General features: G+C 60.5%; 63 protein-coding genes (1 of these 63 cut by a window edge). 44 read left to right on the top strand and 19 right to left on the bottom strand.

Features of this window, described 5'->3' with window-relative positions; translation table 11 throughout:
- Positions 1-836, top strand: the 3' portion of a protein-coding gene (locus tag AWB82_RS08980; RefSeq protein ID WP_061120707.1) for an integrase domain-containing protein. It extends 310 nt beyond the left edge of the window; only the last 836 of its 1146 coding nucleotides appear in the window; its start codon lies beyond the left edge, outside the window; its stop codon occupies positions 834-836.
- A gap of 117 nt (positions 837-953) precedes the next feature.
- On the opposite strand, the gene AWB82_RS37600 is transcribed toward AWB82_RS08980, so the two are convergent.
- The 9 genes from AWB82_RS37600 to AWB82_RS08940 all read right to left on the bottom strand — a co-directional run bounded on the left by AWB82_RS37600 (position 954) and on the right by AWB82_RS08940 (position 5513).
- Positions 954-1094, bottom strand: a complete 141-nt coding sequence (locus AWB82_RS37600; RefSeq protein ID WP_159462576.1) for a hypothetical protein — start codon at positions 1092-1094, stop codon at positions 954-956.
- Between the two features lie 69 nt (positions 1095-1163).
- The gene (locus tag AWB82_RS08975; RefSeq protein WP_035968627.1) at positions 1164-1829 is read right to left on the bottom strand and encodes a Lar family restriction alleviation protein; all 666 of its coding nucleotides are present in this window, start codon (positions 1827-1829) and stop codon (positions 1164-1166) included.
- A gap of 55 nt (positions 1830-1884) precedes the next feature.
- Positions 1885-2118, bottom strand: coding sequence for a hypothetical protein (locus AWB82_RS08970; protein ID WP_086966774.1), 234 nt, complete (start codon positions 2116-2118; stop codon positions 1885-1887).
- 51 nt (positions 2119-2169) lie between these two features.
- A complete protein-coding gene (locus AWB82_RS08965) occupies positions 2170-2565 on the bottom strand; it encodes a DUF7682 family zinc-binding protein (RefSeq protein ID WP_061120706.1) in 396 nt (131 codons plus the stop codon).
- A 52-nt stretch (positions 2566-2617) separates the two neighbouring features.
- Complete coding sequence (locus AWB82_RS08960) at positions 2618-2935, bottom strand: hypothetical protein (RefSeq protein ID WP_077161686.1); 318 nt, start codon at positions 2933-2935, stop codon at positions 2618-2620.
- An 8-nt stretch (positions 2936-2943) separates the two neighbouring features.
- Positions 2944-3453 (bottom strand): hypothetical protein, encoded by a 510-nt coding sequence (locus tag AWB82_RS08955; protein ID WP_235023237.1) that lies wholly within the window; start codon positions 3451-3453, stop codon positions 2944-2946.
- A 53-nt stretch (positions 3454-3506) separates the two neighbouring features.
- Positions 3507-4718 carry a DUF1173 family protein gene (locus AWB82_RS08950; RefSeq protein ID WP_235023236.1) on the bottom strand — a complete coding sequence of 404 codons (1212 nt, stop codon included), beginning with the start codon at positions 4716-4718 and terminating at the stop codon, positions 3507-3509.
- The gene (locus AWB82_RS08945) at positions 4702-5031 is read right to left on the bottom strand and encodes a hypothetical protein (protein ID WP_086966772.1); all 330 of its coding nucleotides are present in this window, start codon (positions 5029-5031) and stop codon (positions 4702-4704) included. The genes AWB82_RS08950 and AWB82_RS08945 overlap by 17 nt, the downstream gene beginning before the upstream one ends.
- 35 nt (positions 5032-5066) lie before the next feature.
- Positions 5067-5513 carry a hypothetical protein gene (locus AWB82_RS08940; protein WP_077161689.1) on the bottom strand — a complete coding sequence of 149 codons (447 nt, stop codon included), beginning with the start codon at positions 5511-5513 and terminating at the stop codon, positions 5067-5069.
- 427 nt (positions 5514-5940) lie between these two features.
- On the opposite strand from AWB82_RS08940, the gene AWB82_RS08935 reads away from it, so the two are divergent.
- The 3 genes from AWB82_RS08935 (at position 5941) to AWB82_RS08925 (ending at position 10167) form a co-directional block, all read left to right on the top strand.
- Complete coding sequence (locus tag AWB82_RS08935) at positions 5941-6735, top strand: hypothetical protein (RefSeq protein ID WP_086966771.1); 795 nt, start codon at positions 5941-5943, stop codon at positions 6733-6735.
- 63 nt (positions 6736-6798) lie between these two features.
- Entirely contained in the window at positions 6799-9918 is a 3120-nt protein-coding gene (locus tag AWB82_RS08930; RefSeq protein WP_200818071.1) for an SNF2-related protein, read from the top strand.
- Positions 9919-10167, top strand: coding sequence for a hypothetical protein (locus AWB82_RS08925; protein WP_077161692.1), 249 nt, complete (start codon positions 9919-9921; stop codon positions 10165-10167).
- Between the two features lie 224 nt (positions 10168-10391).
- Here AWB82_RS08925 and AWB82_RS08920 read toward each other — a convergent pair whose 3' ends face one another.
- Entirely contained in the window at positions 10392-11354 is a 963-nt protein-coding gene (locus AWB82_RS08920; protein ID WP_086966770.1) for a DUF4238 domain-containing protein, read from the bottom strand.
- 3 nt (positions 11355-11357) lie between these two features.
- Positions 11358-11705, bottom strand: a complete 348-nt coding sequence (locus AWB82_RS08915) for a nucleotidyltransferase family protein (RefSeq protein ID WP_086966769.1) — start codon at positions 11703-11705, stop codon at positions 11358-11360.
- A 456-nt stretch (positions 11706-12161) separates the two neighbouring features.
- Between AWB82_RS08915 and AWB82_RS08910 the strand changes: the two genes are divergently transcribed.
- The 12 genes from AWB82_RS08910 (at position 12162) to AWB82_RS08860 (ending at position 21527) form a co-directional block, all read left to right on the top strand.
- Positions 12162-12488 carry a hypothetical protein gene (locus AWB82_RS08910; protein ID WP_086966768.1) on the top strand — a complete coding sequence of 109 codons (327 nt, stop codon included), beginning with the start codon at positions 12162-12164 and terminating at the stop codon, positions 12486-12488.
- A gap of 455 nt (positions 12489-12943) precedes the next feature.
- On the top strand, positions 12944-13642 hold the full coding sequence (locus AWB82_RS08905; protein WP_200818070.1) for a DUF7673 family protein: 699 nt from the start codon (positions 12944-12946) through the stop codon (positions 13640-13642).
- 178 nt (positions 13643-13820) lie between these two features.
- On the top strand, positions 13821-15497 hold the full coding sequence (locus AWB82_RS08900; RefSeq protein WP_086966767.1) for a PRTRC system ParB family protein: 1677 nt from the start codon (positions 13821-13823) through the stop codon (positions 15495-15497).
- 88 nt (positions 15498-15585) lie between these two features.
- Positions 15586-16065: a PRTRC system protein E gene (locus tag AWB82_RS08895; RefSeq protein WP_086966766.1), complete on the top strand. Its 480-nt coding sequence runs from the start codon at positions 15586-15588 to the stop codon at positions 16063-16065.
- 9 nt (positions 16066-16074) lie between these two features.
- Positions 16075-16311, top strand: a complete 237-nt coding sequence (locus tag AWB82_RS08890) for a PRTRC system protein C (protein WP_086966765.1) — start codon at positions 16075-16077, stop codon at positions 16309-16311.
- Positions 16304-16519: a hypothetical protein gene (locus tag AWB82_RS38240; protein WP_235023235.1), complete on the top strand. Its 216-nt coding sequence runs from the start codon at positions 16304-16306 to the stop codon at positions 16517-16519. Before AWB82_RS08890 ends, AWB82_RS38240 begins: the two co-directional genes overlap by 8 nt.
- A gap of 41 nt (positions 16520-16560) precedes the next feature.
- Positions 16561-17550, top strand: a complete 990-nt coding sequence (locus AWB82_RS08885; RefSeq protein ID WP_235023234.1) for a PRTRC system protein F — start codon at positions 16561-16563, stop codon at positions 17548-17550.
- A gap of 13 nt (positions 17551-17563) precedes the next feature.
- The gene (locus AWB82_RS08880) at positions 17564-18292 is read left to right on the top strand and encodes a PRTRC system protein B (protein WP_086966763.1); all 729 of its coding nucleotides are present in this window, start codon (positions 17564-17566) and stop codon (positions 18290-18292) included.
- A complete protein-coding gene (locus AWB82_RS08875; RefSeq protein WP_086966762.1) occupies positions 18292-18948 on the top strand; it encodes a PRTRC system protein A in 657 nt (218 codons plus the stop codon). The genes AWB82_RS08880 and AWB82_RS08875 overlap by 1 nt, the downstream gene beginning before the upstream one ends.
- A complete protein-coding gene (locus AWB82_RS08870) occupies positions 18945-19778 on the top strand; it encodes a PRTRC system ThiF family protein (RefSeq protein WP_086966761.1) in 834 nt (277 codons plus the stop codon). Before AWB82_RS08875 ends, AWB82_RS08870 begins: the two co-directional genes overlap by 4 nt.
- A gap of 94 nt (positions 19779-19872) precedes the next feature.
- The gene (locus AWB82_RS08865) at positions 19873-20352 is read left to right on the top strand and encodes a hypothetical protein (protein WP_086966760.1); all 480 of its coding nucleotides are present in this window, start codon (positions 19873-19875) and stop codon (positions 20350-20352) included.
- 92 nt (positions 20353-20444) lie between these two features.
- On the top strand, positions 20445-21527 hold the full coding sequence (locus AWB82_RS08860) for a hypothetical protein (protein ID WP_086966759.1): 1083 nt from the start codon (positions 20445-20447) through the stop codon (positions 21525-21527).
- Positions 21528-21583: 56 nt separating this feature from the next.
- Here AWB82_RS08860 and AWB82_RS08855 read toward each other — a convergent pair whose 3' ends face one another.
- Complete coding sequence (locus AWB82_RS08855; protein ID WP_086966758.1) at positions 21584-22789, bottom strand: adenine nucleotide alpha hydrolase family protein; 1206 nt, start codon at positions 22787-22789, stop codon at positions 21584-21586.
- A 950-nt stretch (positions 22790-23739) separates the two neighbouring features.
- On the opposite strand from AWB82_RS08855, the gene AWB82_RS08850 reads away from it, so the two are divergent.
- From AWB82_RS08850 to AWB82_RS08805, 11 genes are all read left to right on the top strand, one after another.
- Positions 23740-23985 (top strand): hypothetical protein, encoded by a 246-nt coding sequence (locus AWB82_RS08850; protein ID WP_086966757.1) that lies wholly within the window; start codon positions 23740-23742, stop codon positions 23983-23985.
- A 116-nt stretch (positions 23986-24101) separates the two neighbouring features.
- Positions 24102-24236 carry a hypothetical protein gene (locus AWB82_RS38815; RefSeq protein ID WP_268811020.1) on the top strand — a complete coding sequence of 45 codons (135 nt, stop codon included), beginning with the start codon at positions 24102-24104 and terminating at the stop codon, positions 24234-24236.
- A 98-nt stretch (positions 24237-24334) separates the two neighbouring features.
- Complete coding sequence (locus tag AWB82_RS08845; protein ID WP_061120680.1) at positions 24335-24796, top strand: outer membrane lipoprotein; 462 nt, start codon at positions 24335-24337, stop codon at positions 24794-24796.
- A gap of 37 nt (positions 24797-24833) precedes the next feature.
- Positions 24834-25118, top strand: coding sequence for a hypothetical protein (locus AWB82_RS08840; protein ID WP_086966756.1), 285 nt, complete (start codon positions 24834-24836; stop codon positions 25116-25118).
- Positions 25119-25223: 105 nt separating this feature from the next.
- Positions 25224-25622 carry a hypothetical protein gene (locus tag AWB82_RS08835; protein WP_061120716.1) on the top strand — a complete coding sequence of 133 codons (399 nt, stop codon included), beginning with the start codon at positions 25224-25226 and terminating at the stop codon, positions 25620-25622.
- On the top strand, positions 25619-26083 hold the full coding sequence (locus AWB82_RS08830; protein ID WP_061120678.1) for a hypothetical protein: 465 nt from the start codon (positions 25619-25621) through the stop codon (positions 26081-26083). Before AWB82_RS08835 ends, AWB82_RS08830 begins: the two co-directional genes overlap by 4 nt.
- Before the next feature lie 228 nt (positions 26084-26311).
- Complete coding sequence (locus AWB82_RS08825) at positions 26312-26770, top strand: hypothetical protein (RefSeq protein WP_086966755.1); 459 nt, start codon at positions 26312-26314, stop codon at positions 26768-26770.
- A gap of 100 nt (positions 26771-26870) precedes the next feature.
- The gene (locus AWB82_RS08820; protein ID WP_086966754.1) at positions 26871-28388 is read left to right on the top strand and encodes a hypothetical protein; all 1518 of its coding nucleotides are present in this window, start codon (positions 26871-26873) and stop codon (positions 28386-28388) included.
- A gap of 250 nt (positions 28389-28638) precedes the next feature.
- A complete protein-coding gene (locus tag AWB82_RS08815) occupies positions 28639-29664 on the top strand; it encodes an ATP-binding protein (RefSeq protein ID WP_086966753.1) in 1026 nt (341 codons plus the stop codon).
- A 109-nt stretch (positions 29665-29773) separates the two neighbouring features.
- On the top strand, positions 29774-30688 hold the full coding sequence (locus tag AWB82_RS08810) for a hypothetical protein (protein WP_086966752.1): 915 nt from the start codon (positions 29774-29776) through the stop codon (positions 30686-30688).
- Positions 30689-30697: 9 nt separating this feature from the next.
- Entirely contained in the window at positions 30698-31990 is a 1293-nt protein-coding gene (locus AWB82_RS08805; RefSeq protein ID WP_086966751.1) for a vWA domain-containing protein, read from the top strand.
- A gap of 76 nt (positions 31991-32066) precedes the next feature.
- Here AWB82_RS08805 and AWB82_RS08800 read toward each other — a convergent pair whose 3' ends face one another.
- Positions 32067-32534: a hypothetical protein gene (locus AWB82_RS08800; protein ID WP_086966750.1), complete on the bottom strand. Its 468-nt coding sequence runs from the start codon at positions 32532-32534 to the stop codon at positions 32067-32069.
- A gap of 26 nt (positions 32535-32560) precedes the next feature.
- The gene (locus AWB82_RS08795; protein WP_086966749.1) at positions 32561-33028 is read right to left on the bottom strand and encodes a zinc-finger-containing protein; all 468 of its coding nucleotides are present in this window, start codon (positions 33026-33028) and stop codon (positions 32561-32563) included.
- Positions 33029-33395: 367 nt separating this feature from the next.
- Between AWB82_RS08795 and AWB82_RS08790 the strand changes: the two genes are divergently transcribed.
- From AWB82_RS08790 to AWB82_RS08780, 3 genes are read left to right on the top strand one after another with little or no spacing between them, the layout of a single operon-like run.
- The gene (locus tag AWB82_RS08790) at positions 33396-34445 is read left to right on the top strand and encodes a CpaF family protein (RefSeq protein WP_062644597.1); all 1050 of its coding nucleotides are present in this window, start codon (positions 33396-33398) and stop codon (positions 34443-34445) included.
- A 12-nt stretch (positions 34446-34457) separates the two neighbouring features.
- Positions 34458-34811, top strand: coding sequence for a conjugal transfer protein TrbC (locus AWB82_RS08785; RefSeq protein WP_086966748.1), 354 nt, complete (start codon positions 34458-34460; stop codon positions 34809-34811).
- Between the two features lies 1 nt (position 34812).
- Positions 34813-35121 carry a VirB3 family type IV secretion system protein gene (locus AWB82_RS08780; RefSeq protein ID WP_174447239.1) on the top strand — a complete coding sequence of 103 codons (309 nt, stop codon included), beginning with the start codon at positions 34813-34815 and terminating at the stop codon, positions 35119-35121.
- Here AWB82_RS08780 and AWB82_RS38235 read toward each other — a convergent pair.
- Positions 35091-35525 (bottom strand): hypothetical protein, encoded by a 435-nt coding sequence (locus AWB82_RS38235; RefSeq protein ID WP_235023233.1) that lies wholly within the window; start codon positions 35523-35525, stop codon positions 35091-35093. The two genes, AWB82_RS08780 and AWB82_RS38235, sit on opposite strands and share 31 nt — an antisense overlap.
- Between AWB82_RS38235 and AWB82_RS08775 the strand changes: the two genes are divergently transcribed.
- From AWB82_RS08775 to AWB82_RS08730, 10 genes are all read left to right on the top strand, one after another.
- Complete coding sequence (locus tag AWB82_RS08775; protein ID WP_235023232.1) at positions 35526-37577, top strand: VirB4 family type IV secretion system protein; 2052 nt, start codon at positions 35526-35528, stop codon at positions 37575-37577.
- Positions 37535-38368 carry a type VI secretion protein gene (locus AWB82_RS08770; RefSeq protein ID WP_235023231.1) on the top strand — a complete coding sequence of 278 codons (834 nt, stop codon included), beginning with the start codon at positions 37535-37537 and terminating at the stop codon, positions 38366-38368. Before AWB82_RS08775 ends, AWB82_RS08770 begins: the two co-directional genes overlap by 43 nt.
- Positions 38369-38382: 14 nt before the next feature.
- Positions 38383-39387, top strand: coding sequence for a type IV secretion system protein (locus AWB82_RS08765; protein ID WP_235023230.1), 1005 nt, complete (start codon positions 38383-38385; stop codon positions 39385-39387).
- Entirely contained in the window at positions 39384-40742 is a 1359-nt protein-coding gene (locus AWB82_RS08760; RefSeq protein ID WP_086966744.1) for a TraI domain-containing protein, read from the top strand. Before AWB82_RS08765 ends, AWB82_RS08760 begins: the two co-directional genes overlap by 4 nt.
- On the top strand, positions 40739-42610 hold the full coding sequence (gene traD / locus AWB82_RS08755) for a conjugative transfer system coupling protein TraD (protein ID WP_086966743.1): 1872 nt from the start codon (positions 40739-40741) through the stop codon (positions 42608-42610). Before AWB82_RS08760 ends, traD begins: the two co-directional genes overlap by 4 nt.
- An 11-nt stretch (positions 42611-42621) precedes the next feature.
- Entirely contained in the window at positions 42622-43140 is a 519-nt protein-coding gene (locus AWB82_RS08750; protein WP_086966742.1) for a hypothetical protein, read from the top strand.
- Complete coding sequence (locus AWB82_RS08745) at positions 43097-43351, top strand: hypothetical protein (protein ID WP_235023229.1); 255 nt, start codon at positions 43097-43099, stop codon at positions 43349-43351. The genes AWB82_RS08750 and AWB82_RS08745 overlap by 44 nt, the downstream gene beginning before the upstream one ends.
- A complete protein-coding gene (locus AWB82_RS08740) occupies positions 43344-43958 on the top strand; it encodes a DUF4400 domain-containing protein (protein WP_086966741.1) in 615 nt (204 codons plus the stop codon). Before AWB82_RS08745 ends, AWB82_RS08740 begins: the two co-directional genes overlap by 8 nt.
- Positions 43959-44237: 279 nt before the next feature.
- A complete protein-coding gene (locus tag AWB82_RS08735; RefSeq protein WP_086966740.1) occupies positions 44238-45074 on the top strand; it encodes an ATPase in 837 nt (278 codons plus the stop codon).
- Between the two features lie 9 nt (positions 45075-45083).
- Positions 45084-46808, top strand: a complete 1725-nt coding sequence (locus tag AWB82_RS08730) for an ATP-dependent helicase (RefSeq protein WP_086966739.1) — start codon at positions 45084-45086, stop codon at positions 46806-46808.
- A gap of 690 nt (positions 46809-47498) precedes the next feature.
- On the opposite strand, the gene AWB82_RS08720 is transcribed toward AWB82_RS08730, so the two are convergent.
- The 4 genes from AWB82_RS08720 to AWB82_RS08705 form a co-directional block, all read right to left on the bottom strand.
- Positions 47499-47786: a hypothetical protein gene (locus AWB82_RS08720; protein WP_143756694.1), complete on the bottom strand. Its 288-nt coding sequence runs from the start codon at positions 47784-47786 to the stop codon at positions 47499-47501.
- Between the two features lie 218 nt (positions 47787-48004).
- Positions 48005-48457 carry a bactofilin family protein gene (locus tag AWB82_RS08715; RefSeq protein ID WP_086966736.1) on the bottom strand — a complete coding sequence of 151 codons (453 nt, stop codon included), beginning with the start codon at positions 48455-48457 and terminating at the stop codon, positions 48005-48007.
- A 12-nt stretch (positions 48458-48469) separates the two neighbouring features.
- Positions 48470-49291: a hypothetical protein gene (locus AWB82_RS08710; protein WP_086966735.1), complete on the bottom strand. Its 822-nt coding sequence runs from the start codon at positions 49289-49291 to the stop codon at positions 48470-48472.
- Positions 49292-49374: 83 nt separating this feature from the next.
- A complete protein-coding gene (locus AWB82_RS08705) occupies positions 49375-49974 on the bottom strand; it encodes a DUF1845 domain-containing protein (RefSeq protein WP_086966734.1) in 600 nt (199 codons plus the stop codon).
- A gap of 674 nt (positions 49975-50648) precedes the next feature.
- On the opposite strand from AWB82_RS08705, the gene AWB82_RS08700 reads away from it, so the two are divergent.
- The 4 genes from AWB82_RS08700 (at position 50649) to AWB82_RS08685 (ending at position 54370) form a co-directional block, all read left to right on the top strand.
- A complete protein-coding gene (locus AWB82_RS08700; protein WP_086966733.1) occupies positions 50649-50918 on the top strand; it encodes a DUF7696 family protein in 270 nt (89 codons plus the stop codon).
- A complete protein-coding gene (locus tag AWB82_RS08695; protein WP_077161721.1) occupies positions 50915-52240 on the top strand; it encodes a recombination directionality factor in 1326 nt (441 codons plus the stop codon). Before AWB82_RS08700 ends, AWB82_RS08695 begins: the two co-directional genes overlap by 4 nt.
- Entirely contained in the window at positions 52218-52901 is a 684-nt protein-coding gene (locus AWB82_RS08690) for an NADAR family protein (protein WP_235023228.1), read from the top strand. The genes AWB82_RS08695 and AWB82_RS08690 overlap by 23 nt, the downstream gene beginning before the upstream one ends.
- Before the next feature lie 68 nt (positions 52902-52969).
- Positions 52970-54370 carry a metallophosphoesterase family protein gene (locus AWB82_RS08685; RefSeq protein ID WP_086966731.1) on the top strand — a complete coding sequence of 467 codons (1401 nt, stop codon included), beginning with the start codon at positions 52970-52972 and terminating at the stop codon, positions 54368-54370.
- Positions 54371-54434: the final 64 nt, after the last annotated feature.

Raw genomic sequence — 54434 nt, 5'->3', positions numbered from 1 at the left:
AGTTGACGTACTTCCGCGCGTTCTCGAACTGGATCAATAAGCGGAACCTGGTCAAAAAGATGTCGGAGTACATTGATCCAGCCGCGCACGACTTTCAGCGCACCTCTGTGGCGACGGAGGACAAGTCATGGGAAGGCAAGGGGATCGACGCGGTAGCTATCATCGAAGAGATCGCGAAGACGGAACCCGTGGTCGCAGTGCAAATGAAGCTGCAGGCGGCCTTCGGTCTACGGGTCGAAGAGAGTCTCCTGTTGCGGCCGAAAGACGCAGTCCGTAAAGACGGAAAGCTCAGCGTGGTCCACGGCACAAAAGGTGGTCGTGCTCGTGTGGTGCCGATAGAGTTCAAGTTGGATGTCCTACTTGAAGCTGCTCAACATACCAACCGGTCTACTGGCTCGACTATCCCGGACGGCTATACCAAGACTCAGTGGAAGGACCACTTCTATACGGTTCTCAAACGCCATGGTGTAACGAAGTCTGGCTTGGGCGTTACGTGCCACGGCCTAAGGCATCAGTTCTTGCAGCAAATGTTTGAAAAGTACACCGGCGTTCCTGCGCCGATCAAAGGCAGCGAACAGAGGGCCGACCCGGCGCTACATCGCGAAGCGATGCAAGCCGTGGTTGAGGCGGCCGGCCATAGCAAAGAGCAAAAGGCCGGTGCTTATCTGTCCAGCTATTCTGTCCAGAGACGACTGAAGACGCCTAAGCCGACAATTGAACAGGTCCAGGAGGCACTGGCTGCAAGCGATGGCAATAAAAAGGCAGCCGCGAACGCGCTCGGCATCTCAAGAACGGGCCTATACCGCATTTTACAATGCGAAAAGCGTGCCGAATAAGGGGGATGTGCATATTCGGCACGTTTTGTAACAGTAGTTTTGTTCTTTAATTTCAACGACTTGGTTTTTCGCGCTACAAAAACGGGACGCTCTCCGGGGAGCGTCTTTATGCGCTTTTCAGCCCAAGAGCCAGCCCAACTGCGGACTTGTCATCGCGTGATACGTCAGAATGACGCCGAGGGCGAGCACGGTTAAAAGCTGCGGCGCGAGTTTGTTGCGGAGCCGGTAGGCGACGACGATGTACTGAATGGGCGACATATACGGTCCTTGTTTGTCGTGTCTAGTTGCTAGGTCCACTCAGTATGACCGTCGCTAAACGAAGTCAAGTCACCAGCGGTTGCGGTCGGGGAGGTCATCGACCGCCTCGTTGACGCTGTTCTCAAAGTTGCCTTCGTCACCGCCTGTCGCGGGAATCCGGGGAAACTGGACCGAAGCGATTCCGTCAATATATATGCGCTTCGCTAGCTGCTGGAGCTTTCGATATCGCGCCGCATCGCGGAGGACTGTGTCGACTGGCCAGAACTCGCTCATTGTGACTTTGCTGTCGACGATTTTCTTGGCGAGCATTTGAAAGATGGGCCCGCGATTCTGCCAGTCGTCTTCGTTCCTCGAGAGAAGGTCAATTAGGTAAGCAGCGTCGACCGCGCTAATTTCTTTCCTGACAAGCTGAAGCAGATCTCCCTCGGTGGCTTTTGGCCGCCGCATCCGTGCATTCCAAATCTCGCCGGCCTTATCCAGTGCCGCGTAGCGGTCGTTGCCGATCGGTATCCAAGGCGTCTGCATCCCGCATTCTTCGCAGAAAATGCAGCAGACCTTCTCGTAAGGGACGTCGTACGGTGAGCGCGGTTCCATGTCTTGCATGGGCGGCGCCAGGCTGTTGCCAAGGCCAGCGAAGTCACGCTTCGGAGCCGACGGACGGCCGACTAATCGCTGGGAGAATCCGAAAGACCACTTTCCGCCGCAATGGTCGCAGGGAAAAAGTTCGTCAGTCATGGCGCTGTCCTGTCGCCGGCTCGCCGGCGGTTCTAGTTTTGTAAGCCGCCGTGAATTATAGCGACCGGCGTGAGGGCGCCTGACCGCGCTCGCCGAAAGTCACCTTTCCAGCCGGCCAACTAGATCTTTCCAGTGCCATCAGTTGCTTCTCGAGTTCATCGGCAGACAGTCGATGCAACTCGCGTTCGTCGTCGCTTAGCGGGATGCCGTTTGGCATGCGCTTACTTTCGACGATGTCGCGTAGTGCGTTGATCGCGGTTCTCAACGCCAAAACTGGACGGACCTTCATCGCGAGTACCTCCTTGAGAGGATTACGGCGCAAGGCGTCAGTCGGAAAACGTCATGCCGCTACGCGGTTCGCCGCAATCCCATTGTAGTCTTCGTGACTGACCAAGCGTAACGGTGCGAGTGAGGGGGCGTCAAAGAGCAGGCGATAGGATCGGCCGACCGGCACGGAAACCAGCTTGCCAGCCGAGGACTTGATGTACTTTCCGTCGAGCGAGAATGGATGCACGCCGCTACTGACCTTCGCGAGCAGGTCTCTTGCCTCTCGTTGTACGGCCGACAGGTGCCGCACCATGGATAGGTCGATCGGATCGTCGGTCGTCGAGAGGCGCTTCGCAGTGCGCTTCTCCTCGAGCGCGAGACGGCGCTGTGCCTTCTGGTTCTCAGCAGCTGCGCACGCGTGGCAGTATTTTCCCTTGCCGCTGTGACCGCATTCGAAGTTTCGTTTCATGGTGCATTCCTAAGTCGTTGGTGACCCTATTGCACCATTGTTCGACGGTTGGTCAAGTGTCGGTAGACGACTTATTCAGGCTTCTTTCGCCCGGTGAGATCGCATCGAGCTCCTGCGATAGCTCCAGGATCCGTGCGTCGGCGAGCTGGATGCGAGATTTGAGCCGGTCGATGTGCCCCATCGCTAATGCGTACTGCTCGGACAGCATCGACAGCGCCCAAAAAGGACTGAGCGTGGCATCACAATCGGCGCACATGACGATACCGCCGCGTTCGACAAGTCGGAGGTTGCGATGTACGCACTTCGCCTCAGCACCGGCGAGCGCGTTAGTGGCGACGGCTCGCCTTTCGAACGGAATGACCTTGCGCATCGACGCAGTTATAAATTACGCCCGGGCGTATCGATGCGCGAGATATCGACGGCTGTGCTGGCGTTGGGCGGAAACAGCACGCTGGAGATGGCAGCGTCGCGACGATAGTGAAGTTCAACGGCATCGAGAAATTCTCGAAAGGACGCGGTATCACCGGGCGCGACCCCCAGGTCCCGGTTCGCGAAACGGAGGTCGGTTGGTGCGAACGCGTGCTGCTCCAACGATGCAACGTGAGCAACATTGGGCAACCACCACCGGTTCCAACGGATGGTAAAAGCGAGCCATCCCTTGCCTGACCGCTCCAGTTCGTCCCAAGTCGCGTGAAAGTCGAGTATTGCACCGAGGGAGCTGAAGAACACCGCGCGCAGGGACGTTTGGTCCGTCGCAGCAACAACGATCTGCTTGCGTCGTTCGTCGACCGCGTCAATGGTGCTTGCCATCGCCAGCGCGGGGTAGTTCACTTGCCAGTCGGCGTTACGCGCGACTGCACGATTCAGAAAGAACGAGTTCGAGGCCATATCATTTGCGCAGCACTAAGAATGCGCTCAAAGTACCCTATAAGGAGCGACGGTCAAGTCAACGGTTTAGGAAGCCGTACTGACGCGAGGTCGGCCGGCGGTATCCACTCAACGCACGGCGTTGCGGCGCGCGCGTACAGCACCTGTTTCTCTTTCTTGCGGGCAAGGTATTGCTCATTGCCTTGCATCCCATAAATTTCGATCGCCGTCGGCTGTCGGGTATCGGTCAGTTGAAAGTCGGGCAGCATGACGTCGCCGGCCTCGAGCCTCAAAGGCTTGATGAAACGTCGGCGCTCGGCAACGAGCCGGTTGGCCATCTCTACCTCATAGCTCGAATCGCAGGGAACGAAACTGCTGCTGCACAGTTGCAGCGCAAGGTCGATGATCCGAAGATTTCCGTCCCTTGTCCGCTCGATCAAGGCGAGAATCACGACGCGCGCGCTAGCGTTACCCGTCATCGCCCAGGCGGACCTGAACGACGCGGCGGCCGATTCGATAACGGGTGTGGAGGCGAAGAATGTGCGCTTCGTTTGACGCAGCGCGACGACGAAGCCGTACTTCGAGGCCACCACGCCGCGGAGCTCGCCGAGCACCAATCGGCGTTGAGAAGCTTGAGGTGTGGTCGTGATCTCGTCTAGAAACGCATTGAACTCGGCGACAATGGATTGAGCTTGGTTCTCGTCGTGTCGACGCATGACATGCAAGACCTCGTGGATGGGCTTGCCGTTAAGCTTGCCATCGCCAAGAGCGGCCACAAGCTGTGCGTTGCACTGACTCCAACCGCGCGTAGAACCTCCTTGCCAGACGTGCAAGTTGGCCTCGAGCCAAACGCGTTGCAGAAACCCGAGGAGCGGTGCGGCGCGGCGAGTTGTGGTGGTGAGCGAGGAGCCGCCTTCAGCGCGTATCGACCGTTCGAGCGTTCGAACAGATAGCGAGGCGTCGAGCTTGACGTTCAGCCCTGCGGGCGTTTGCTGGATCGCACTGAGGGCGTCGGGCGTTCTTCCATCTTTGATGGGCGCCGCGGCATAGAACGGACATGAGATCTCGTCGTGGTTGGGCCCGTCGTCAGGCCATCTTGCGAGATGAAAAAGCGCGCCGTAGCGTCGCACAACGAGGCGCAAGAGTCTGCCCGCGACGCGCTCCTGGCAGCGGCATACAGCGTAGCCCGGTGACTTCTTTGCGCGTTCGAGCTGGCGTGCGTACCGCGCCGGGTTGTCTTGTACGTCTTCCAGTGCGACGGTGAGTCCGTCAAATGACACTTGCACGATGTCTTGAGGCCTCGCTCAGTGTCAGGTCCACCTGATGCGCAGGAACCTTGTGTATATCTGCCCGGGTCCCGAGGAGATTGGCCACTTTGCGTACGCTCAGGCAAAACTGCTCGGCGTGCTCGCCGCTAGGAAAGCGAAGGCCGATCGTCTTTACAGCGCCGGGCGCTGCTTCATCACGCGAGAAAACGGAGCCCGTTCCGACCAACGCGTCGATCCAGCTGTCTGGGAAGCCGGGAGACGGTACCGAGTCAGCACGCGCGCCGGCGGGGTCCTTCGTGAAGTCCTCGAAGCTAACAACGATCAGATTCATCTTGTATCGGTAAAGCGAGGTTGGATGGCACGGCGCTAGGCGGCAACGGTGTCGGCTTCGCGCGTCACTCGGCCGCGAGCCACGTGCGCGTCGTAGAGCGCAACGGCTCCCATGATGGCGACAATCGCACTGAGGCCACATGCCGCCAGCAAAGCGGCCAAGCGCTTTTCGTTGGCAGCGAGTTCCGCAGCGCGCAGTTTCTCTGCTGAGTCCAGGTCACGTCGCTGAGCTGCTAGTGCTGCAGCAAGCGCCGTCTCGTCCCTGAAGCCGTATTTCGACAGCAGCGACGGACGGCCAGCGGCCGGGACGTGTTCCATCGCGTCGGACAAGCCCTGGAGTCGTGCGGCGATGCTGGTATCAACAACGACCTGAACGGCTGAACGTTCGATCGTGAATTGGCGCGCGACAACGCTGACCGCTCCGGTCATGCCGATGGCTGAGGCACTAAGGAGCGCGATGGTCGCAATGTGACTTACTTTCATGGACGTGCTCGAAGGGATTGCACGCACGCGCGTGCACCTCGGAATTCTGATCTCAGCAGGCCAGCGGCGGACCGGCGAAAGGGACCGAAATCGTTGCGCCTTTTGAGGAGGATGCGCGCGCTCACGCGTTTTCCGCCGACCGCGGATGTATCGCAAACATCGGGCGGCGGCTGAGGTTATCCCCAAGGTTAGCCACAGAAACTGTGGATAAGGTTTTCAGGCCTTAGCACGAAAGACACCATGAAAAGATCGCCTTTCGTGTCAGCGGCGGAACCTCGTGCATGTACTGTTGCAGTATCACCCGCGCTTCTAGCGCATCGACGATGCGGCGCTTAGCAAGCTCACCGCGCAATCAATTTCCTTTTTCAACCCGCAGGGGCATGTCCCCTTCGCGGGCGTGCGCCTGCTCATTCCATGGAGCAATCGCATGTACACACAACTGATCGAGCAGTTCAAGACGGCCCAAACGGCAGCAGCAGTGGCCTATCGCGCCGTCGTTCAGGCGGAGCGCGATGTCTTCGCAGACGGGCTGACCGAGTATTCGGCGATGGAAGTGCGCAGCGAATACAAGGTCGAACGCGAGCTCAACACGTTCTGTCGTAGGGTGCTGTCCCGGCTTGTGATGGAGGCAAGCCGCAAGTTCGCGCCCGCCGGCGGCAGAATCGAGATTGACCAGAGTCGCGAACTCGACCGATGCGGCCTCGATATCGAAGAGGATCTGAGGAAAAACAAGATCCCTGACTTGGACGGCTTCTGGCAACACCTCGAGCGGACCTTCGGCGGTGAAGCTGGCGAGCGCGTTGCGTTCGAGCAGGCAGCCAAGGCCATCATCGACGGCTTCTGGCTGAAGCCCGATAGCGAGATCAAGCGCACGAGCAGCGCGGTGATCCTTGAAAAGCGCGTCACCTCCCAGTCGTGCTTCCATTCGAAGGGGCAACGCGAGGTCTATTACTCCTCTCAGCAGGCGGTCGCCACAACCTTTGACGGCTTGGCGACCTTCGCGAAGAAGCATCAGTTCGGCGCGCTGGCGATGCAACTGCGCAACTTCAGCGTCCACCGACTGACTTTTTCCACTCGCGAGAAGCTGTCGTTCGCGGGGCTGGAGATCGTGCTGTTCAACGACAAGTGGCAGTTCAAGTTCGCTCACGACGTGGGTGACGCGTTGTCCCTCTTCATTAGTGAGTTTGGCGCCAAGTACCTCGCCTCGCGCGACCGCTACTAAAGCGTTCACCGTTCCATCCTTTCGACCCGCTTCGGCGGGTCTTTTTATTTCTAGAGGCATTTCATGCAGAGAGATCTCTTTTCGTTCGAGCGGGATTGGTATGAGCCGTTGCGTGCGATCAGAAGTTTGGGATCGCAGGCGCCGTCCGTCGCCCATCAGGGCGAGCTGGCCGCGGCACGGCGTCAGCACCTCGGGCAGTTTTTCACGCCCGACGCCATTGCGGCGTTTATGTGGAGCTTCGTGAGCGGCTGGAAGGTCAATCGGCTTATCCGCATCCTGGATAACTCGGTCGGCTCCGGCCGGCTGCTTCAGTACGCAGACCCGGAACGCCATGCCGTGTACGGCGTCGACGTCCACGCTGACGTCATCCAGCAGTGCCAGAAGGTGTTTGAGGACGCGGGGTTTCATTGCGAGTTCCGGCAAGCCGGTATGGAAGACATCCATCCGGCGCGCTTCGATATCGCACTGATCAATCCGCCGTTCTCAATCCATCTCGAGTCGCCGCATCTGCAGACGCTGGAATGCACGACGTGGGGCCGGTACGGCGCGCACACCAGCGCGTTGAGCCACGACTACGCCGTGCATCAGGCGCTGGAGGCGGCGAACATCGTCGTCGCGCTCCTGCCGATCACGACTGCCGAGTCGATGATCGCGGGCGAGCAGGGCGACCGCTTGAAGCGCCGCGCGGCTGGCCTGTTCGAACTTCCAGGCGACGCGTTTAAGCTCGAAGGCGCGAACGTGCGCACGGCCGTGGTGGTGTTTGACCGTTATCGCGATCGTCCCTCTGACTTCGTGCGGGCGGTCGTCGACAATCTGGCGAAGCCTGGCCCGGATATCGGGCTGCACTTCGAGGATCGTTCCTTCGGGGAAGCCCGGTTGCGACTGCAGAAGCTCGATGACAGCGTGCCGTTCATCACGCGTGCCGTCACGGGCGACAAGTCGGTCATGGTGTCGCACGATGGCCGGCGCATTCGCTTGTCCTTTGCGTGTGGCTTCAACGAAGCGATGGTGCTCAACACGGTTCTTGTGAAGCGCATCTACTCGCGCGACGGCCACCGGCTGCCGCGTGGCTTCCGTTACTCCGGGCAAGGCTTGCTAGATATGGAGACGTATCTGGTGCAAGACGATCCCGTCGAGGCCTTCGGTCAGTTGCTCGATCGAATCCGCAGCGTCGGTGGCAACCCGCAACTCGCGCCCGGCTTCATGGAGCACTTCCGCAGACGCATGCAACGTAGCGTGCGCCAAGCAATACCGCTGAGGCACGTCGCGTGGACGACCGGCGCCGGATCGCGAGATCAGGTGTCGGGCATCGCGAAGGAGACCCACAAGGTCGACGCGACGCGCTGGGCCAGTCCGCTCATCAAAGCGGGTGACGAGGTCCAGTTTGATCGCGAAGCCGACGGGCGCTACCGATACGCGCTGCATGGCGTCTGGTACCACCTGTCTGTTGACGAGCTCAATGCGCGGTTCGCGGTCGAGAACGTCAGCGAGGGGTGGGAAGTGGTGCACGAAGGTCTGTGCGCGCGCTTTCCCGAGCAAGCCGCAGCGCTCCGGTCGCGCGTAAAGGTGCTCGGCGTCGATCAGTGGCTCGACTGGGAGTTTCAGGTCGATGATCTAGTTGAAACGCTGTTGAAGCCGACCGGTTGCGTCGTTGCGTGGGAGCAGGGATGCGGCAAGTCCCGGCTCGCGTTGGCGCTGATCCTCGTCTCCGGTGTGAAGCACGGCCTCATCGTTGTTGAGTCCCGGCTCATCGAGGAGATGTTGAAGGAGATCGACCAGTTGCCGATCGCGGCCGATCAGGTGAAGGTAATCGAATCGGCGGCGGACCTTGGTGACCTCCGGCGAATCAACCTCATCTCGTATGAGCGCCTGCGTATGCCGGTGGACAAAGCCGCATCTGCGCGCGTGACATATGCGCATCGACTGCGGCGTCGCATCGGCCTGCTGGTGGCCGACGAAGGCGAGCGCCTCGCCAACCCTACGAGCGATCAGAGCCGCGCGCTTTGGCAGCTTTCGGCGCGGCGACGGTTTGTTTTGACGGGAAGTCCCATCCCGAACTACCCGAGAGATGCGTTTGGTCTAATCGCGTTTTCCGGTGGTGACGGAACGGCGGCTCAACCTTATGGCTATCGCGTGGGCTATCTCGAGCAGAACTGGATCAACTCGGTGGAATACGCGATGCGCGGCGTCGATCGATTCAGGGATGACTTCGTGGTGCTGGAGTGGGTGACGTGGCAGTTCGCGGAGAGCCTGCAGGACGGGGCGAAGCGCGAGGTGCCCAAGATCGGCAACCTGCACCTGTACCGGGCGATGCTCGCGCCACATATCAAGCGTCGGCTGGTCGCCGAGCCTGAGGTGTCGCGCTACATCCAGATCGAGCCGCCGCAGTTCGAGGTGGAAACGGTCGACTGGGATCGCGGGCATCTGGCCGCGTACCTGCGCGCTGCTGACGAGTTCGCCGATTGGTATCGCTCATCGCGCGATGACAAAAAAGCGTGCAACCTGGTGACGATCCTCGCTCGTATCCGCGCGGTTCACTTCGCCGCCAACTATCCGCAGTTCGGGATGGAGGGCGTGGAGTACATCGGTGGGCTGACGAGCAAGCAGCGCGCGATCGTGGCCCGGATGAGAGCGATTGCGGCCGAAGGCAAGCAAGCAATCGTGTTCGCCGAAAACCCGGGCGTGCTTGATCTTCTGGCGCGCGAGCTGGATGCGCATGGTATGCAGACTGTCCCGTTTCATGGCGAGATCCCGATCAAGCGTCGCGTGGCCGATAAGGACAAGCGCTTCTTGGGCGGACTGGCAACTGGTCTGATGGCAACCAAGGCATCGGGCCGCGCGGGCTATAACTTGCCGAACGCCGACTACATCCTCTTCTACGACCGCTCGTGGACGTGGCGCATCGAGTATCAGGCGATGCGGCGCGCGCTGCGATGGAACCGGAAGGGCGTGTTGAAGGTGGTCTATTTCCACCTGCCCGGGAGCATCGACGAGTACCAGGACCAAATGGTCGCGCACAAACGTGATGCGACGCAGGCGGGGCTGGACTGGGCGACGCCGGAACTGGACGACGAGACCTTCCTTCATATGGACTCCCTGCTAGATCGTTTTGTCGATGACCTCGCGTTGCTGTCGGCCGAAACGTCCGGTGACATGCGCAAACTTTTAAAGGAGGCAGCGTAAATGCCGAAAGACTCAAACGTGTATGTGGTGGTCGGGGAGGGCGTCGTCACGGTTAAACGTGAAGGCTCCAATCGCGCGGTGCTGGCGAAAGTCCTTGGCAAGGTACAAGTCGATGGCGTCGAGGTGCTGTGCCTTGACCGTCTCGTCCATGAAAGCCATGAGCAACAGTTTGGCGAGTGGACGTTGGCGGGCGCGGTCACGACTCTGCTGTCTCGATCGATGCCGCCCCCGACTGGCGCGGCGGCATAAGACACGGTGGCATCCTCGGATGCCACTCGTCACATCCTTTAATCAAACCCGGCTCTCGAGCCGGGTTTTTTTGTTCTTCGTGGGACTTCGGGAAAGGGCTGTATGCGACCCCGAGCCGACTTTCGCGCTTCATAAAAGCAGACCTTCGACACCTTCCCAGAAGTCCTATTGCATCGTTCGGTAGGCGATGCCAGGTAATAACTTCTTAGCCTGTGATCTCCTAATTACTGTTCGGTGAGCAGGGTCAGCAAGTCTCTTCCATGGCGCAAAACGCCGTCTTGATCGATGAATCGAAAACGCTCGTTCTCAGCATAGACTTGTCTGCCGGCGCAGAAGATCGTTCTTTGGTTGATCGCCGCAACGATTTCTGCCGGCATGTCCGCCGTCCCTTCCCGGTCGTCAAAGCATCCGCGAATGGCCAGATTTTTCGAGATGGGACAGAAAACGGATGTATCGCGATGCCCGAAGCCTGGCGGGAAAAAAACGCCTTCAATTTCCGGATCGTTCCAGAACAGCGTCACCGGGTGATCGGAGGTAACGAAACCGCCAGATTCGGGCGCGGCACGCAATACGACCCAACTCCGATCTTGGAGTAGGTTGTACACCACGGTGAGTGATCTGAGTTCCTGCTGGACATGAGTTGTGGTTGGTACTTCGATAGTGAAGTCACCACGCTCGACGAAGTCACGGGCTTGCTCGAAGGTGACGTTGTTCTCATCCACAAACCCGGCATCCATTGCTCGTTGCCGCCGCGTTTCCCATCGCCCCTGGTCTGCGACGAGAAGTTCCATCATCCTGCGATGGGTTTCTTCCTGGAATCGGCGCATCGCTTCCCTGCGGCCCGGGTTGCGCACAGCCAGGATCGCGACGAGTTCGAGGATCAGCGCCTTGTCGGCGTCGTCTGTGAAGCTGCCCCGTGCATCTGTACGGACAAGCGCCGGCGCGACCCTCGCCTCAAACTCTGCATAGCTCGATTCGATCAGGTTAGGGTCTTCACCGTCGAGCTCAATCCGATTGAAGTCCCGTTCCGCCGCGACATTTTGCGGGGTGGTGACGAACGACCGCTGGGTCTGCGCATCCAGAACGAATATCTGCGCTTTCTTGCTACCGGTAGACGTGAATCGTTTCAGATAGCACTGCGGGACATAATGATGTCTTCGGGCTCCGCCGCCATTGCCGTTTGTCACGAATCATCCTCCCGCCACATCATCGCGCTGATACACCAACGCAGCGCAGCAGCCGATATATGTAACGACGCGCGACGTTGGGTTTGTGAGATCGTAATCTTGGAGGTGCACCTCATATGGAACGAGCGCTGTCATCTCAGTCTCCCATTCAGTGCGATGACAGCCCCACGAATCTCGTGCGGTCTCATCGTTGCCGACCGGATCGATTTCCATAGCAATATCGATATCACTGTCGGTCCGCTGGACGCCCTTGAGTCGGCTGCCATAAACCCATAGCCGTCGCACATGCGGACGCGCTTGCGCCCATTCGCGCAGTCGTTTAATGGCGTCGAAAAGGCCATCATCGATCATCGTGGTTCACCATGGCACGGATTGACCGTCTATTACTGTAAATCATTGCGCGTTTGGCACTAGGAAATTGTCCGTACCGCCACAACGGCCAAAGCTTGCACGGATCGAGCGTCCAACGCGCAGTCGACCGGCTGCTTTCGAGCGCCACTGTCGACCGACCGTTCATGGCCGGTTGCCGAAGAACACATTCAAGCTGTGAGCCCGAGATGATCGTGGCGGAGCTGCCTGACTTGACCCATGTCCGACCCGTAGTCCTCGCCGTCCGAATGTCTCTTGCCTTAACTGACCGGTCGCCCGAGTGACTGGGCTTCCTCGACGGCCAGCAGCCGAGGCTGGACGGAACCACCTAGGCGCCGAGCTCGCTGTTCCTGGTTTATGCTTCTTCTCGTCCTCGGGCCACCAACCGCGATTCACTTCTTGGCTCAAAATAACTACTTTCGTCAAGGAACAACGAATATGACCACCAAAACACCGTTCGATGGCATCACTGCAACCTCGGGTCGTGCAGTGGCCGATGTCTTGCGACATATGTCGCTTCAACCGCATGTGCGCGACCTAATGAGCCCGCTCATCTCCCTGGCGTTGGCCGTGCATGAGCTCGAGAAACGAGCCGAACGATTGGAAGACAGCAGACTTTTAACGAGCAATTCCACCACCGCAGCTATAGGCGCGATACTCGATCTTATATCTGAGAAGGCACATCCTCAGACCAACGCCCTGGATGCCGATTCAGTTTCGGCTGTTGTGTCGCGTCTGAAAGAATTGATCATCGATCGCGCGTGACGGGTATTACTGCGCTGCGAGAGGGAAGTCTGGCGGACCATACTGCCGAGGTTGGAAGGAAAGCGGGTAGCGCTGTTGACTATCAGGCGGCTTTCGAAATACACCGGCCGCTCGAGTGACCGCCCCACGACACAGATGAGCGGCAGAAACTGGCCGGGGAAAGCCTATCGCGAACGGTCCCCCGGATTGCGATGAACCTTTTTTCCGGCCCTTTACCCGAGAATTGATGACCGTTCGGCCACGCCCCGGGGTGTTTGCGCCATTGCGTGTGCGAGTGTTCGTTTCGCCGCATCATTTGGCCCTTAATGCCAATAGGCTCCGTTCGCGGTTAGGCGTCCCCCCCCGGGTTATGCGCCGATCGTCTTGGGTGCCGGCGTTGTGCCGGCGCACTTTTTCACTCATGGCATCATGCGAACAGGCGCCGCCTCGAGCGCCCGTCACGCCACGACAATGCAATGAGTAATTCGCCGACACCCAGCAGCCGATCCATCGCCTTCACCATCCCAACGCATTTAGCCGAAGCACTCCAAGAGACCGTTCACGACTTTCTCGCAAAAGCGGCGGGCGGGACGACCCCCGCGCAGCGAGCGGCCGAGATACGCGCTCAGGACCGCGACGCGAGCCTGGACTCGCTCGCCTATCTCCTTGACGTGGCCGAGGGCAGCTCTGGACAGGCGCGGGTCGCTGCTCAGTTCCTCGCAGGCCTCTACAACGGCGACGACTTCCCATTTAGCCTCACGGACTTTCGACGGCTCGACGAGGATTTGTTGGAGCACTGCATGCAGGTGCTGCGGCTGGACGGTCGGCACGCGACGGAAGTGCATCGCTACTTTCCCAATGGGGAAGCCCGCTGGCTGGCGATGATCAGACGATGGGGGCTGGCTGACGAACCGGCGCACACGCCGCTGCCGGACGATGACGTCGTGCATTCCTGCCAGTACGAAAACAAGCTCGATGCGCCGGGTTATCGTGACGTGACTTTGGTCGTAAAGGTGCCAGTCGGCGTCGACGAGATTCGCTCGATCAGCCTCGCGCTGTCTGCGGCCGATTCGGAGCGGCTAGCGGCGGATCTCGTCTCGGTTCACCGACTTGCGTGGACGCGCGGAAAGCCGCTCGATGCAGACGAAAACGAGCCGCGACCCGCCTGGCTTTGAAAGACAGCATGAATTCGTGAGCTTTTGCACGGCGTGCTCGCAATCTAAACCGCTATCTTTACTCCATCACCCGCGTCATAGACGCATCGACCCCGCGCTGACTCCCGTCAGCCCACGTTGTTCAACCCTTTGGGAACCACTCCCAAAGGGGGCAGGTTCCCCTCTCAGGAGCCCTGCCATGCAACAGCAACCTACACTCGCTCTCAAGAACATCCAGGTCAGCATCAATCCCCGCAAGTATTTCGACGCGGCGGAGATGGAAGAGTTGACCGCGTCTGTCCGCGAAAAGGGCGTCATTCAGCCTGTCATCGTGCGCACGCTTGCTGACGGCGGCTTCAGCCTCGTCGCTGGTGGCCGCAGATACAAGGCGGCACTCGCGGCGCACGGCGAAGACTATGAAATTCCGGTCGTCGTTCGAGACATCGATGAGATCGAAGCGAAGCAACTCGCCATCATCGAGAACATCCAGCGAGCCGACATGTCGCCAGCCGAAGAAGCTATCGCCGCAGCCGAGCAAGTCGGGCTGTGCAAAGGCGATCGCGACGAAGTCGCGCGCATATTCGGCTGGTCGCGTGCGACGCTGGATAAGCGTCTCGCGCTGATGAACTGCAGCACTCCCGTGCTCGACGCATTGAGCACGCGACAGATCTTGCTTGGTCACGCCGAGCTGCTCGCTGCGCTCCCCAAAGAGACGCAGGACAAGCTGCTGCCGGTGATCATCAAGGAAGGCAAGGCGGTCGCTGAGGTCAAGAAAACCATCGAACAGGTCGCTTGTTCGTTGGCTGCCGCGATCTTCGACAAGGCCGACTGCGCCGGATGCCCGCACAACTCGTCCACACAGGGCGAGATGTTCGGCGAGTCCATCGGTACGGGGAACTGCACCAACCGCACCTGCTACAACGAGAAGACCGAAAAGATGCTCGAAGCGACTGCCACCAGCCTGCGCGACGAATATCCGGTCGTGCGCATCGTGCGTGCTGGCGACAACCACACGCGCGTGCAGCTCGCTGTCGACGGTCCGAAGGGCGTCGGTGAAGAGCAGGCGAAGGCGTGTCACGCGTGCCAGAACTACGGCGCGGCCGTGAGCGGCCTGCCTGACTCGATCGGCAAGGTATATCGCGGCCAGTGCTTTGACACCGTCTGCAACATGAAGAAGGTGGCAGCGCAATTGCAGGCGGTGAAAGCGGCGACGCAGCCGAAGCCCGAGGCAGCCAAGGGGGGCGCGAAAGCGTCGCCCGCAGCAGCGAAGGGCGCGGCCGGTTCGTCCGCGGCATCGACGACGAGCAACCCGCCGGCGACGGTGGTGGCTGAGTCGGACAGGATCAAATCGTATCGCGTGGCGTTGTGGCGAAAAGCCCTGCGCCGCGAGGTGGGAGCCGATCCGGCGTTGGCTCAGCGATACCTCGTTGCGATCGCACTGTCCGACCAGATGCGCTGCGTCGATCAGAAGACGCTGTCTGGCATCTGGGAAAAGCTCACGCAAGAGCAGATCGCGGCTGGCGACGTCTCGAAAGCGGCTGCGGCATCGACCGCTGCCGACGACGCGCAAATCGCTCACGCCGTAACCGGCGTGACGGTCGCTGCAATTCAAGGCCTCGACGTCCAGCACCTCACGCGTCTGTGTAAGCACCATCACCTCGATCTCGCGAAGCACTGGAAGCTCTGCAAGGAGTTTCTGGAGTTGATCACGAAGTCGGAAATGATGGTGGTCGCTGACGAGTTGGGCATTCGTGCCGCGCTCGGCGACAACTTCAAGAAAGTCTTCGGCAAGTCCAAGTCCGAGGTCATCGACGCGCTTTTGGCGGTCCAAGGCTTCGACTACGCGGGCAAGATCCCGAAGGTGCTCAAGTTCTAACGCGCGGCTCGCCCGTGCATCGATCGTGATTTACATCCCTTTATAGACCGCCTCCGCGCGGTCTTTTTATATTTCTCAGGAGTTTTCCATGTTTGCAGCTATTGAACCGCTTCTGCGTCACTGCACGAAGCTCACGTTGTCCTTGCAGATGAAGGGCGACGAGATGGTTGTCTGTGTCATGCCGCAAGGCACGGCAAAAGACGCCGCCATGCTTCAGCCGCTCGCGCTCACCGCGATGGCAGCTGAACTCGACGCGGGCTTTGTCGACGCGCTCGCAGCCTATACCGGCGCGCACGCGTCGCTCGCCGAGCAGGTTGCTGCGACCACCGCCATCCTCGAAGCCGCCAAGACGACGCAAGTCTCCAAAGCGACCAGGACGCTGGCTAAGGGCGGAAGCAAGCCGGCATTGCCGGCGCCCGGCAGATCGAGCACCGATGCGGACAACGATGATGACGACGCAGGTAACGACGCTGAAGGGCAGAGCACCGCCCCAAACGCATCGTCCGCAGTGGAAGCATCGGCGGAACCGGCTAGCACCGGGACCAACCTCGCATCGCTTTTCGACTAAGGAGCAGACATGGCTATCCAAGTTGCGAAGCTCACGCGCGAGTTCGTCTACAACGGCGTGACGTTCCCCGATCCGGGGCCGACCTTCTCGCCCGACGATGTCCGCGATCTCTACTCCGCGCAGTATCCGGAGCTGACGACCGCGGCGATCGACGGGCCGACGACGGAAGGCGATGTGATGCGCTTCACGTTCGTGCGCGCGGCCGGTGCGAAGGGTGCAGTCATCCCGTGCAGCGTCCATGCGTAAGCGCGACCTCCTCAAAGCCCTGTCCGACCCGGACTTGGCTCTTTCTCATCAGCAACCGCCCGGAAGGGCGGTTTTTTTTCATGACAAGGAGATCGAGCAATGTTCTTTGATCCTCGCCCGTCTGGTGCAGAAGTCGCTGTCTCGGGAGAGCCTTGGCAACCGCGACGCGCTCCCGCTGCCGGACGTCGAACTCCCAATGATTTTCTGAGCCTCCCGGCCATCGGCTCGGACGTCAAAACGCGCGCAGTGATGCGTTGGAACGCCGAAAAGGATGTCGCCAGCCTCATCGCCGCCCAGTTCAACTCGGGCGTGCTGAGGCCGCGCGATGTTCCGGGGTTCAAAGGCGCGGGTGACGCGCTTGCCCACGGCTTCTTTGCGTGGGCCAAGCGTCATACGCCGCGGTTGGACTGCCTGGGCTTTGACTTCGTACTGTGCGACGTCCAGGCGGTATTGGACGTCGTCCAATATCAGGAGGACAGCAGCGAGTTCAATCCCACCTCGCCCGTGTATCTCGGCATCGAGATAACAGAGGAGAGCATCTTCGAGATCGGCAGACGTGCCGCCGAGCTTCGCAACGTTCATCCGCGGTTGGTGTCGACAGCGATGGTGCTGATCAATCGTGCAGCCGGACGCACGATGTGGGTTCGGACGCCGGACGAGTTCCTTGGGGAATTCGCTTCCTGGTTCTGGGATGGCGACTCGAACGCAACCGATGAGGAAGCGCGCGAGATGCTGACGGACCGGTTCGGCGACGACGAAGCGGAGATCGAGCATTACCTCCCTTCCGTTGTGCGTCCGCAGCTTTGTCCGGACGACATGGACGTCTACCGCTGGAACGCAAAGAGCCGACGCTATCTGCCTCAACGGGCGCTTGGCGTCGCGGCCCTTAGGCGGCTTCAGCGCTTTACCTCCGGGCGCACGCGTCGCATCTGCGCGGAGCTTGAAAAGCTCTCGCTGATGCTGCAGCGGGTGGGTAATCGCGACCTCTTTGGTTGCGAGTATCGGCCCCGGTGCGCGTATGCAGCAGCCACGCTCACCGTGCAGAACGACGGCCGCGTGGGCGAGGTACTTGATTCGCACTACGAGTACCTCGCCAGCGCCGGCGACGGAACCACCTACCTCGGCTTTACGCCGCTTGCCTCTACGCCTGACGCCATCCGCAAGCAGTACGCGGACTGGTCGCAGGGCTTATCCATTCTTGGCCAACTGGACCGCGTCATCGCGTGTCTCGCGGCATAACGAGGAGTTTTGTATGAAAGGGCTTGATATTGGCTCCGACCGCGTCGACGAACTCACGGCGATCAGCGCAATCTTGCTGTACGGCCGTCAGGACCGCAGCGCCGTCTACGGCACCGTTCACCCGGTGACGCAGGGCAAGGGTGGCCGGGCGACGATCGGTGCCGGAAGGCCGATCGACCGTATGGCGCTTGTTGATTGCCTACGTGAGCTGGCTCAGAACGCGGCACCGAAGGCGGAATTTTTGCCTGAGACGGTGCTCGCGGTGTCGCAAGACGCGGTGATGTGGTGGTGCAGACCGGCGATGCGAAGAGTCTTCTTCGACTGTCATGAGATCGGGCGGCGCAGTGCTGTCGTCCCGCACCCGGGGTTGGTGTTCCGTGCAGCTTCGAGCGGGTTCTCCGTGTTCGCGCTGCATGAAGACAGCCGGCCAACGCCTGAATCGAAGCTGCACGAACCGCCTTACTTTAACACCTGGGACTGGGGGCGGATCTGCATCGGCTCGGCGCATGTGCCTAAGCGGATCGATATCGAGTCGATCGGCGGATGGGAGGGCGGATTCTTTGAGTCGGCCTTCACGCACCCGAACCACGGCAACAAACGTGTTTCGCATCCGAATGGCGAGTTCGCATTCTGGAAGGAAATGCTCGACGGCAAGTACGGCGAACAGTTCCCGAAAGACGCGCTCGTCCCTATGGACCTTACCCTCGCTGAGCTGATCGCCGGCAAGCAAGGAGTTCGATGATGAATGCTGGTGCTTTGAATCCTGCAGATGCCGCGCTGCAAAGCTCATTTCCGACTGTCATGGTGCCCCGGCGTGAGCCGGTCGCGCCAATGCAGGCGGCAGGCGAGCGACTGCTGATCGGCGAGAACGGTGTCTTTCTGGAAATCGATCTGCCGTGGCTGTCGGTTGTTCGCCGCATTGCGCACTACACGGTCCCGACCGCGATCCCCTACGGGAAAGTGGTCGAATCGACCGAGTTGCGTTGTGGTGCGGTGCCGCCCGAGTTGATCGGCGAGTTCGTCGCGATGGCGCGCGCCGCGCATCCGCTGGAAACCGGTGCCTGGATCGTCTGGAACGTCGAAACGAAGCAGTTTCGCCTCGCTCCCGTAAAGGTGCTGTCGCAGGGGACCGGGTCGCTGAAGTACGAGCGGCCGGATCTTCTGCCACGCGAACTACGTGTGATCGACTGCCATTCGCATGGCGCGCATCCCGCTTACTTCTCGCCGACTGACAACGAAGATGACCGGCACGAGACGAAGTTCGCTCTCGTCGTTGGCAACTGTGCGTCGTCGGTGCCGAGTATGGCAATGCGACTGTGTGCCAAAGGCATCTTCGAGAACGTCGAGCGCGTGCCGAGCAGTTGGTACGCGGCGGCTCGCGCTCAGGAGGTTGCATGAACGGGACCATCCGACATCAACTTCCTTCGCGGATGCTCGAGCGAAGCTGGAATGTGGTCGTTGTAGGCGCGGGCGGCACCGGAAGTGCGGTGCTCCCGAGCTTGGCACGGCTGCACCACGCGATGCTCGAACTGGGCCACCCGGGCGGCATCGACTGCACAGTGTTCGATGACGACACCGTCAGCCCAACCAACGTCGGCCGGCAGGGCTTCTATCCGAACGACGTGGGCGAGTACAAAGCCTCGCTTATCGTCAATCGGCTAAACGCACTGATGGGCACGAACTGGCGGGCGGAAACCCGGCGCTTTGGCCCGGGCGAGCCGCTTTACAACGTCGATCTCGTGATCGGCTGCGTGGATACGCGTGCCGCTCGAGCTGCAATCGTCGGCGCGGCCCAGCACACGGGGGCGTACTACCTCGACTGCGGCAACGACACGGATCGCGGCCAAGTTGTCATCGGTCAGGTCTGTGGCAAGAGCTACGCGCTGAAGCATCCTGAACGGCTGCCGCATGTGGGCGAGTTGTTTCCGGAACTGATCGACGCAAAGCTCGATGCAAAAGACGAGACCCCGTCCTGTTCGATGGCAGAGGCGCTGCGCAAGCAGTCGCTGGTCATCAATCAGGCCATCGCGGTCCAAGCATTCAACGTGCTCTGGACCATGTTTCGAACCGGCGCGGTGCCGTTCTCGGGCGTGTTTGTGAACCTCGCAACGGGGCGCACAAATCCGATTCCGTTGGACCCGGCCGCGTGGGCCCGCTTCGGATATGAAGTTCCGAAGCCGCCTGTGAAGAAAGCGAGCAAGAGCCGAAAGGCCAAGCTCGCTGCGTAAGTAGTCGCTGTTCATTCACTGCCGACCTCCGCAAGGGGTCGGCATTTTTTTTCTCGTGCTTATACAGCACGACAACCTCAACAGGAGTATCCGAATGTCGGAAGACATTGAAATCGCAGTTTCGGCACCGCTCAAAGTGGCGGCGGCGTTGTGGCAAGAGCGCTGGTGGTGCTGTGCGGCCTTTGTTGTCGCAACGGCCGCAAATTCGCTCCCGCCGGCGGGCTACCTCGGCATGGCCGTCAGGTTCGCGTACGAGCACTTGTTGCACGACGCATCGGGCGTTGGCCGAATCATGGCCGGGGTCCTCGGCATTCTGGTGGCCTCGCTCGCATGGCAGGTCGCCTGTCAGCGAGACCGCGCCCGCCCAGGACTCTTCGCCCGTGCGTGCGACTGGGTCGTCAAGCGCTTCCTGATGTCGCAGCTTGCGCGCGGCGTCGCGGTGGTTATCGGCGCGAGCTTCGCCTGCGGCGCACACGGCGTCGTATTCGGCGCGGCGTTCGGCGTCTGGCTCGGCCTTGTCATGTGCTGCATGCAGTGCTTGACGGCCTTCTCGGTTATGCCGCGTCTGCGCTAACAGCATTAGCCGCTCCCTCGTGGAGCGGTTCTCTTTTACCTCAGCGGGTACGCAGCCCGTTGGGGCTGCTCCGCCCATTCATGGAGCAAAACATGGGTTCTTCGATTTTGACGGGCAAGCGCGCTGGCGCAATGCAAAAATCCGACGGCGAGTGGATCTACGCGTTGTTCGAGCGTGGCTACGAGTCGAACGTCTATCCGCATACCGACCACTGGTCGGCCGTGGCGCTGGGCAACTATGCGCAGGTCATGCGCCGCATCTTCTCGCACGCGACCAGTTGCGAAGGCGGGATGCTCCGTAGCCGTAGCGGATCGATCCGGCCTGAAAACTACATTGCGAGTTGGAGAAGTGAACTCGCCAAGCCCACGCTGCTTCGGGACCGGGCGGTCGATCTGTCGGTCGGCTCCTCGTGCTACTCGGCGGTGCCTGAGTCGCAGTTGGACGACGTCCGGCTGTCGTTGATTCGGGCGGGATTCGAGTCTCGTATCGATGAGTTGGTCGGCGGCAGCTTGAGCGTTTCTCTGCACGCGGACATCGACCTGTTGCTCTCGATCTACGGGAAAAGCGGGCCGCTCAGCGTTTGGCGAGTGCTGAAGGAATACGACTGTGGGACTGCGCAGATCGAGGTGCGGGTGCCGCCCACAACGAAGACGGCGATGGAGCGGATGCCCGAGGTGCGGTGTCATTCCATCGACCAGCACAATGTGTTGGTTGCAATGGGCGCCGCGCCGTGGCGTCACGCTGGCTGGCAATACAGCGCGGTCGGCTCCTTCATCACTGAAGTCGCGTATCCGGTGGAAATGGAAACGCCGGGGTTCGCCAAGAAGGCAATCCCTGCGTTCCGCGACGCCTTGAGCAACGCTCCGCAAGTGCCTGCGGCGACGCGCATCACGGTGACGCGTTCGCCGGAAGGCACCGAGGAGTGGCGGGCTCGCCGCGCCGACGAGCTTGCGCAAACGCTCGGGATCGTGACGGAGGGCGCATCCGCCCCGGCTGTCTTTAGCTTCGCGTTCGGCGACCTGCTCAACCGCGAAGACACGGACCGGCTGTTGTACGGCTTGGGTTCGTTCGACGATGCGCAACTCCAGTGGGAGGTGCCTGTCGCGCGTGCGGGTGCCCAGCCAGATCCGGCCTTCTTCTCCGCGGACGTTCAGCTCTCGCTTTGTCTCGCCTAGTGCTGCTGTGATCAACGCCACGCCCCGGTTTCGGGGCGTGGCTTTTTTTTCGCCCCTTAAAACGCGAAGCTCGCTTGCGCCGGGACTGACACGCCTGCGGGTGCCGTGGCATCTGCGTCTTCAACTGAGGGCGCGCCTTGCCGCTGTGCGAGCAGTTCGTCGTAACGGCGCATAACGTCGGCCGCGCATGTGTAGCCGACCTCGATGCCCACTGTCTGGGCGACGCGGCGGCGCACGCTTGCGAGCAATTCCGCTTCGTCGGGCGTCGGGCGTGCGGTCGGCCACCCCGACGAGAAGAGCAGGTGCGTAGGGATCTCCGCCTCAATGGTTTGGCGCTCGATGGCGGCAGTCTTCGCACGCGCCACGTCCGCGGCCAGTTCAGGCGGCAGAAGATGTGGCGCGACGTCGCCGAGCCAGCGTTGCCCTTGGAAGGCGAACGTCGATTCGGCTTCCAGGCGCACCATTTCTCGATAGACGTCGTGGTTGTCAGCGCAGCTTGCCGCGGCGCGCAGGTCGTCGAGCGAACTCATGATGCAGTACGCGCATGAGACGCGCGACGCGCCGTAGACCGTGTACGCCTCATGCAGCGCCAGTCCAGCCGCAGCAATCTCAGTGAAGACTTCGTCAACGGTCCATTCGATGATCGCATTCCACGTCACACTGGTACGGCCCTTGGTCGACAGGGGAGCGTGCGGGGCGGCGACAGCCATCTTGCTCCGAGCATTGCTTTCCTGACGGCGCACACCGGTGACACTAACGATGTTGTGCGTCGGAAAACGCTTGTTCAGCGCAGAATTAATTAGGCTTCCTTTCAATTCCGAGGTGCAAAAGCGCATGGACGGCGTGCTCCACGGCAGGATCAGCCGCACGCAGGAGAGATCGCGATAGCGCTCGACGTTGTTCGACCAGCGCTTCTCCCATCTGGCGAGCATGTCACCGGCTTTCCGTTGCAACGTGAGCAGTTCCCAGCCAAGGTGAGCGGCAAGCCGCTCACAGGCGGGACCACTGTCCTTCCACTCGACACGGCCGAGGTCGGAATGAACAAGGATACGAGGTCCGTTGTGGCCGATGGCGTCAAGGTGGCGGGCGACCGCGAGTGCGCAGGCGATGCTGTCCTTGCCGCCGCTCACGCCGATAGCGACCACAGCGCCCGTTGTGAGCAGCGACGCCACCTCCGGGGTAAGTGCGACGCCGCGGGCACGCGCCGGAAGGTAGGCGCTTGAACGGGTGCGAAGCGAGGACAGGTCGATGGTCTGGAGCATGGTCGAAGAAGAATCGAGGTAGATGATTCATCTTCGCAGCTACAGCGCAAAGTCAAGCTGGGCGGGGCTCCGAGACTGGCTAGCCGAAAAAAAAGCCCGCGTCGCGCCGAACGACAGCGGGCTAGCTGGATGTGATCTACGACAGCGCGCGTCCACAGCCAAGAGGACACGCAGTAATAGCTTAGTTGCTAATCTCCGATGCAAAAGAGAAAGGTCGCATGAGACAGAAAAGCAGAAAAGTGATCTATCCAACAGTCGGTTTTTATTTGTCAGTTTATATTGACCCTACCCGCTAATAAGGGTGCTGAGAGACCAGACAATACAAAAACAAGAAAAACTGAGGCCATCCAGGGCGCGTCCCTGGGTGGCCTTTTCTTCGCCCTGGAAATGCGCAGCTACCAGCGTCTCCTTGCACCTTACGCGTCTGTCGGAATGCTCTCACTTTGCTTCCCGTATTGGGAACGTGTCTATTTCGAATAGCGACGCTTTTTAGCGTCCTTTTCTACGCATCGGCTACGGTATCGATGGCTAGAATGGCGTCTCTCTCAGGTTCGTCGACGGCCCTCGGATTTGCGACGGACTTTTTAGCGCCGCTTCAGAAATGGAGCTGGCGCTTTTTTTCGTCCCGGCTTCGTGCTGCCGGCCCCGCTCCCGATGATTCGTCGCGCGGGAAGCGACCGCCCGAGAAGTGTTCGTCGCCGTATTGGAGCGAAAGGCATAGCGATTTACTGAGCTTTCCGACTTGGACTGCGCGATGGACTCCGTAGACTGGCTCCATTCCCCGCGCTTTTGCGCATCGACCTACCCCTCCAGCGTGCTGGAGGACCATTTTCTCTCCAGCCGTCTATGACGGCAATCTTCTAGGCGACCCTCGTTGGTCGCCTTTTTTCTTCTCGTTGGGAGCCTATCCCTCCGGGAGACAGCTCCCATTGCTTTTTTTGGAGTTGTCTATGTCTCGGAATCTCGCACCTGTCGTCAAAGTTTCCAGCAAGAACGGTTTCATGGCGAATCAGCGTGTGGTCGGTCAGGACGTCGAGGGCAGTCCGCCGCAGCTTTACACCGGTCGTATTCATTCGGTGTGGAGCGACGGCACGGCAATGGTGGATTGGGACTTTTCGCTCAACTATCAAGCCGAACGGCATCTGGTGCAAAGCGGTCGTGTCAGACTGCATCACCTCAGCCATACCGCCTCGTAGGTCTTCGTAAATGACGCGTCCAGTGCAGTTTGCTGGACGCCGTTTCTTCAGGTCCAAACCTTTCCTTGATGGGAGCCTCCCATCAAGGGCGGCTCCTACCTTTTCAGGAGTTGCCCATGTTTCCGATGCTCAAACACGCTCTCAGCAGCCTCGCCTGGTACGCCAAGCAGGACGCCGAAGCCTGGAAGATGCTGTCGTTTCTCGTTGTCGTTGTGTACGTCTCGACGGCAATCGCCTCGGTCACCCACTGACTTACGTAGCTTTTCGCTGCGTATTTCCCGTTTCTCTTCCCTTTGGGGCAAACCAGCCCTTCGGGAATGGATTGCCTCACATTCAATCGAGGTGATCCATGATCAAGTTTTTCTGTTCCGTGATGCTTCTTTCGGTTCTGACTGGCTGCGCCACGGCGGACTTCGGCTCGCCGGATACCTACCAGCGCTACGACGTTCAACGCATCGGCCAGTTCGAGCAGGCAACCATCCTGCGCGTGCGCCCGATTACCATCGAGAGCAATTCTGGCTCGTCGGGCATTGCATCGATCGTCAGTGCAGCAGCAGGTGCCTTCCTGGGCTCGCAAGTCATCGGCAACGGTAGCGGCCGCTATATTGCCGGCGCGCTTTCCGGCTCCGTCTCCGGGTTGGTGGCTCAGCGCGTAAGCGCCGCTATGTCTCGTCACAGCGGTGTCGAAGTGTTCCTTCGTCGCGCCAACGGTCAGTCCGTGGTCGTCACGCAGGTCGACGATCAGCAGTTCGCTGTTGGTCAGCAGGTGTTTCTCGTCTCGAATGGGTCCGGCTACCGGATCACCCACTAACTGGCGGCAACGCCTCGACCAACTGGATGAACCATCGATGAACCACTATCAGTTGATCACCCACGGCCAGACCAGCGGCTGGGACGCTTCGACCAACGATGTGAACGGCAAAAACTTCTACGGGATGCTTCCCGTGGAAGTTGCTGCGCAAGCAGGCGACGTCGACGAGTTCACGGCAATCGTGTCTCACCCTGGGTTCAGCCCATCGGGCGCACGGCCGCATATGTTCGCCGAGGTTGGGCGGATCAGCGACGGTTACGGCGACGCGAGCTTCAGACGCTTGAAACCAGCGCTCGACGCTTACAAGGCGCGATTCCTCTAACCAGGCATCGCAGTACGCATCTTCTGAATGCGCGGTGAAAACCGCGCCAACCCTTGCGGGGCAGTCTCCCCGCAAGGGACCTGCCTCGTCTGCAATGAGGCAATCATGAAATTTCCCCGAGTGTTCTATGCGGACCGCAGTAGTGCCAATGCTGGCGCGAAAGCGGCTCTGCAACGTCATGCGACGCGCGTTTTGCGACGTGTTGCTCAGGACTTGCGTCTTCCGGCGCATGCTCACGAAATCGTCACCGATACGCGCCGCGGCAACGCCGCGGTACGGGTGTCGTTGCGCACCGAGACGTTGTTTGTCGACGTGCTCGAGCGTCGAGGCGGTTCAGGTGTCGCGCTGAGTTTCAGAACCCGGCGCGGCCGCTCTGACCTGACGGGCGGTGGTGAGAACCACGTCGCCCTGACGCAGCTCGAAACTCCCACGGGCTATCGAGCGATGCTGGACGGCCTGCGATTGGCAGGTGGCATCGACCTGAAGTGCGGAGGTCGTCGATGAAACTGGCCAAGGTGAAAATCGAGTACAGCTCCGGCACCACGATCGTGGACCGGGTCACTCTCGATCCTGCGACAGGCCAAGTTCATCTTGCGCCGCGCGTACTCGGGCTACTCGGCAAGATGGAGGAGTCGGAGTGCTCGCCGTCGTTCAGTCTTGAGTACAAGGGCGATGTCTTGCCGGTGAACATGGCGGGCGACGGCGGGTATTTGGTATCAATTCCCCCCGAACCCGGTCCTGGCTTCCGCCGGCTGCTGCACGCAGTCGCGACGCCATCCAGGGACCAGCGGCACCAAAACGGCCGCTATCTACATACTCTATCGGCGGCATCGATCGGCGGTGCAGTCGGCTACGCGCATTCGGCGTCGTCTTGGGATCCGCTGACGATTGCAGGTACGAGCGCACTGGCTGCCCTTGGAGTAGTATTGTGGTACGCAGGCCATTACGTGATGAAAGGAGAATGACGTGGGCGCAACAATTTTTACGGTAGTGCTTGGCGTGTCCATCGCGGCTTTCTTCATGTGGACCGCGAATAACGGTCGCAAAGCCGATCGCGAGCGCGATTGGGGCAAATGATTCGACACAGCGTAAGCTGAGTCCACAGACAGAACCGCACCCTTGGGTGCGGTTTTTTTTCGACTTTTCTTTTTCTAGCGCGCCCTCGGGCGCGTTTTTCATTTCAGGAGCTGGTTATGTCTCAAGCAACCGCCGATGTGCTGTCGGACGCTGTCACCAACGGTATCAGCGCCGATGGCGTAGTCGATATCAAGTCAGTCGCCCGGCTGGACACCGACGGCAAAACGGTCGATCAGGTCTTCCAGGACCTGTGCCGCTTCGTGCGTGGAACGGAGCTCGAACCGGAGTGGCTTTGTCACGCGAACTTGCAGGACGACGCCAACGAAGCCATGTACGGAGCACGCCACAGCAGACCGTGGCCTGAACCGGCGGCATATGACCGCATTTCCGTGTCGGTGTGCATCGGCAACTCCGAAGGCTGGATCGTCCATGTGGACTTCGTCAGCCGCCCGCAGCTTAGCTACTCGCTCGACCGCACCTACGCGATCATGCCGTTGCTCCGCGCGAAGGTGTTTTCGATTGACCACGCGTGGTCGCTCGCGCGTCTGATCGCCCGACTAATCGACGCGGCCTAATAGCTTCTCAACTCATCCAGCGCCATTCGGCGCACTTAACCCTTGCCGGGCATCGACCCGACAGGGTGCGATTGCCCGCATTTTCTCTGAGGCAATCGACATGTACCAGCTTTCCTTCTCGGGCTCCGCCCACTCGTTCCCTACGATGCTCGAAGTACTCCGTTTCCTGCGAGACGACGCGAGCGTCGCAGCAGTCGACGCGGCAGAGATCGCGCTCACGTTCTTCGCCTATCCTGTAACCGTTACCCGCTACAACGGCAAGCTGACCGTTCGTCGGCCCGGAACGGCGACAAGCCTCTTCCTGTCGCTCATCGACGAGATCGACGCGGCTTACTTCAGACCGTCGTTCGCCGCGCTCGAGCCGTGGCAAATCCGGCGCGAGCACTGGCAACTGCTCTATCTGGCTTTTGATCTGGCACGGGAGCCGCTGTATTTGTTCTCCTCGGATCAGATTGCGCAAGCCAACGAAGAGGCAGCTAAGAGCGGCCGTCGCGGGCTGGACCTGTTCGAGCTGCTGCAGGACGAGTCCGAGCGTCGGTTCGGCTTTCGCTACGCCGGCCCAGTGCTGGACAATCGACAGAGCAACGGTCGGCACGAGGTTCATGTGGCCTACGCGCTCGCGGCGGGCAAGCCCGTTCCGCAGGCGGTGATCGATGACTACGTTTCGTTGTCGAAGTTCGATTCCGACTTGCAATGGGCCAAGCCGCTTCTCGCGGTGCCGGAGTTGCGTGGTGCGTTGCCGCTTGCGAAGCTCGTGCCGCTCGCAACGGTGATGCGCCATTCGAAGCAGGCGATCACCTCTGACAATGCCGCGCTGCTCTCGATGCTGATGGGTCTCGTGCCGAACTCGCCAACGACGGTCGAAGTCGACGACCTGCTGTACGCGAAGGGCATTCTCGAAGCGCATCCTTTGCCTGAGGCGTACCAGAAGCCCGTCGATGTCGGCCTACCGACCTGCCAGTTTGCGGAGGTACTGCGGCGCACGCTCGCCGACAGCGCGCGTGATAACCGGCTAGCGGAACTCGAGAAGGCGCGGAAGTCGGGCAGCATCAGCGCCCGCCGCTTCCAACTGGACTCGCAACTGGCCATTCTCGATCACGGCAGGCACACGCATACTTTCGCCAACGAGTTTGCGAAGGCAGTGCAGACGGCCGACATGTCCTATCTCCTCAGTATCCTGGACCGGCCCGACGATGCGAACCGCGCGAGCAAGCAAGCGGTGCGCGAGGTGTTCGGGATCAAGCTCATCGGCGTTCGCGCCGCGGCTCGGCGCCGGGGCATTTTTCAACTGGCAGGTATGGACGCCGCGCAGCAAGCAGAGTGGGAGGCGTCGTCGGTTTCCCAACGTGAGGCGAGGCGCGTCGCCCGCGAGGTCGCTCGCGCTCGCGAAGCGGCTGAGATGTCGCGCGTTCGTGCGGAAGACGGCGCGGTGCTGACCGGTGCGGAGTGGGTAGATCGCACGATCGCCGACGGCTTCTCGCAGATCGTCAGCCTGCGGCAGGGGACGAGCGTGCGCTACGCGCTCGCAGATCCTGTGCGGCAGTTGCAGGTATCGCTTCGTGCAAACGACGGTACGCTCGCCTACGCACGCGTGGCGCTCGAACAGCGCGCGAGCTAATTCACCTTCGACGAACCCGGCTACGTGCCGGGTTTTTTTTCGTCGGTTGCGCCAGCGCCAAAGCTTAAGACGATGCGAAATAGTGACCTTTCCACAGATTGTCTGACCGCCCGACCCCTACACTGCATCTATCACCCGCGTCACCGACGCATCGACCAAGCCGGCTACGAGCCGGCTTTTTCATATCTGCCCCTAAGGGACCACGTCCCTACGGGCGTAGTCTTTATGGGGCTTCTCTCTGGAAGCCATCATGAAAGTCACGCCCGCCCAACTCACCGAACTCCTCTCGCTGTACGTGCCGAAGCGTCTGCCGGTGCTCATCACTGGCCGCCCCGGCATCGGCAAGAGCGACATCGTCGAACAGACCGCGCATGCGACTGATCACGAACTGCTGATCAGCCACCCGGTTGTCGAGGATCCGACCGACTCGAAAGGGTTGCCGTTTCCTTCGCCCGACGGCACGACCGCCAAGTTCCTGCCGTTCGGGGATTTGGAGCGCGCGATGACGGCCAGACGCCCGCTGATCTGGTTCCTGGATGACCTTGGGCAGGCCTCGCCCGCCGTGCAAGCCGCAAAGATGCAGTTGCTGCTCGCGCGGCGCGTCGGCGAGCACATCCTGCCACCGCAGGTCACGTTCCTCGCGGCCACGAACCGCCGTACCGACAACGCCGGTGTCTCCGGGATTCTCGATCCGGTGATCTCGCGTTTCGCCACCGTGGTGGAACTCGAACCGACGATCGACGACTGGACGCAGTGGGCCGTGCGAGAAAACATCCCGCCGGCACTCATCGCGTTCCTGCGCTTCCGTCCGGACTTGCTGTCCGTGCAGAAGACGTCGCGCGATATCGAGAATGCACCGAGCCCGCGTAGCTGGGGGTTCGTGGCGAGAACCATGGAAGTAGTCCCCAAGCACCTGGAACACATCTCCTACGCCGGTTCGGTGGGAGAGGGTGCCGCGACGGAACTGGTCGCGTTTCTCCAGATCTTCCGCGAGCTGCCGAATCCGGACGCGATTCTTCTCGCGCCCGACACGGCCATGGTTCCGACGACGCCTTCGGCGTTGTACGCGATCGCGGCCGCGCTTGCCGCACGCGCGAACGAAAACAACTTCGATCGCGTCGTGCGCTACACCGAGCGTCTGATCGGTGAAGGGCACCGCGAGTTCGCGGCGCTGCTGGTGCGCGATGCAGTTCAGCGCACGCCGCAGATCCAGAACTCGTATGCCTTCATTGGCGCGCAAGGCGGAGAGATCGGCAAGATCATCCGCGGCGAGTAATCACGCAATACCCCTTTCTCAGCATCACCCATGTTGGCCCTGTTGCGTCTTCGGACGCACAGGGCCTTTTTTCTTGGCTTCATCCAATCCATTTCTACGAGGTTTTCTCATGGACATCACTTCCATTCAATCGAAGGTCATGCTTTGCTCCGTCACGATTTCTACCTGGGTCGCCCGCCGTTTCGACGGCAAGGTGACGCAGGAAGTCGAGAGCAAGCACCACGCGAAGGGCATCGGCAGATTCAACAAACGCCTGTTGCCCGAGCACGCGCCGAGCTTCGCAGAAGTCGTGACGCTCGCCGGCCGCATCCGCTCGTACTTCTACGACCACACCCTGAAGTACGACCAGTTGGGCGTGCGACTGCTGCCGACGATGGTCTACATGGACTTCGCCGAAAAGATGCGCTCGTTGAAAGACGAGTTCGACTTGGCGGTCTCCGTGTTCTTGACCGACTACCTGAACTTGAAGGAGGCGGCTCGCGAAGAACTGAATGGGCTGTTCAACGAGGCGGACTATCCGACCCTCGCTGAGCTGACCACGAAGTTCGGCGTGAAGATGGCCGTTCTGCCGTTTCCCGACGCGAGCCAGTTCGGCGTCGAGCTTCCGGCGAACGTGCTCAACACGCTCAAGAGCGAACTGGACCAGCACGTTCTGGCCTCGATCGCGACCGCGAACGAGGATCTGGTGCGGCGTCTGTACGAAGCCGTGTCGCAGATGGCCAATCGGCTGTACGCGACGGGCAACGTCCGACTGGACGTCGCCAACAACGTGCGCGAACTGTGCGCCTTGCTGCCGAAGCTGAACTTCGCGAACGACCCGCAGCTCACGCACATCCTCGAGCAGGCCAAGACGCATCTGGCCGTGCACACGGGAGCGGAATTGAAGGACTCGCGCGTGCTTCGTTCTCAGGTGGCCAGCAAGGCACAGGAGATCGAAGGGCTGATGGCCGCGTTCATGGGCATGCAGCCGGAGCCGATGGAAATCGAATCGGCGCACGCGAGCCAACTGCGCCTCGTCGCATAAGGGGGCGTCATGGACCGCACCGATGTTGTACTGGGCAGTAGCGCGGTCCATCCGCGCATTGCCCGGCAGCGGACCGAGCTCGTTCTCTCGCAACCTTTCTTCGGGGCGCTCGCGCTCCGATTGAATGTTCGCGAGGATCCGTCGGCCAAGACGTTTTGGGTCGACGGCGAGACGCTGGGCTACAACCCGACGTATATGGAGTCGCTGAGCGACCTTGAAGTGCGCGGCGTCGTTGCGCACGAGGTGCTGCACGTGGCCAATGGCCACTGCTGGCGTCAGGGCGCGCGCGATCCCGACCGATGGAACGATGCCTGCGACTACGCGATCAACCCGATCGTGCTGTCGTCGGGCATGGTTCTGCCGAAAGGGGCGCTCGTCGATCCGCGCTACACAGGCAAGTCGGCCGAGGAGATCTACGGTTTGCTGACGCAGGAGGCGAAGGAAAAGCAGCAACAGCCTCCGCACCAGAACCAGCAGCCGCAGAACCAGCAGCCGCAACAGCAGCCGCAGCCGGGTCCGCAAGACCAGCAGCAGCCGAACGGCGGGCAGGTTCCGAAGCCAGGTGGCCAGAGCGGCACGGCGCCGGGTCAGTCGCCGGCCGATCAGCCAGCGAAACCCGGCTCATTCGGCGAAGTGCGGCCCTTCAACGGTCCGGACAAGCCGGTAAAGGAAGCGGAGTGGAAGGTTGCCGTCACGCAAGCCGCGAAAGCGGCCGCGATGCGCGGCAAGCTCCCCGGCGATCTGCAGGCGATGGCCGGTGAAGCGGTACGGCCTGTGGTGGACTGGCGGGCGGTGTTGCATCGCTTCGCGCAGCAGTCGTCGCCGTCGGACTACAGCTTCGCGGCGCCGAATCGCCGGTATCTGCATCTCGGCTTCTATCTGCCGTCGCTGCATACACCGGCGATCGGCGACGCGGTCTTCGTGCGTGACTCCAGCGGTTCGGTGTTCGACGAGACGCAGGCGCAGTTCGACGCGGAGATCCTCGCGGTCTTCCATTCGTTGAAGCCCGCGCGCTTGATCGTGATGGATTGCGACACGCGCGTGACGCAGGTGCAGATCTTCGAGCGAGGCGACTCACCGGAGATCAAGCCCGTGCGTGGTGGCGGCGGGACGGCGTTCGTCGACCCGTTCAATCGAGTCGCGGAAGACGGTATGAACCCTGCCTTTCTGGTCTATCTGACAGATATGGTTGGGCGCTTCCCGACTGTCGCGCCGCACTACCCGGTGCTGTGGGCATCGACCACGCCACTGACGCGCGCCCGCAAGGCACCGTTTGGCGAGACGATGGAGGTGATCTGCTAGAACCCGGCTAAGCCGGACATCCCTTGAAGAACGAGCCCGGCGATTTGCCGGGCTTTTTTTTCGACTGCGCGCATGCTTAGGCCGGGCGCTTCTGCAGCGGCTGGTACGCCTCGCCGCCCTTGAACCGCTCTAGACGGTCGCTCGCCGTGGTCAGCGCGCCGAGCGTCGCGCTATGCAGTTGCCGGTCGTACATGGTGACGATCGCAGCCAGCAGCGCGAAGGCTGACTCCGACGACACACCCCACGTTCCTGTGCGCCGGCCACCGTCAAACACTTCAGCCATTGCTCGGTCTGCCGCCAGCAGCGATTCGTGCGAAAACTCGCCGTGGCCCGCCTCGCTGAGAAACTTGCCGAGCAACACGACTTCGGTGATGTGCTGCGCGGGGCCAATGTGGTCGCAGGCGCCGCGGATCGCTTCCAACGATAGGTGGGCACGCAGCGCAAGGTCATCGGCGACGGCACGCGGGATCGGAAGCAGTTGCGCCTTGGTGAGGCGCGCACGAGCCGCTTGAGCGGAGCGTTGGAAGGGAAGGGTGCGAGACATAGCAAACGTTTGATTGACTGCCCGTATTAACGATCTTCCCACGCCGGTTCTGAAGGGCTAACGGTGCGCGCGCGCTGAAAACGCTCGACAACAGCGATCGCGCGCTCGCATTGATCCGCGTCGAGCGTATGGATTGAGCATTTCTCCGCATCCGCCCCGATCTCGGCCGCCAGCCATTTCATCGCTTTGGCGCGCGCCTCAAATACGTTGCACCCATCGCGCCGGACCTTCGCCGCAATCAGCGGCTCGAGCGCCGCGTGGAGCTTCGCCTTTAGGTCGCGCAGGCGGGCGTCGGCGAGACGGCCGAGCGGTACGTGGCGGGTGCTGCGCGGAAACACGCCGACCCACGCCTGGCAGTCCGCGCAAAGCCACAATGAGCTGTGATCGTCGCGGTAAGGGTAGGCGTCGTCACCGGCGCGCACGAGCGTCGCGGGCGTGCCGCAGTAGTCGCAATTGGGGTGGGGAAGCGGTTTGACTGGTTTTCCGACGCGCATCGCCGAGAACTCCGGGCGGGAATCTTAGATATTAGCAAGTCGGCAGGTACTGCCATGCAGCCATGGCGTTTCATAATCTAAAAAGCGTGCCGAATAAGGGGGATGTGCATATTCGGCACGTTTTGTAACAAAGGTTTTTTCCTTTGATTTCAGTAACCTAGGAAAAAGACTAACCGAGACGGGACACTCTCCGGAGAGCATTGGTCGCCTGCCTCGCGCAAAGTAGCGCCCGATTTCCTCCGTTACAGTTGCGGAGATATCGCCGCAGTCGCCGCAAAGCTGCTCAATTTGACGCCTCTTTCGCTGCCTGCGCACGTTTGCCAACGCCAACAATAGCCGACATGTTAGATCGCCCGCAAAGCATCGCATGTCCGAGTCTGCCGACAATCACATCCTAAAGCTGCGCCCCCTTGAAGCTGAAGCCGTGCGCATGTTCTTCCATGCGCTTTCGCCGCTGCGCGAATTGCTCGACTCCCCCGACCTCGCGGAAATCATGATCAACGATTACCGCAACGTCTGGGTGGAGCGTCGCGGCGTGATGACGCGCGAGAACATCGACCTGCGCCCCGAACAACTCGAGGGCGCAATCCACTCGCTCGCATCGTCCGTTGAGAAGTCGGCGAAAGCGGGCAGCGACAAGGGCATCATCAATGCCGGTCATCAGAACTTGCGTATCGCAGCGGTCATGAGCCCGACGTCGATCGACGGGCATGCGCTGAGCATCCGGAAGCACCGCGAATCGAAGCTGACGCTGTCGGACTACGTGAACATGGGGGCGTTCTCGGCAGCCAACGCGCGACCGGAACACGCGGAAGCCATTCACTTCGAGGAAGGCATTGAGGATGAAGCGCTCATGCGCGCGCTCGTCGCGCTCGTTCAGTCGCGCAAGAACGTGCTCGTCGCCGGCGGCACGTCGGCGGGTAAGACGACGTTCCTAAATGCACTGATCGAACAGATTCCGTCCGACCAGCGGGTCATCTCCATCGAGGACACGATGGAACTGAAGCTGCACGTGCCCAACCGCGTGCGGCTGCTCTCAAACGCCGACACCAACGTGACGACGCAACTGCTCGTCGCGCTGTGCCTGCGCTTTCGCCCCGACCGCATCATCGTTGGTGAAGTGCGCGGTGGCGAAGCGTATGACCTGCTGCAGGCGCTCAACACCGGCCACGACGGCGGTCTCGCCTCCATTCACGCGAACAACGGGCGCACTGCGTTGAGCCGCCTGGAATCGCTCGCCATGCTCGGCATCCCGACCGGATCGCGGTGGGAGCTGGAAGACATGCGCAAAAACATCGCTGACTGTTTCAACTACGTCGTGCATTTCAAGCGCACCGGCGAGATGCGGCACGTCTCCGAAATCCTCGAAATCCGGGGATTCAAAAACAACGATTACGACCTACAACGCGTTTTTTAACGGGAGCATCAAATGAAGGGCAAGAAGGTAATGAATAGAGCCGCCACGGTCGCGAAGCATCTGCGCCCGGGCAAGTCGATGTTGGTCGGCGCGCTGCTAAGCGTCGTGTCGGTCGCCGCGATGGCAGCGGGGGATTTTTCTAACCTGACGGGCCTGACGGACATCATCTGCACGATCAGCAACTTGATCAGCGGCCCGTACCTGTACGGCATCGGCATCGTGCTGATCACGCTAGGCGGCGTCGCAGTCGCGAACTCGGAAAGCAATATCGCCAAGACGTTTTCGGTGGTACTGGTCGGCCTCGGTATTGCGTCGGTCGCCGTGCCGATCATGCAGAGCCACTTTCACATGGCTAACGCCTGCTGATATGCGCCAGCACAAGGTTAGTCGAGGCCTGTCGTTGCCGCGCCAAATGGGCGGCGCAGACCGGGGACTCGCCATTTTCAACGGGACGATGACGGCGCTGCTCACCTACACGAGCTGGACCCCAGGATTTCTCATTGTCGGCGTGGTGGTGCACGTGTTCTTGCGCTGGAAAAGCTCGACTGACCCGTGGTGGCGAATCGTGATGCTGGTGTACAACCGCTACCCGGACGTCTACGAGCCGGGGCCGAGCAGCCGTTTTAGCGCACGCTTCAAGCGACCCTACGGTTTTGACCAGGACTTGCCATGCTGAAATCGATGTTCACCAAGCGCGCGGTGCAGGAAATCGCGCCGTGGGCGACGATGGTCACGCCCGAACTGGTGCTCAATAAGGACGGGTCGTTGCTGACTGTGTTCGAGTTTGAAGGCATCGACGCCGATTCGCCTAATCCGGGCGACATCACGGCCGCCCGCGACAATCTCGACCACGCATGCCGCAACTTCGATCACCGCGTGACCGCGTGGTGGCGCATGTCGCACCGGCGCGTGCGCGGAGGCATGGACGGCACGTTCGCGTCCGAAGCCGATGCGCGCGTCGACGCGATCAATCAAGCGATCATTGGCAGCGGCAAGTACTTCAAAAACTCGCACTCGCTCGCGCTGGCGTTCACGCCTGAAACCGGCATCTCGCGGATCTTCGACAAGATCAGCTATCACATGACGGTCGGCGGCAAGAATTTGGCTGTCGCGATGTTCGAAGCGGCGAAAGACACGATCCTCGCACGCAGTGCCTTCGCGTTCGACCTGACCAAGATCCAGAACGAGATCAAGCGGTTCGAGTCTGTGATCGACGGATTCGTCGGCGGCGTCACGCGCCTGAAGATGAAGCGGCTGCAGCTTCAGAATGTTCTGTCGTTTCTGCATCAGCGAGCGAATCCGTCGTCGCCCAAGCGCCGCGTTCGCTATCCGGTCACGATGCTCGACACGCACCTGACCGAGACGGAAGTCACGATCGGCGCCACGGAACTGATGTTCGAATCGGCGCACGGCAAGGTGTACGCGCGGATCATCGGCATCAAGGAATGGACGGGCTTTCAGGAAGCGGCGCTCGACGTCCTCTCGCAGGTAGACGCGGAACTGGACGTCTGCGTGATGTTCCGTTTCCTCGACACCTCGCGGGCGAGCGCGTACATCAAAAAGATTCGCGGCTTCTACAAGGTCGCGGCCTTCAACCCGGTCGCAATCCTCAAGCAGTGGGCAACGAAGGAAGAGCAGAAAAACGACGAAGGCCGTGAAATCTTGGCGAAGGAGGCGGGTGACGCGCTCGCAAAGCTGGACGCCGAAGGCCAGCAGTACGGCTTCGCCAATATTTCGGTGGTCGTTTATGGGAGCACGCCAGGAGAGTGCGAGGACGCGACGCGTCAGGTGGTCGGCGTCATCGGCAACGCTGGCTTCGGCGTGATTCTGGAAAAGACGAATCTGTTCGCCTCGTGGAGCGCGACGCTGCCGGGTCGCTGGGATCAGCAAAAGCGCCTGCAGTTCGTTGAGACGCCTGCCGTCTCCGACATCGCCCCGCTTTGCAGTGTGGGCGAGGGTTCGAAGGTCAACGAATGGCTGACGCAGCAGTCCGGTACGAAAACCGGGCCGCTGACGTGTCTGCCCACCCGCCATCGCACCCTGCAGTATTTCGACTTGCACCATCCGGGGGGTAAGGCGCACACACTCGTCGTTGGTCCGATCGGCGCGGGCAAGTCGGTGTTTTTGAATTACCTGATGACGCAGACGGGCCGCCACGGCGCGCGCCGTATCCGCTTCGACAAGGACCGATCAACCCGTATCCCGACACTGCTCGGGGGCGGCCGGTTCATCGATGCCACCGGGCGCTTCGAGGCCGCAACCTCGGTCAATCCGCTTTCGCTGATCGGTGAGCAGAAGCACTGGTCGTACGTTGCCGATTGGGTGCAGCTTGCCATCGAGGGCGAGGACTATACCTGCACGCCGCAGCAGCAGACCGAAATCTACGACCGGATCAAGACGCTGGCGCTCGGCTTCCCGGCTGAGAAGTGGCGCTTGTCGAGCTTGATCACGCTGCTGCCCGCGGATCTGCGCGAGCGGTTGCAGGTGTGGACGGAAGGCAATAAGAACGGCAAGTTTTTCGACCACGCCGAAGACGGCTTCGCCATATCCGACGACCTGTCGATCGAGATGGGCGACCTGTTCCAGAACTTCCCGGTGGCCGCCGCGTTGTTCATGGACTACGCGTTCTACCGGATCGCGCAGATTCTCGACGGCAAGCGCTACACGGTGATCGAGATCGAGGAGGCGGGCTTCTTCTTCACCTATCCGAAGTTCTATGCGCGCCTCGAAATCTGGGCGGTGACGATCCGAAAGCTCAACGCGGCGCTGGTGATGGCCACGCAGTCGCTTGGGCAGTTGGCACGCGTCCCGAACTTCGAGATTCTGAAAGAGAACATTCCAAACATCATCTATCTGCCAAACAGCGACGCGATAAACAACCAAGGCTTGTACAGCGAAGTGTTTGGTCTGACGCAGCACCAGATCAAGATGATTTCCGACGCGGTGCCAAACCGCGACTACCTGTGGGTGACGGCGAAACAAAGCCGGATGCTGCAGGCCCAGTTTCCGAAGGAGGCGCTCGCCTACCTGCGCTCAGATGGTCGCGCGCAGGCGCTCCTCGACAAGCACGTCAAGTCCGGCAGCCCACAGTGGCAGGAGGAGTACGTGCGCGACGTACTCGTCAACGCTTAACGCTTTATCCGCAAGGTACCGCCATGATGAAAAAAATGATCCGCTGCATCGCAGCCACCGGCGTGCTCACGCTCGGGTTTGTGCAACACGCGAACGCGAACATGCCGGTGTTCGATGCGTCCAACTTCATTCAGAACACGATGACCGCCGCGGCCGCCGTGAAGGGTGAGGTTTATCAGGATTCGAACCTCGTCTATCAGTACCAGATGATGCTCAACCAGCTCAAGCAGGCGACCAACCTCGATCCGTCCGCGATGCTGGCACAGTTCAAAAGCATCACGAGCGATATTTCGAGCCTCAGCAAGTACACCGACGCTTTGAAGGATTTGTACGGTGGCCTGCAAAGCAACGCGGAGTACGCGAGCAAGGTCCAGGCTCTTATCACGCAGTCGGGCAAGACGCCGGAGCAGTGGTTCACGGACCAGAACACGCTGCTTCAGAACAACGACAAGACGGCCAAGCAACTCTTCCAGCAGGGCAACGACGTCATATCGCACGTCAGCACGCTCGCCAAGCGCCGGCAAGAAATTCAGGACCAGCTGAACATGTCGCCGACGATGGAAGCCACCGCACAGTTGACCACGCACATGCTGGACATCATCTCCAGTCAGAACAGCGACCTTCTGACGATGATGGCAGCCAAGCAGCGAAGCGATGCCGTGAAGGATTCGGCGACGATCGTAGATCAGCAGGCGAACAATGCGGCGCAAGCGTCTCTCAAAGCTAAGCAGGACCAGCAGCGCGCTGCCTTCGACGCTCAAATCGGGTCGTCAAAAGTACTGGGGCAGTGATGGCACATTCATTAATGGGCACGCTGAGGACAGTTGTCCTGCTCCTGGCAACGATCGTCGCCATGGTGATTTTCGAGACTGGCGCGTTCGCGCAAGCGGCTAACGCTTCGCCAAGTCCTGCGACGGACGCTGGAACAGCGGCGCTTGCCAGTCCGGACGGCGACTTCGGCAAGGGCGCACAGACGGCCGTGACGCAAATCGATTCGCTAGTAGGCAATTTGATACCCAACGCGATAACTGCGAGTTCTGGCGTGATGGACGAGGCCAACAAGTTCGCTTGGGGTTTGGGCGTCATCTCGCTGGTCCTCGTCGGCGTTCGATTCGCCGGCACCCATCATCCGATCTCTGCCTGGGTCAATTTATTCGAGGAGGTCGCTGTACTTGGCATCTTCGTCGCGCTCTACCTCGGCTACACGTCGAGTGCGAGCGGGTTCTGGACATGGTTCAAGGATCTGGCAGCACATATCAGTGGCGCGTCCGATTCCTCGACGGGTGGCCAGATGGCGCATTTGGCAGGCGTCATCTTTGACGGGCTAAAGGAAAAGCTGAAGTCAATTAGGATTTTGAATATTCCAGCGGTCCTGTCTGATGCGGCGGTCATGTTGCTCGCCGCGTTCTTCATGTGCTTGGCGGCGATCGTCTTCATCTACTACTCGGCAGTGGGGCAGATTCAATCGGCTATTGGGATCGTGCTGGGGCCAATCGCGATCGCTCTCGCTTTCTCCTCCTACACCCGCAACTACTTTGTCAAGTGGCTGGACTGGATGATCAGCGCCGGAATGTATGTCGTCGTCGTTGCGATCTTGATGAAACTTGTCGGATCATCAATCGGCGACGCGGTGTCGAAGGCGTCTGGCGTTGGTGGGGCAACAACGGTGAACGCGATGTACGTTTTCAATCTGGCGATATTTATCCTTTTGTTGTCGCTCGAGATTCCGAAGCTTGCGGCGATCTTTGGCGGCGGCGCAAGCGCAACAGGCACTGCGGCGCTGAAGTTGGCGAAGGGTTTCATTCCATGATCGCCGCCCACCAAGCAATCCTCGCCGAGGACCTATTCGCTACGCATCTGAAGCGCATTGAGCTTGTTCGTCAATGCGCAAACGAGAGCACTGAAACGGAATTCGCGCGTAAGTGGCTTGCAGTGTTACGCCGCTGCGCGAACTGGTTTTCGTCTATGCCACTGACGCCCGAGTTGCATTGCGAGCCCGGCGGTGCATTTCGCGCGACGATTGAATCTATCTTCTATGCCATGCGGCTTGCCGGTGGGCAGAAGTTTGCGGCCGATCTCACGTCCGACAAGCGTCGCCGGCTCGAGCCGCAATATAACTACGCCGTGTTCCTGGCCGCCGCATGCTCGCTGCTTGACGAGCCGTTTCGCCACTTCGAGATGGTGCGGCTCTCAGACCGCACGAAATGGAACCCGGCGGCGCACGGGGCGTTCGGCACGTGGATCGGTGCCGGTCAGTTCGCGGTTGAGCGGCGTGTGACGCCACTGAAAAACGAGCGCATGCGCACCGCCATGTTCGCCCAGACCGTCATCTCCCCCGAGCTGCTCTGCGGGTTCGACACAGCGGTTCTGGACGACCTCTTCAACGCGATCAATCCGGAGCGCAGCCCCCAAGGCTTCGAGCCGCTCGTCCACAAGGTCGTGCGCCAGGCGATGGACGTTGCAGTGGATTTCGAGCGCAAGGCACAGCGCGCCGTGTTCGCGCCAGTGAAGTATGACGTTCCCTCAGCCGTGCACGTGGCGCTCGCCCTGGAGCCGCAGTTCGTCGCGTCGCCCGTCCCGGCCAGTGTCGATCCGTCGGCGGACCCGGCTCAGTCGACCGCCAAGACGGCGTCAGTACCCCCGGCGACTACCTCAGAGCCGCAGTCAGCCGTTGTTGGAGCAACGGCCGCCTCCGAGCACGCGAGCGCCTCTGCGCCCAAGTTCTCTCAGTCGTTGCTCGATGCGTTGGAGCGCAGCGAAGCACAGGCCGCAGGTGCGGCTGCGGCTGAGCCCTCGACCCGCCCGAGCGCGCCTGCGCCGCGTCCGGCGCCGGTCGACCCCGCCGCAGCGCGTCCAGCGAGGTCCAATGCAAACAGGGTCGGGCCGTCTGACGAAGAATTGACGGAACTCCTGGGCCCCGGCGCTGCAATGCTGAAAGAGTTTTTCAAAGCCCTTGCTGGTGACGTGGCAGCCGGAAAGGCGGAAGTGACGTGGGAAGAGAAGGGGCTGGCGGTCAAGAAGCGGCTCGTCGGCGGATACGGCATCACGAGCGATACCCTTGTCGAACAACTCAAGAAGCGCAGCCTGCTTATGCGCGCACATGGCAATGACATCTGCATCGTCGAGCGCGCCGGCCGTCTCATCGTGGAGCGACCCGCGGCATGAACTACGTCAATCACTTCCGTCCGATCTATGAGTTTCGACCGTTTCTCGTTTGGCCCATCGTCATCGTTGGCATTCTGATCTCTGGAATGCCGTACGGTTGGGCATTCTCGCTAGTTGGGGCTGCCCTCCTCGCGATCCGTGCACTCCAGATATGGAAGGCACTGAGCTTTCGTATGGCCATCTCAACGAAATGGCTGAGCAAGATTCGCATCGAGAAGCTTCTTGCGACGCAGGACGCCATGCGGAAAGGAGCGGACTCGATGTATCTGGGGATCGGATACGAGTGGACGCAGAAGCATACGCAGATTGCCCACGAAATTCTCCGGATGCCCGTAACGGACATTCCGTCGTTGCCGAAGTGGCTGCCGAAAACCGAGATAGGCCGGACCGTCGAGGAGCGCATCGAGCGGCTATTCGGTCCGCGCGACAGCATTCGCGATCGCATGCCGCAGGGATCGTCCTGGATCCACGGTATGGAGCAGAAGAAGGTCGAGGTGCCGTTTCACTACAAGGCGATGGGCGGTCACACGCTGGTGGCGGGCACGACTGGCGCCGGAAAAACCCGCACCTACGAAGTCATCTCCACGCAGGTGATTCACAACCCGAAGGACGTACTGATCATCGTCGACCCAAAGAACGATGACGAGTGGAAAAAACGCGTCGAGAAGGAGTGTGCGCGCACTGGCCGCAAGTTTCTGTACTTCAATCAGGCCAAGCCGCACGAGTCGATCCGCCTGAATCCGCTAGAAAACTGGTCGCAGCCGTCGGAAATCCCGTCGCGCATCGCTCAGTTAATGGAGGAAGGCCAATTCCGAGACTTCGCTTTTCTCTTCATCGATCGTGCCGTGAAAGGCGAGCTATACGTCGGCGACAAGCCCAACTTGCGATCGATTCTCAAATACGCACAGTCAGGCATTGGCAATTTGCTCGACCGTGGGCTGCGACGATTCTTTATCGAGAACGGCCTGACGGACTGGGAAGAATTGACCGTCACCGCGACGGTAAAAGACGCGCAGCGCCGCAACGACGTTTCGATGATTGACGGAATGGTGAAGCTGTATCTAGACCGATTCGCCGCTCACGATCGCGGGCACGAGACGATTGATGGGTTGATCGCGACACACACCCACGACCGCGAGCACTACATGAAGATCATCGCGTCGGCGTTGCCGCTGCTACAGATGCTGGCCACAGGCGAAACGGGCCTCATGCTGGCGCCAAAGGCGGACGACTTCGAGGACGAGCGCGAAATATGGGACATCGACAAGATCATCAAGCAGAAGGCGGTCTTGTACATGGGGCTCGACTCGCTGTCGAACAACATCGTCCAGAAGGCGATCGCGTCGATGGCATTGTCGGACGTTGCGGCCGTCTGCGGCGCGATCTACAACTTCTACGCTGAGAAGCCCGACGTCGTGCTCATCATCGACGAGATCGCTGAGGCCATCAACGAGCAGGTGATTCAAATCCTGAACAAGGGACGCGGGGCAGGGTTCAAGGCGTTCGTCGCATTCCAGGCACGCGCCGACCTCGAAGCGAAACTGGGAAACGCAGCGAAAATGCTACAGGTTTTGGGCAACCTCAATAATCAGGTGGTGCTTAGACTAGAGGACTCAGATACAGCAAAGTGGTTCTCGGACAAGGTCGGAGAGACTGCGATCCGCGTGGTGAACGTGTCGAACAGTACCAATACCACGACTGAGGCGCATGCGCTTGAATTCAGCGGATCGCAGTCCCGGTCCATCCAGTTGGAGAAAGTGCCGCTCATTCCCGTGAAGCTGCTTCACAGTTTGCCGAATCTGCAGTACTTCATGCGCATCTCTGGCGGTGCCGTGTATCAGGGTCGAATTCCTATCATCGAAGGCTAAAACACAAGATTATGTCCGCTGCATATAAAAACATCATTCGCGATCACAAGCTCTCGCACAGGCTGGTCGCGGTCTTCAATGTCGCACCGGAGCTGGAGCTCGCGTGCTCGCGCGTGGCCGACTTCATCGGCGAGCGGTTTATTGGAGACAAAGGGCCGCTGGCCGCGGAGATGATCGAGTCGGCGCTAGATGGTTTCCGGCGCGCGAAGCGCACGGGTGACCAGCACATCGCGTTCATGCAGGGCTTGTTCGAACCGTCGAAAGCGCTGTACGCCCGCCGGCTTGTCGCGCGGTTTGGCGACAAGGTATCGGTGTGGTGCCCGATGGTCGAGGCGATTCCCGCGTTCGAAGCGCGCCATTTCGAGTACCAGTTCGAGATGGTCGATGAGCGTTGTCCGGACGAGATCACTGAGCGCACCGCCGCGTTTCAGCTCGCCGCACGCGTGCTTCAAGGAGAAGCCTTCCGCCGTTACTTCGAGGAATACGATGTCGCTCACCGTTACGATCATAGCGAAGCTGTCGGGAGTTGAGCCGCGCACGGCTCAGCGGGCGCGCGACACTGCCGCCGCCTTTGACGGCGACGTCAATGCAGCGGTGCCCGAGGAATTCACTTACGGCGCGGGCGCCCGGTGCTATGCGTTGGCGACAATCGCCGAATTCCGCCCTGCGCTGTTCTGGGGCGGACTGATGGCACTCGTCGCGGTGCCCGCCCTCATGCTAGTCAAGGTGCTACATGGCTAGTCGGTTCGGTTCGCACATCAAGGTGTGGTTTCTGCTCGTGCCGGTGCTTGCCATCGCCGTCATGCCGGCGATCCCGGAGCGCAAGCTATTCGAAGTGCCAGAAGCGGAAACACATTCTCTCGTTGAGTCAGTCGGGCAGGACCGGGTCGACCGCGCGATGCGTAGCGCCAACGACGAGTTCCGCCGTGCTTTTGTCGATAGCGGGCTGCTGCACCGCACGCTGAATGCCTCGGGAAAGGTAGGCGGCTTGGACGACGGCGGGTTCTCATCGTTCGCACATACGTGGACCGAAAACTTCTGGCTGCTGGTTTACCGGATGCTGTTCCGCGCGATGGTTATGAAGATGTGGATCATCGGGACGCTGCTTTTTGCGATCGGCATGTTCATCGACGGTGCGGCGCGGAGGAAGATCAAAGCGTCGGCAGCGGGCTTCGTGAGTCCCTTGTCTTTCCATCTGGCAGGCCACGGGTTGCTGCTCGTGACCGGCACGCTGTTCGCGGTGCTGGTAGTTCCGTTGCCTGTCTTGGTCGGGTATTGGGTCGCCGTTGCTGCGCTCCTCGGAGCTCTCCTGTGGAAAGCTGCCGAGTCCTTCCAGTCGTCGAGATAGGGAAAACGTCGCACGACTCGTTAGCAGTTCGACAAACAAATTGCTTCATCTCCCCCTAGGCAACGCTACCCGGATAGCGTTGCCTTTGTTTTTTCCGCCTTCGTCTTCGCTTCCAGCCTAGAGCGCGCCAATAATTCGGTGAAAGGCGCTCTAAATAGCCACCGTTTCGAGCTTTCGCACGCTGCCACCGCCGCAACAATGTTGAATATGGGCAACGCGCTTTGCTTGCCTGATCCCCAACGATGAAACGGGACCGATGCGGTCCAGGAGAAACGGCGAATGAGCACGGTTGTCGAACCCGGCAGTGAAGAGAAGGTCGCGCTTAGCGCACTTGAACAAGGTACGGCCGACGCGCCGCTCACGACCGACGGCGCGGACGACGGCGAGCTCGAGCGCGAGTTGACTCAGATGGAGGCCGACGCAGACCGCCTTCAGAAGGAAGGCGTTATCTCTAACGACGACGCCGACATGAAGCGTGCGGAAGTCGCCAAGACGCGCAAGCTCTTCCGCGATCTGCCTGCCGCTGAGCGTATCTCGATCATCAAGCGCCGCCGTGAAATCGGTCGTCAGTTGCTGGACCGCCAGCTTTCCGGTGCGGCAGTCGTGACCGCCCGCGTGCGTCTGAACCATACGCGCCTGAAGCCGCTATTCGAACAATGGTGGCCGTACATCAACCGCATGAGCATCAACATGCAGCGTTTTGGCCGCTCGACGTTCGGCGAGAACGACAAGGAAGTCGTCAACAGCGCGCTCGAAAAGCTGCTCGCGGGCATCGAGCGCTACGTGGAAGAGCAACTGCGCGTAGCCGAAGGCTTCCGCCAGCAAAAGGAAGCGGAGCTTCGGGCCAACAAGGAATTTGTGTTCGAGCCGACGATCCCGATGCCCGCGATGGACATCGAAGTCGAGGCATATTCGCGCTTTTCGATGCGCGTGTTGGGCGTCATTATGAAGTTCGACCGCGCGATGGATCACTTCGATTTCATGGTCTGGAACGGCATCCGGGATCAGTCGGACGTCGACGATGAAGCCGTCAACTTCCTCAAGCGCTTCAACCCGCTTGGCATTCGCGGGTACATGACGCACCTGAAGCTGATGACGACGGTCCGCGGCAACTAAGGAGGCGCGATGCTGGACGAACTCAATCCCCAGCAACGGGAAGTCGCCCAGTTGCGCCAGCATTGCGTGGCGATCGCCTGCCCGGGCGCGGGCAAGACGAAAACGATCGCCACGAAAGCAGCCCTGCTGCTACAAGACAGCGCCGCGACGGTAGGCGCCGTCACTTTCTCCAAGGACGCCGCGCTCGAACTGCGTGAGCGAATCCTGGCTGCCGCCGGCGAGTCGGCGAAGAAGCGGCTGATCGCCGGTACCTTTCATTCGCTCGCTTTCAAGCAACTGAAACGCCCTGGCGCGCGGCCACTCGATATCGCCTCCGATGGCGACCGGCTTGGCCTGCTGATCCGCGTGATGCAGGAACTCGGCCGCGACGGAAAGGCAGAAGACGTCATTCCAACGATCGAGAAGATCAAAACCAATTTTGGTCGGTGCGACCCGGATACTGCCGACGGCGAGCTATATCACGCCTATCAGGACGCGCTTGCTCGTAACGGCAAGATCGATTTCCAGGACATGCTGCGCCTCGCTGTGGAGGGGATGGAGCAGGGCACGATTGCCCCATACGCGTTCACCTATCTGCTCGTTGACGAGTTTCAGGATACCGACCCGCTGCAGTACCGGTGGATCGAGCTTCATGCGAAGGCGGGTTCGGTTGTGACGGTCGTCGGCGACGATGACCAGAGCATCTACGCGTTTCGTGAGGCGCTGGGCTATCGGGGCATGGAGTCGTTCATCCAGTCGTTCGCGGCAAAGCCCGTCGTCTTGGGCAGCAACTACCGGTGCCGCGCAGAGATTCTGGGCGCAGCGGACCGGGTGATTCGGAATAACGCCGACCGCATCGCAAAAGTGCTGCGTGCGGAAAAGGGCTCCGGCGGTACTGTGCAAACGTCTCGCCATCCAGATGAGTATGAGGAGGCAACCGCGGCGGTCGAGGTGCTCGGGCCGTTGCTCGCGAAAGGGCAGTCGTGCGCAATCCTGGCGCGCACCAACCGCATACTGGATCCGCTCGAGTCCGTTTGCCGCTCGCATGGCATCAAGTACTACCGTGCGTCGGGCGCGTCCGTCCTTAGCCGCCCGGAGGGCGCGCTGATGTGCAACCTGCTTGAAATCGTTGAGCGAATCAAAGACACGGGCCTCGATGCAGTCTTGGCGCACCTCGGGCTTACCGCCCAACAGCTACGCGCCCTCCACGCGGACATGGGTGCGGAACTGACGCAGAAGGGGCGGGCGGAGTTGGTTGATCTCGGGCTGCCCGAGGACGTGGCGACGAACTATCGCGAGTTCATGAAGCGGCTCGCTGAATGGCAAAGCCTCTGCGATCGCAAGTTCTATTCGCTGACGCTCTCGGGCGTCGCCGAGTGGATGTTGAAGTACGCGAAGAAGGATTCCGCACTCCGCGCAATTCAAGCGACGAACGACGTCTTGTCGCGCCTGTCAGGCAGCTTCGCTGAGCGGCTGCTGTTCCTGCGCCAGGACAACAATGAGCCGACCCCGGGCGCGCTTATCCTGACGACGATGCACAGTTCAAAAGGGCTGGAATGGGACCACGTCTGGATGGCGCGCAGCGAGGAGTCGATCGTGCCGGACCCGAAGTCCACTGAACCGGAGGAGCGGCGCTTGTTCTACGTTGCAATGACGCGTGCGAGAGAGTCGCTCATGATCTCAGGGACGGCGAAGAACTTCGAGTCCCGGTTTGTCGTTGAGGCGCAGCTCAATCAGAGCGCAATCGCGGCCTAACTCCACACTGCAGAGTTCCGTTTGCTGGACGCATTTGAACGATGGGTGGTTGGATCTCGATACGCACAAAGCGAGCCTCGGCCGGCTTTCACATCACGAAAAGCGTGCCGAATAAGGGGGATGTGCATATTCGGCACGTTTTGTAACATGCCATTTGTGCTTCAAATTCAAGGCACTAGCCGGATGCTCAAATCAAACGGGACACTCTCCGGAGAGCGTCTCCCAGTTCCTATTGCGCGAGGTCGACCGGCGGCATGAAAGCAAAAAAGCCCGCTCAAGGCGGGTCTTGGGGCTTTCTTGCAACAAAGATTCAGAGGCAAGGCCGCAGACGTGCCTAACCTGAAACCTCTTACTTCTCCGCCGCGTCTACCTTCGCATCAGCGGCCTTCTTGTTCGCGTCGTTCTCGCGCGCTTCCGCTTTCAGCATGCCGTCAATGACAAAACCCCATGATTTGGGTCCGATCGAGGCGCGACATTAGTTCGCAGCGGCATTGCTAGCGCTTGCGTTGCAGAGCGCGTTTATACCTTGCGACGGACTGGTAAGCCGGTCGATTCCAATGAGGCGTGTCGACGGGCATCGACTGGCTATTTACGAGTCGTCCGGTATCGAGCATGCAGAAGCAGTGGCCTTCGAAAGCAGCCTCTTGCGCGGCCGCGTCCCACGTCACAGTGAGGAAGTCGAAGATCGGGTCAATCGGTTTCATGGTCGGCTGTCGCGTCCCATCCTGTGGTCGTGTCCTTATCCAACCGCGCATACTCACGCACTTGCGTCTCTTTCCCGGGTGCCGAATGTAGAGTCGGTGCGTCGCGTGCCGGCGTCGTTTCGTCGCCGTTAGTGGATGATTTGAAGCGAACGAGGCCCATGTTTGCGAACTGTATGCCGATCGCGAGGGCCAGTAAGAGCGCGAAAACGAGGGACTTTCCAACAAGGTCGAGAACGTTGGGGGAGATTCCGAAGAGGTGAACGAGGGTTGTCATACTTGCATCCAACGGTGGCCAGGAGACCTTGGAACGAGGCGCGGGCGGGGCTTCGAGATCGTCGGCCGAAGTTCCGAAAAGCTCGTCCAGTGGGGCGTCGAGCGCTTTCCGCTGCGCATCCGTCCGAACCTGTGAACCGGCGGTAGCCGCCACCGGCGGCGCAATGGGTTCTCAGAGACTTTGACCGGTTTTCGGTGAAGCATCGGGCTTATAGGCGCTCAGGCCTTTGCCCGTGAGAGCTCTGTCACATTTGATTCCGCGCGTTCCAGGCCTTTCACGTCGTCCAGGCGCGGACCGGCGATAGGCCCTTCGTCCGGCGTCGAATCCGCCTCGATCGTGAGCATTCTTGCAACGCGCTTCAGCGTGCCATTCAAAGACGCACGCGGACCAAGGCGGATCGTGCCGGAGTAAAAGATGTCGCCCGAGACTTGGCCGTTGATTTCCAGCGAGCCCCGAGCGTGCACATCTCCCTCGACGCGCCCGTCAATGCGAACGTGCTCGCCCTGCGCGGAGCCCTTCACGAGTCCGCCTTCGCCGATGTGCAGCAGACCCTGCGTCGAGATGATGCCGCCGTCGAGCAGGCCGAAGAACGAAATGCCGTGATCCACGACCATGTCGCCGGTGATCGCGCAGCCGCGCGCAATAAGCGTGAGATTGAGTTCGGTTTTCATGGTGTCGTTTCCTTAAAACATCTGCACTTCGTTCGAGCCGGCGCGGTTCGCTGGTGCCGACTTCTTGCTAGCAGCCGACCCGGTGTCGCCATCGCTTGCCTGCTCATCTCGCGAATGAGAGCGATGACGGTAGCTGTGCGTACGGGCCGGTGTCGCGTGTTGTTGCGACGCTTGCTCCTCGGCGGCAGCCTGCGCCGCAGCTTGCGCGGGCGTCACTGACGTCGCGGGTTTAGTGGAAGCCTGACTAGCTGCCTCTGCGTCGCGACGAGCTTGATGAATAGGCGAGGCAGCCGCGCGTTGATCATCGTTCGAGACGGGAGGAACGGCCTTGTTGGCGGTCGCGCCCGCTGCTGGGCCGCTCGTCGTACTCAGCGAATTTTTGAACTGGTCAGCCGTCAGACCGATTGGGGAACCGGAAGCAACGTCTTTTCCCGTCAGCATCGGAACAAGCGCTACCGGGTGAGGTGGCTCCGCATCGATCGGGCGCGTCGCCGCGGCGACTGCCGGTCCTTCCGTTGCTGGCCGTTCGCTTCCGTTGGATTGCGGCTGAGCGGCGGTCTTCTTTACGTCGTGCGCGGAGGACGCGCCCACCGACTTGTACAACGATGCGGCTCCCATACCCGCCATAGCCACGACAGCGGCGATGGCGACAGCCACGAGGCTTCGGCGCGCGACAGGCACGGCCTTCGGAAGCCGCAATTTGAGCGTGGTTGTCTTGGCGTCTGCCGTCAGGTCGGCCGGCGCCGGGAGCGCAGCGATTTGCCGCGGCAGATCGATGATCATCGAGTCAGGTGCGAACTGCGCATGCAGTCGTTGAATTTCGCGTAAGTCCATGCGGGGTCCTCCCGTCGTTGTTAGGTCGAGCAAGTCCAGCGCTGCGGCGCAAACCCGAGGCGCAGGGACGTCTTATTCCGATGTCAGTGAGTACGGTTCGAGTCCGGAAGCAGCACACCTTCTGGTGCAAAGCGGTCGTTGTCCGGCATGCACAAGAAAGGGATTTGATTGATGCGTGCCTCGGCAGCCTCGAGCGCGGATTGGCGTACTTGAGCCGTCATGGTTCTCAGCATCAGCGCTTCCATCGTCTTGAGGAAAAGCTGGTCATACATCGTGAGGAGTCGCACAAGACGACCGGACATGGCGTGCTTGATCTCAAGCGTGACCATCTCGGGCGGAGTCGGCGCACGTCGACCTGGAAACTTACTTGCCCATGCGAGCGCCTTCTTCATGAACGCCTCGGCGGTGCGAAACTCCGACTCGATCGCGATGAGCTTGCCGCCGCGCGCAACGGTCATCTTTGCGGCCGCGAAGTTGAAGTCGGCTCGGAGGAATTCACGCGCAAACAACGAGTAATAGGGCAGTTCCGTTTTTGCCAGCGTGTCGCCGTTGATGCGAGCGAGACGACTGTCGTTCGTCAGTCGGTTCAACGGACGAAGACCGCTTTGCGCAGCGCTCTCGTTGCCAAGCGCAGCGGTTTGCTTAGGGTCTTCGTCAGGCGCTTCTAGGTCGGTTGCAGCCATGGGGTTTTCGGTATGTCTGTGTTCTCTCTCACATAGAATTTTCATTGATTAGACAAGAGTCGATCGGGCGAAAGCTATATGAATTTCGTTAGCTTTCGAGCGCACGCGCCCGCCTTTAACGCGGATACTCAACTCCATTCCCCGCGTCACCGACGCATCGACCTCGACTCCAAGCCCGGAGTCCATCTTTTTTCTGCAAGTCGTGCCCGCCTCGTGCGTTGGCATGCGCCGACCGGATAGCTACCGGTGTGGAAATCTTCCTTGTGCTGAGTGTGCTCGCTACACACTCCCCAATTTCAGCCGTGATACTCGTACCCGTGCTGCATTCATTTGCGCCGGTACATCGTTCGAACCCGGGTTTTCGGGTGTTCTCTCTCCAGAGCCTGATCTGGGTAGAACGATCGAAGTTGGCTGATCCGTGATTCCTGCGGCGGAAGTAATTCCGAAAAGGGCTGTTGCGCGGCGTGACCATGCTGCGCGAGAACGACTTTACGTTCTCTGACCGAGCGACACCGGCTTTGTCCGGCCGCTCCCTGCACGCCACGTCCCCGGAAGGGACGTGGCGCGTAGGTCTCTCTATCGATTTCAAGAAGCTCGCTCCCTGACCGGAGCGGGCTTTTTTTTCGTCTGTCGCTTCCTGCGGCCGGACATTTTCTCAACGGAGGTGCTGTTCCATGCTTTTGCCCGACCGCCTCAATCAGCGTATCGCCGAGGCCATCACGCATCAAATCAATACCGAGCGCGAGCAGGCGGACACCGCGTCCCCCGTTTGGCGTGAGCGGTGCGAAGTCGCTCGAGTCGCGATGTTCAGCGACGCGGAGCGCTCTGTCTTCATTTCCCATGTCACCGAACGTCGCGGCAGTGCGGCGGCCCGAGAGATGCAATCTCAGGCTGAAACGCTGCGGACCAACGCCATCTTCTTTCTCGCAAGGAAACCATCATGAATGCAGTAGTTCAGATGTTCGATCACGCGCCGCGCAGCCTCGTTGAAGAACGAGCTATCCGCCCGCCCACGATCGGCAAGATTCGACCCGGTATCAAAGTGCTTACGCGGGCGCATCAAGCCAACGAAAAAGCGGTCAAGCTCTATAGCGACATGGTGGCCGCGGGTGAGTCGTTCGAAGCCATCGGCAAGGTGCTCGAAACGTCGCTGAAGCTGCGCAACGCGCTCATTCCGCGCAACGTCGACTACTTCGTCTGCAGACGCTCGGATTTCTCGAATCCGGACACGGCTGACGAGATCCTGCGGCTGTATGGCGAAGATCGCGGTCACGGGTTGCGGCTATACCGCTTCCCGATCATGTTTGCGTTCGACGACTGGCTGCGCAATGTGCCCAATCAGATGGCCGCGTACACGACAACCGGGCGACAGTACTTCTCGGAGTACGACCGCGACGGCAAGCGCTATTGCAAGACGTACGCGCCGGTCGAGCGTAACGCACGTGCACAGCGGGCCCGTCGATCCTTCGGTGGGCGGCTGGTCGTTCACCGGCAAGACGACGACATTCCCGATGGCGTCTGTGATCCTCACGTCTGTCCGCAGTATCAGGACCGGAAGTGCAACCTAACCGCAAACTTCTTGTTTGCGGTTCCCGACGTGAAGGGGCTTGGGCTGATCGAGCTGCCGACCAACTCGATCTACGTGCTGCAGAAGGCGTATTCGGCGATGCAGACCGTGGCATTGGCGCGCGGCAGGCTCACCGGCACGCGCTTCTGGCTCTCGAAGAAAGAGTTCGACATTACGCGGATTGACGATAACGGCCAGGCCGTGCGTCAGAAGCAGATGTTGACGGTGCTCGATGCCGACATCGACCTAGGCGCCCTGCTGGATGGCGCGGAGGAGGCTCAACCGGCGCTCGATGCTGCCAGTCGTGCAGTGGCGCTGCTGGAGTCGGACGGAACAGTACAGTCGATCGGTGATCCGCTCCTTCAGCCAGAGCAGCAGGCCGAGGACGCACTGACAGGCGATGGCGCATCATCGGGCATCGACGGCGCCGATGGTCATGACGACGACTCGCCGGATCCCGACGAGACGCTGGAAGATAAGCGTCACCGCATGTCGGACCTGCTGCATCGTCTGGGCCTAAGTCAGCCGGAGCGACAGAACGGCTTCCGCAAGTACGCGCACCAGACGTACGGTCGCGGCTGGATCGAACGCATCGCTGATGTCGATGCGATGAATGCGCGTCTCAAGAACGCGCTCGACGATCCCGCCTCGCTCGACGTCGAAATTCAGGACGCAATTGCACAAGCTGCCTACGTCTAACCTTGGCCAGTCCCCTTCGGGGGCTGGCATCCTTTCTTCTACGCTCGCGCATGAGAGCATTTCAGCAAGAACCGCTTGCTCAAATGCTTTCGACCGCGCTCACACGTGCGCATCGAATTCGTCCGCTTCGGCGGCCCATCTACTTGTTCGCGCGAAGGAGATTCCAATGCGTAGAGTCGGCAACTTCACGCTGTTCTTCGGCGCGGAGGACGCATTTAGCAACTGGCATCCGTGCCGCTTTTCGTATCACGACGTCGATTTCGTCAGTGTTGAACAGTTCATGATGTTTTCGAAAGCCAAGCTGTTCGGCGACGAAGACATCGCTCAGGCTGTGCTCGCCACGCATCTGCCCAAGGAACAAAAAGCCCTCGGGCGCAAGGTTAAAGGTTTCGATCTCGAAACATGGAAGGCCAAGCGCGAGTCGATCGTGTACGTCGGATGCCGTGAGAAGTTCGCGCAGCATCCGGGTCTGCGAACGCTGTTGCTTGCGACTGCTCCAACCGAACTGGTCGAAGCAAGTCCTTACGACACGATATGGGGCGTGGGTCTTGGTGAGCATCATCCAGACATCACGGACAAGTCGAAGTGGCGTGGCCAGAACCTTTTGGGCAAGGCACTGATGAAAGTCCGCGACACGCTGTCAACGCGATCCCTTTCTTAGCGCGCCCGAGCGGCGCATCGGCAAATACTGGCTACCTTCGGGTGGCCTTTTTCTTTATAGGAGGCGATTTGAAGATCGCACATTTTTCTGACCTGCACTACGCGCCGGGAAATCTTGAAGAGTCGGACCGATGCTTTGGCTTTGCCGCCGAGCACGCGGTTCTCGCACACGCCGATGTTGCGGTGATCTCGGGCGACGCGACGGACCATCGGCTTGATGCACACGCGCCGTCGTTGAACCGCCTTGCGCGGCGCATCAATGGGCTGAGCGGCAGCATGCCGGTCCTGATGCTGCAGGGCACGTTCTCACACGAGCCGCCGGGCACGCTGCGCAACTTCGAACTGATGGCAACGACGCATCAGATCTACGTGGCGGAACGCGTGCAGCAGGTAAGCCTCCACGAGGGGCGGTTCTATCCCTCGGACGGCCCGGTTTTCTCGGACGACGAGCTGCGCGAGGTGCTCGCAATCGGCGCTGATGTCGTGTTCACCTGCTTGCCCACGGTGAACAAGGGGCAACTGGCGGCTGCTGTCGGTGCCAAGGAAACCGGGACGGGTCTTGAAGCCGTCCTAGGTGACTATCTGGTCGCTGCCGGGCGCGTCAATCAGCAGCTTCGTGCCGCAGGCATCCGGACTGTCGGGGTTTCACACGGCACGGTCAACGGTTGTACGACCGAGCACGGCGTGACGATGGCGGGGTTCGATCATGAGTTTTCGCTTGGCAGTCTAATCGAGGCCGAATGCGATGCATTCATGCTTGGGCACATCCATAAAGCACAGCAGTGGGAGCGAGCGGGGCGCGTTGTGGCGTATCCCGGTTCGATCGGGCGATTCCACTACGGCGAGGAAGGCGACAAGGGCTTCCTCATGTGGAATGTCGAGGTGGGAAGCGCGCAAGCTGATCTGGTCGTGACGCCGTCTCGGCAGACGATCTGCGTCGACTTTGACGGACCGCCCGACATGGAACGCCTGACGGCAATCGCGCTCGATGCGACCGACAAGTTCGTGCGAATTCGTTGGCAGGTTGACGAAGAGCACAAACAGTCAGTGGACCGCGACGCGATCGCGGCGCTGTTCGGCAACGCGGCCGAGCTGAAGGTCGAAGCTCGCATTCTTCCCGTCGTCCGGTCACGCGCCCAAGGCATCAGCCTCGAAACGTCAATTGATCGGAAGCTCGAGCGCTGGTGCGAACACGCTGATGTCGATCCGGCGCCCTTGCTTGACCGGCTGCAGTTGCTGGAAACGGGGGACGCGGACGCAATCGCTGCTGGCGTGCTGGCTCGACTGACCGACGCTGACGCATTGTCGAGCATATCCGAGTCTGCGCCGCTGACGGCCCACGTAGCTCCGCATAGCGATGTTGGCGACGATGCACTGCCCATGCCCATGCCCGATGCGACGGTGGAAATCGTCGAGTCGGCTTCGGCAAGTCAGCTTTCGTGGCTCAACGATGATTTGTTCGCGGCGTAAGTAGCCGCTCATGCGAGGAGGCCAGTATGGCTCCTTCGCCTGAACACCCAAGCCGTGTTCCGAT

Origin of the sequence: Caballeronia glebae, from assembly GCF_001545035.1 — a bacterium.
Classification (GTDB): domain Bacteria; phylum Pseudomonadota; class Gammaproteobacteria; order Burkholderiales; family Burkholderiaceae; genus Caballeronia; species Caballeronia glebae.
The sequence above is the reverse complement of the archived record's forward strand: the minus strand, read 5'-3'. Positions and strand labels throughout refer to the sequence as shown.

Excerpts from the sequence above, each read along its gene's own strand:
- AWB82_RS37600 (WP_159462576.1), bottom strand. The coding sequence starts at position 1,094 with ATGTCGCCCATTCAGTACATCGTCGTCGCCTACCGGCTCCGCAACAAA.
- AWB82_RS08975 (WP_035968627.1), bottom strand. The coding sequence starts at position 1,829 with ATGACTGACGAACTTTTTCCCTGCGACCATTGCGGCGGAAAGTGGTCT.
- AWB82_RS08970 (WP_086966774.1), bottom strand. The coding sequence starts at position 2,118 with ATGAAGGTCCGTCCAGTTTTGGCGTTGAGAACCGCGATCAACGCACTA.
- AWB82_RS08965 (WP_061120706.1), bottom strand. The coding sequence starts at position 2,565 with ATGAAACGAAACTTCGAATGCGGTCACAGCGGCAAGGGAAAATACTGC.
- AWB82_RS08960 (WP_077161686.1), bottom strand. The coding sequence starts at position 2,935 with ATGCGCAAGGTCATTCCGTTCGAAAGGCGAGCCGTCGCCACTAACGCG.
- AWB82_RS08955 (WP_235023237.1), bottom strand. The coding sequence starts at position 3,453 with ATGGCCTCGAACTCGTTCTTTCTGAATCGTGCAGTCGCGCGTAACGCC.
- AWB82_RS08945 (WP_086966772.1), bottom strand. The coding sequence starts at position 5,031 with ATGAATCTGATCGTTGTTAGCTTCGAGGACTTCACGAAGGACCCCGCC.
- AWB82_RS08940 (WP_077161689.1), bottom strand. The coding sequence starts at position 5,513 with ATGAAAGTAAGTCACATTGCGACCATCGCGCTCCTTAGTGCCTCAGCC.
- AWB82_RS08935 (WP_086966771.1), top strand. The coding sequence starts at position 5,941 with ATGTACACACAACTGATCGAGCAGTTCAAGACGGCCCAAACGGCAGCA.
- AWB82_RS08930 (WP_200818071.1), top strand. The coding sequence starts at position 6,799 with ATGCAGAGAGATCTCTTTTCGTTCGAGCGGGATTGGTATGAGCCGTTG.
- AWB82_RS08925 (WP_077161692.1), top strand. The coding sequence starts at position 9,919 with ATGCCGAAAGACTCAAACGTGTATGTGGTGGTCGGGGAGGGCGTCGTC.
- AWB82_RS08915 (WP_086966769.1), bottom strand. The coding sequence starts at position 11,705 with ATGATCGATGATGGCCTTTTCGACGCCATTAAACGACTGCGCGAATGG.
- AWB82_RS08910 (WP_086966768.1), top strand. The coding sequence starts at position 12,162 with ATGACCACCAAAACACCGTTCGATGGCATCACTGCAACCTCGGGTCGT.
- AWB82_RS08905 (WP_200818070.1), top strand. The coding sequence starts at position 12,944 with ATGAGTAATTCGCCGACACCCAGCAGCCGATCCATCGCCTTCACCATC.
- AWB82_RS08900 (WP_086966767.1), top strand. The coding sequence starts at position 13,821 with ATGCAACAGCAACCTACACTCGCTCTCAAGAACATCCAGGTCAGCATC.
- AWB82_RS08895 (WP_086966766.1), top strand. The coding sequence starts at position 15,586 with ATGTTTGCAGCTATTGAACCGCTTCTGCGTCACTGCACGAAGCTCACG.
- AWB82_RS08890 (WP_086966765.1), top strand. The coding sequence starts at position 16,075 with ATGGCTATCCAAGTTGCGAAGCTCACGCGCGAGTTCGTCTACAACGGC.
- AWB82_RS38240 (WP_235023235.1), top strand. The coding sequence starts at position 16,304 with ATGCGTAAGCGCGACCTCCTCAAAGCCCTGTCCGACCCGGACTTGGCT.
- AWB82_RS08885 (WP_235023234.1), top strand. The coding sequence starts at position 16,561 with ATGCGTTGGAACGCCGAAAAGGATGTCGCCAGCCTCATCGCCGCCCAG.
- AWB82_RS08880 (WP_086966763.1), top strand. The coding sequence starts at position 17,564 with ATGAAAGGGCTTGATATTGGCTCCGACCGCGTCGACGAACTCACGGCG.
- AWB82_RS08875 (WP_086966762.1), top strand. The coding sequence starts at position 18,292 with ATGAATGCTGGTGCTTTGAATCCTGCAGATGCCGCGCTGCAAAGCTCA.
- AWB82_RS08870 (WP_086966761.1), top strand. The coding sequence starts at position 18,945 with ATGAACGGGACCATCCGACATCAACTTCCTTCGCGGATGCTCGAGCGA.
- AWB82_RS08865 (WP_086966760.1), top strand. The coding sequence starts at position 19,873 with ATGTCGGAAGACATTGAAATCGCAGTTTCGGCACCGCTCAAAGTGGCG.
- AWB82_RS08860 (WP_086966759.1), top strand. The coding sequence starts at position 20,445 with ATGGGTTCTTCGATTTTGACGGGCAAGCGCGCTGGCGCAATGCAAAAA.
- AWB82_RS08855 (WP_086966758.1), bottom strand. The coding sequence starts at position 22,789 with ATGCTCCAGACCATCGACCTGTCCTCGCTTCGCACCCGTTCAAGCGCC.
- AWB82_RS08850 (WP_086966757.1), top strand. The coding sequence starts at position 23,740 with ATGTCTCGGAATCTCGCACCTGTCGTCAAAGTTTCCAGCAAGAACGGT.
- AWB82_RS38815 (WP_268811020.1), top strand. The coding sequence starts at position 24,102 with ATGTTTCCGATGCTCAAACACGCTCTCAGCAGCCTCGCCTGGTACGCC.
- AWB82_RS08845 (WP_061120680.1), top strand. The coding sequence starts at position 24,335 with ATGATCAAGTTTTTCTGTTCCGTGATGCTTCTTTCGGTTCTGACTGGC.
- AWB82_RS08840 (WP_086966756.1), top strand. The coding sequence starts at position 24,834 with ATGAACCACTATCAGTTGATCACCCACGGCCAGACCAGCGGCTGGGAC.
- AWB82_RS08835 (WP_061120716.1), top strand. The coding sequence starts at position 25,224 with ATGAAATTTCCCCGAGTGTTCTATGCGGACCGCAGTAGTGCCAATGCT.
- AWB82_RS08830 (WP_061120678.1), top strand. The coding sequence starts at position 25,619 with ATGAAACTGGCCAAGGTGAAAATCGAGTACAGCTCCGGCACCACGATC.
- AWB82_RS08825 (WP_086966755.1), top strand. The coding sequence starts at position 26,312 with ATGTCTCAAGCAACCGCCGATGTGCTGTCGGACGCTGTCACCAACGGT.
- AWB82_RS08820 (WP_086966754.1), top strand. The coding sequence starts at position 26,871 with ATGTACCAGCTTTCCTTCTCGGGCTCCGCCCACTCGTTCCCTACGATG.
- AWB82_RS08815 (WP_086966753.1), top strand. The coding sequence starts at position 28,639 with ATGAAAGTCACGCCCGCCCAACTCACCGAACTCCTCTCGCTGTACGTG.
- AWB82_RS08810 (WP_086966752.1), top strand. The coding sequence starts at position 29,774 with ATGGACATCACTTCCATTCAATCGAAGGTCATGCTTTGCTCCGTCACG.
- AWB82_RS08805 (WP_086966751.1), top strand. The coding sequence starts at position 30,698 with ATGGACCGCACCGATGTTGTACTGGGCAGTAGCGCGGTCCATCCGCGC.
- AWB82_RS08800 (WP_086966750.1), bottom strand. The coding sequence starts at position 32,534 with ATGTCTCGCACCCTTCCCTTCCAACGCTCCGCTCAAGCGGCTCGTGCG.
- AWB82_RS08795 (WP_086966749.1), bottom strand. The coding sequence starts at position 33,028 with ATGCGCGTCGGAAAACCAGTCAAACCGCTTCCCCACCCCAATTGCGAC.
- AWB82_RS08790 (WP_062644597.1), top strand. The coding sequence starts at position 33,396 with ATGTCCGAGTCTGCCGACAATCACATCCTAAAGCTGCGCCCCCTTGAA.
- AWB82_RS08785 (WP_086966748.1), top strand. The coding sequence starts at position 34,458 with ATGAAGGGCAAGAAGGTAATGAATAGAGCCGCCACGGTCGCGAAGCAT.
- AWB82_RS08780 (WP_174447239.1), top strand. The coding sequence starts at position 34,813 with ATGCGCCAGCACAAGGTTAGTCGAGGCCTGTCGTTGCCGCGCCAAATG.
- AWB82_RS08775 (WP_235023232.1), top strand. The coding sequence starts at position 35,526 with ATGACGGTCGGCGGCAAGAATTTGGCTGTCGCGATGTTCGAAGCGGCG.
- AWB82_RS08765 (WP_235023230.1), top strand. The coding sequence starts at position 38,383 with ATGGGCACGCTGAGGACAGTTGTCCTGCTCCTGGCAACGATCGTCGCC.
- AWB82_RS08760 (WP_086966744.1), top strand. The coding sequence starts at position 39,384 with ATGATCGCCGCCCACCAAGCAATCCTCGCCGAGGACCTATTCGCTACG.
- traD (WP_086966743.1), top strand. The coding sequence starts at position 40,739 with ATGAACTACGTCAATCACTTCCGTCCGATCTATGAGTTTCGACCGTTT.
- AWB82_RS08750 (WP_086966742.1), top strand. The coding sequence starts at position 42,622 with ATGTCCGCTGCATATAAAAACATCATTCGCGATCACAAGCTCTCGCAC.
- AWB82_RS08745 (WP_235023229.1), top strand. The coding sequence starts at position 43,097 with ATGTCGCTCACCGTTACGATCATAGCGAAGCTGTCGGGAGTTGAGCCG.
- AWB82_RS08740 (WP_086966741.1), top strand. The coding sequence starts at position 43,344 with ATGGCTAGTCGGTTCGGTTCGCACATCAAGGTGTGGTTTCTGCTCGTG.
- AWB82_RS08735 (WP_086966740.1), top strand. The coding sequence starts at position 44,238 with ATGAGCACGGTTGTCGAACCCGGCAGTGAAGAGAAGGTCGCGCTTAGC.
- AWB82_RS08730 (WP_086966739.1), top strand. The coding sequence starts at position 45,084 with ATGCTGGACGAACTCAATCCCCAGCAACGGGAAGTCGCCCAGTTGCGC.
- AWB82_RS08720 (WP_143756694.1), bottom strand. The coding sequence starts at position 47,786 with ATGACAACCCTCGTTCACCTCTTCGGAATCTCCCCCAACGTTCTCGAC.
- AWB82_RS08715 (WP_086966736.1), bottom strand. The coding sequence starts at position 48,457 with ATGAAAACCGAACTCAATCTCACGCTTATTGCGCGCGGCTGCGCGATC.
- AWB82_RS08710 (WP_086966735.1), bottom strand. The coding sequence starts at position 49,291 with ATGGACTTACGCGAAATTCAACGACTGCATGCGCAGTTCGCACCTGAC.
- AWB82_RS08705 (WP_086966734.1), bottom strand. The coding sequence starts at position 49,974 with ATGGCTGCAACCGACCTAGAAGCGCCTGACGAAGACCCTAAGCAAACC.
- AWB82_RS08700 (WP_086966733.1), top strand. The coding sequence starts at position 50,649 with ATGCTTTTGCCCGACCGCCTCAATCAGCGTATCGCCGAGGCCATCACG.
- AWB82_RS08695 (WP_077161721.1), top strand. The coding sequence starts at position 50,915 with ATGAATGCAGTAGTTCAGATGTTCGATCACGCGCCGCGCAGCCTCGTT.